Annotated in this window: 51 protein-coding genes and 1 pseudogene (1 of these 52 only partly in view); 37 read left to right on the forward strand and 15 right to left on the reverse strand. The window is 71.9% G+C overall.

The window, feature by feature from the left end; translation table 11 throughout:
- Nucleotides 1–2154 (reverse strand): DEAD/DEAH box helicase (locus tag ACZ404_RS13670; RefSeq protein ID WP_468439269.1); only part of this gene is annotated, 2154 nt, incomplete at its 3' end.
- A 503-nt stretch (nucleotides 2155–2657) separates the two neighbouring features.
- Here ACZ404_RS13670 and ACZ404_RS13675 point away from each other — a divergent pair.
- On the forward strand, nucleotides 2658–3404 hold the full coding sequence (locus ACZ404_RS13675; protein ID WP_468439271.1) for a ferritin-like fold-containing protein: 747 nt from the start codon (nucleotides 2658–2660) through the stop codon (nucleotides 3402–3404).
- Nucleotides 3405–3456: 52 nt separating this feature from the next.
- On the opposite strand, the gene ACZ404_RS13680 is transcribed toward ACZ404_RS13675, so the two are convergent.
- From ACZ404_RS13680 to ACZ404_RS13695, 4 genes are all read right to left on the reverse strand, one after another.
- Nucleotides 3457–3726: a hypothetical protein gene (locus tag ACZ404_RS13680; protein WP_468439273.1), complete on the reverse strand. Its 270-nt coding sequence runs from the start codon at nucleotides 3724–3726 to the stop codon at nucleotides 3457–3459.
- Between the two features lie 178 nt (nucleotides 3727–3904).
- On the reverse strand, nucleotides 3905–4132 hold the full coding sequence (locus ACZ404_RS13685) for a DUF3107 domain-containing protein (protein ID WP_055706876.1): 228 nt from the start codon (nucleotides 4130–4132) through the stop codon (nucleotides 3905–3907).
- A gap of 134 nt (nucleotides 4133–4266) precedes the next feature.
- On the reverse strand, nucleotides 4267–4908 hold the full coding sequence (locus ACZ404_RS13690; RefSeq protein WP_468439275.1) for a TetR/AcrR family transcriptional regulator: 642 nt from the start codon (nucleotides 4906–4908) through the stop codon (nucleotides 4267–4269).
- A 166-nt stretch (nucleotides 4909–5074) separates the two neighbouring features.
- Nucleotides 5075–5299, reverse strand: a complete 225-nt coding sequence (locus tag ACZ404_RS13695; protein WP_468439277.1) for a hypothetical protein — start codon at nucleotides 5297–5299, stop codon at nucleotides 5075–5077.
- A gap of 224 nt (nucleotides 5300–5523) precedes the next feature.
- On the opposite strand from ACZ404_RS13695, the gene ACZ404_RS13700 reads away from it, so the two are divergent.
- From ACZ404_RS13700 to ACZ404_RS13740, 9 genes are all read left to right on the forward strand, one after another.
- On the forward strand, nucleotides 5524–6510 hold the full coding sequence (locus ACZ404_RS13700) for an alpha/beta fold hydrolase (RefSeq protein WP_468439279.1): 987 nt from the start codon (nucleotides 5524–5526) through the stop codon (nucleotides 6508–6510).
- An 8-nt stretch (nucleotides 6511–6518) separates the two neighbouring features.
- The gene (locus tag ACZ404_RS13705) at nucleotides 6519–8327 is read left to right on the forward strand and encodes a DUF3152 domain-containing protein (protein WP_468439281.1); all 1809 of its coding nucleotides are present in this window, start codon (nucleotides 6519–6521) and stop codon (nucleotides 8325–8327) included.
- Between the two features lie 283 nt (nucleotides 8328–8610).
- On the forward strand, nucleotides 8611–10335 hold the full coding sequence (locus tag ACZ404_RS13710; protein ID WP_468439283.1) for a DUF3492 domain-containing protein: 1725 nt from the start codon (nucleotides 8611–8613) through the stop codon (nucleotides 10333–10335).
- The gene (locus tag ACZ404_RS13715; RefSeq protein WP_468439285.1) at nucleotides 10332–11789 is read left to right on the forward strand and encodes a hypothetical protein; all 1458 of its coding nucleotides are present in this window, start codon (nucleotides 10332–10334) and stop codon (nucleotides 11787–11789) included. Before ACZ404_RS13710 ends, ACZ404_RS13715 begins: the two co-directional genes overlap by 4 nt.
- A gap of 222 nt (nucleotides 11790–12011) precedes the next feature.
- Nucleotides 12012–12971 carry an NAD-dependent epimerase/dehydratase family protein gene (locus ACZ404_RS13720; RefSeq protein WP_468439287.1) on the forward strand — a complete coding sequence of 320 codons (960 nt, stop codon included), beginning with the start codon at nucleotides 12012–12014 and terminating at the stop codon, nucleotides 12969–12971.
- Nucleotides 12959–13708 carry a spherulation-specific family 4 protein gene (locus tag ACZ404_RS13725; RefSeq protein WP_468439289.1) on the forward strand — a complete coding sequence of 250 codons (750 nt, stop codon included), beginning with the start codon at nucleotides 12959–12961 and terminating at the stop codon, nucleotides 13706–13708. Before ACZ404_RS13720 ends, ACZ404_RS13725 begins: the two co-directional genes overlap by 13 nt.
- A gap of 63 nt (nucleotides 13709–13771) precedes the next feature.
- Entirely contained in the window at nucleotides 13772–14950 is a 1179-nt protein-coding gene (moeZ, locus tag ACZ404_RS13730) for an adenylyltransferase/sulfurtransferase MoeZ (RefSeq protein WP_468439291.1), read from the forward strand.
- A gap of 244 nt (nucleotides 14951–15194) precedes the next feature.
- A complete protein-coding gene (locus tag ACZ404_RS13735; protein WP_468439293.1) occupies nucleotides 15195–15602 on the forward strand; it encodes a RusA family crossover junction endodeoxyribonuclease in 408 nt (135 codons plus the stop codon).
- Nucleotides 15599–16480 (forward strand): hypothetical protein, encoded by an 882-nt coding sequence (locus tag ACZ404_RS13740; protein WP_468439295.1) that lies wholly within the window; start codon nucleotides 15599–15601, stop codon nucleotides 16478–16480. Before ACZ404_RS13735 ends, ACZ404_RS13740 begins: the two co-directional genes overlap by 4 nt.
- 335 nt (nucleotides 16481–16815) lie before the next feature.
- Here ACZ404_RS13740 and ACZ404_RS13745 read toward each other — a convergent pair whose 3' ends face one another.
- Both ACZ404_RS13745 and ACZ404_RS13750 read right to left on the reverse strand, forming a co-directional pair.
- Complete coding sequence (locus ACZ404_RS13745) at nucleotides 16816–17193, reverse strand: hypothetical protein (RefSeq protein WP_468439297.1); 378 nt, start codon at nucleotides 17191–17193, stop codon at nucleotides 16816–16818.
- On the reverse strand, nucleotides 17190–17651 hold the full coding sequence (locus tag ACZ404_RS13750) for an NUDIX hydrolase (protein ID WP_468439299.1): 462 nt from the start codon (nucleotides 17649–17651) through the stop codon (nucleotides 17190–17192). The genes ACZ404_RS13745 and ACZ404_RS13750 overlap by 4 nt, the downstream gene beginning before the upstream one ends.
- Nucleotides 17652–17669: 18 nt before the next feature.
- Here ACZ404_RS13750 and ACZ404_RS13755 point away from each other — a divergent pair, with 18 nt between their 5' ends.
- The 12 genes from ACZ404_RS13755 to ACZ404_RS13810 all read left to right on the forward strand — a co-directional run bounded on the left by ACZ404_RS13755 (nucleotide 17670) and on the right by ACZ404_RS13810 (nucleotide 25040).
- Nucleotides 17670–18449, forward strand: a complete 780-nt coding sequence (locus ACZ404_RS13755) for a GntR family transcriptional regulator (protein ID WP_191875697.1) — start codon at nucleotides 17670–17672, stop codon at nucleotides 18447–18449.
- Between the two features lie 140 nt (nucleotides 18450–18589).
- Nucleotides 18590–18946, forward strand: a complete 357-nt coding sequence (locus ACZ404_RS13760) for an SCO3933 family regulatory protein (RefSeq protein WP_468439302.1) — start codon at nucleotides 18590–18592, stop codon at nucleotides 18944–18946.
- Nucleotides 18947–18948: 2 nt separating this feature from the next.
- The gene (locus tag ACZ404_RS13765) at nucleotides 18949–20304 is read left to right on the forward strand and encodes an FtsK/SpoIIIE domain-containing protein (RefSeq protein ID WP_468439304.1); all 1356 of its coding nucleotides are present in this window, start codon (nucleotides 18949–18951) and stop codon (nucleotides 20302–20304) included.
- An 86-nt stretch (nucleotides 20305–20390) separates the two neighbouring features.
- Entirely contained in the window at nucleotides 20391–20555 is a 165-nt protein-coding gene (locus ACZ404_RS13770) for a hypothetical protein (protein WP_466490077.1), read from the forward strand.
- The gene (locus ACZ404_RS13775) at nucleotides 20555–21244 is read left to right on the forward strand and encodes a DUF2637 domain-containing protein (RefSeq protein ID WP_468439306.1); all 690 of its coding nucleotides are present in this window, start codon (nucleotides 20555–20557) and stop codon (nucleotides 21242–21244) included. The genes ACZ404_RS13770 and ACZ404_RS13775 overlap by 1 nt, the downstream gene beginning before the upstream one ends.
- Before the next feature lie 19 nt (nucleotides 21245–21263).
- Nucleotides 21264–21455, forward strand: coding sequence for a mobile element transfer protein (locus tag ACZ404_RS13780; protein WP_031098944.1), 192 nt, complete (start codon nucleotides 21264–21266; stop codon nucleotides 21453–21455).
- 12 nt (nucleotides 21456–21467) lie between these two features.
- Nucleotides 21468–21623 (forward strand): hypothetical protein, encoded by a 156-nt coding sequence (locus ACZ404_RS13785; RefSeq protein WP_103784904.1) that lies wholly within the window; start codon nucleotides 21468–21470, stop codon nucleotides 21621–21623.
- 17 nt (nucleotides 21624–21640) lie between these two features.
- Entirely contained in the window at nucleotides 21641–21958 is a 318-nt protein-coding gene (locus ACZ404_RS13790; RefSeq protein WP_468439309.1) for a SpdD-like protein, read from the forward strand.
- A gap of 89 nt (nucleotides 21959–22047) precedes the next feature.
- On the forward strand, nucleotides 22048–22233 hold the full coding sequence (locus tag ACZ404_RS13795; RefSeq protein WP_468439311.1) for a hypothetical protein: 186 nt from the start codon (nucleotides 22048–22050) through the stop codon (nucleotides 22231–22233).
- The gene (gene repSA / locus ACZ404_RS13800; RefSeq protein WP_468439312.1) at nucleotides 22226–23602 is read left to right on the forward strand and encodes a replication initiator protein RepSA; all 1377 of its coding nucleotides are present in this window, start codon (nucleotides 22226–22228) and stop codon (nucleotides 23600–23602) included. Before ACZ404_RS13795 ends, repSA begins: the two co-directional genes overlap by 8 nt.
- 2 nt (nucleotides 23603–23604) lie before the next feature.
- Nucleotides 23605–23802, forward strand: coding sequence for a helix-turn-helix transcriptional regulator (locus tag ACZ404_RS13805; protein WP_468439314.1), 198 nt, complete (start codon nucleotides 23605–23607; stop codon nucleotides 23800–23802).
- Nucleotides 23802–25040 (forward strand): tyrosine-type recombinase/integrase, encoded by a 1239-nt coding sequence (locus ACZ404_RS13810; protein ID WP_468439316.1) that lies wholly within the window; start codon nucleotides 23802–23804, stop codon nucleotides 25038–25040. The genes ACZ404_RS13805 and ACZ404_RS13810 overlap by 1 nt, the downstream gene beginning before the upstream one ends.
- A 978-nt stretch (nucleotides 25041–26018) precedes the next feature.
- Here ACZ404_RS13810 and ACZ404_RS13815 read toward each other — a convergent pair.
- Nucleotides 26019–26255 (reverse strand): hypothetical protein, encoded by a 237-nt coding sequence (locus ACZ404_RS13815; protein ID WP_468439318.1) that lies wholly within the window; start codon nucleotides 26253–26255, stop codon nucleotides 26019–26021.
- 351 nt (nucleotides 26256–26606) lie between these two features.
- On the opposite strand from ACZ404_RS13815, the gene ACZ404_RS13820 reads away from it, so the two are divergent.
- Together ACZ404_RS13820 and ACZ404_RS13825 are read left to right on the forward strand one after the other, a co-directional pair.
- Nucleotides 26607–26960: a hypothetical protein gene (locus tag ACZ404_RS13820; RefSeq protein WP_468439320.1), complete on the forward strand. Its 354-nt coding sequence runs from the start codon at nucleotides 26607–26609 to the stop codon at nucleotides 26958–26960.
- Between the two features lie 169 nt (nucleotides 26961–27129).
- The gene (locus tag ACZ404_RS13825) at nucleotides 27130–27447 is read left to right on the forward strand and encodes a hypothetical protein (RefSeq protein WP_468439322.1); all 318 of its coding nucleotides are present in this window, start codon (nucleotides 27130–27132) and stop codon (nucleotides 27445–27447) included.
- A 488-nt stretch (nucleotides 27448–27935) separates the two neighbouring features.
- Here the strand turns inward: ACZ404_RS13825 and ACZ404_RS13830 are convergent.
- From ACZ404_RS13830 to ACZ404_RS13845, 4 genes and pseudogenes are all read right to left on the reverse strand, one after another.
- Nucleotides 27936–28938 (reverse strand): annotated as a pseudogene (locus ACZ404_RS13830) (IS110 family RNA-guided transposase); the annotation flags it as partial.
- Between the two features lie 232 nt (nucleotides 28939–29170).
- The gene (locus tag ACZ404_RS13835) at nucleotides 29171–30724 is read right to left on the reverse strand and encodes an alpha/beta fold hydrolase (protein ID WP_468439324.1); all 1554 of its coding nucleotides are present in this window, start codon (nucleotides 30722–30724) and stop codon (nucleotides 29171–29173) included.
- Nucleotides 30725–30857: 133 nt separating this feature from the next.
- Complete coding sequence (locus tag ACZ404_RS13840) at nucleotides 30858–32405, reverse strand: alpha/beta hydrolase (protein ID WP_468439326.1); 1548 nt, start codon at nucleotides 32403–32405, stop codon at nucleotides 30858–30860.
- A gap of 89 nt (nucleotides 32406–32494) precedes the next feature.
- Entirely contained in the window at nucleotides 32495–35380 is a 2886-nt protein-coding gene (locus tag ACZ404_RS13845; RefSeq protein ID WP_468439328.1) for a lysylphosphatidylglycerol synthase domain-containing protein, read from the reverse strand.
- A gap of 185 nt (nucleotides 35381–35565) precedes the next feature.
- On the opposite strand from ACZ404_RS13845, the gene ACZ404_RS13850 reads away from it, so the two are divergent.
- The 6 genes from ACZ404_RS13850 (at nucleotide 35566) to ACZ404_RS13875 (ending at nucleotide 46524) form a co-directional block, all read left to right on the forward strand.
- Nucleotides 35566–35952, forward strand: coding sequence for an MGMT family protein (locus tag ACZ404_RS13850; protein WP_468439330.1), 387 nt, complete (start codon nucleotides 35566–35568; stop codon nucleotides 35950–35952).
- A 284-nt stretch (nucleotides 35953–36236) separates the two neighbouring features.
- Nucleotides 36237–39698, forward strand: coding sequence for an ATP-dependent helicase (locus ACZ404_RS13855; RefSeq protein WP_468439331.1), 3462 nt, complete (start codon nucleotides 36237–36239; stop codon nucleotides 39696–39698).
- A gap of 93 nt (nucleotides 39699–39791) precedes the next feature.
- The gene (locus ACZ404_RS13860; RefSeq protein ID WP_468439334.1) at nucleotides 39792–43349 is read left to right on the forward strand and encodes a UvrD-helicase domain-containing protein; all 3558 of its coding nucleotides are present in this window, start codon (nucleotides 39792–39794) and stop codon (nucleotides 43347–43349) included.
- 47 nt (nucleotides 43350–43396) lie between these two features.
- Nucleotides 43397–44800 (forward strand): dipeptidase, encoded by a 1404-nt coding sequence (locus tag ACZ404_RS13865; protein WP_468439336.1) that lies wholly within the window; start codon nucleotides 43397–43399, stop codon nucleotides 44798–44800.
- Nucleotides 44801–44954: 154 nt separating this feature from the next.
- On the forward strand, nucleotides 44955–45899 hold the full coding sequence (gene nudC / locus ACZ404_RS13870) for an NAD(+) diphosphatase (RefSeq protein WP_468439338.1): 945 nt from the start codon (nucleotides 44955–44957) through the stop codon (nucleotides 45897–45899).
- 10 nt (nucleotides 45900–45909) lie between these two features.
- The gene (locus ACZ404_RS13875; RefSeq protein WP_468439340.1) at nucleotides 45910–46524 is read left to right on the forward strand and encodes a class I SAM-dependent methyltransferase; all 615 of its coding nucleotides are present in this window, start codon (nucleotides 45910–45912) and stop codon (nucleotides 46522–46524) included.
- Nucleotides 46525–46572: 48 nt separating this feature from the next.
- On the opposite strand, the gene ACZ404_RS13880 is transcribed toward ACZ404_RS13875, so the two are convergent.
- Nucleotides 46573–46815 carry a mycoredoxin gene (locus tag ACZ404_RS13880; RefSeq protein WP_030649619.1) on the reverse strand — a complete coding sequence of 81 codons (243 nt, stop codon included), beginning with the start codon at nucleotides 46813–46815 and terminating at the stop codon, nucleotides 46573–46575.
- A gap of 84 nt (nucleotides 46816–46899) precedes the next feature.
- On the opposite strand from ACZ404_RS13880, the gene ACZ404_RS13885 reads away from it, so the two are divergent.
- From ACZ404_RS13885 to ACZ404_RS13900, 4 genes are all read left to right on the forward strand, one after another.
- The gene (locus tag ACZ404_RS13885) at nucleotides 46900–49200 is read left to right on the forward strand and encodes an ATP-dependent DNA helicase UvrD2 (protein WP_468439342.1); all 2301 of its coding nucleotides are present in this window, start codon (nucleotides 46900–46902) and stop codon (nucleotides 49198–49200) included.
- Between the two features lie 164 nt (nucleotides 49201–49364).
- A complete protein-coding gene (locus tag ACZ404_RS13890; protein ID WP_468439343.1) occupies nucleotides 49365–49685 on the forward strand; it encodes a hypothetical protein in 321 nt (106 codons plus the stop codon).
- A gap of 173 nt (nucleotides 49686–49858) precedes the next feature.
- Complete coding sequence (locus ACZ404_RS13895; protein ID WP_053664703.1) at nucleotides 49859–50227, forward strand: WhiB family transcriptional regulator; 369 nt, start codon at nucleotides 49859–49861, stop codon at nucleotides 50225–50227.
- Nucleotides 50224–50547 carry a hypothetical protein gene (locus ACZ404_RS13900; protein ID WP_468439346.1) on the forward strand — a complete coding sequence of 108 codons (324 nt, stop codon included), beginning with the start codon at nucleotides 50224–50226 and terminating at the stop codon, nucleotides 50545–50547. The genes ACZ404_RS13895 and ACZ404_RS13900 overlap by 4 nt, the downstream gene beginning before the upstream one ends.
- Nucleotides 50548–50716: 169 nt before the next feature.
- Here the strand turns inward: ACZ404_RS13900 and ACZ404_RS13905 are convergent, their stop codons facing one another.
- Together ACZ404_RS13905 and ACZ404_RS13910 are read right to left on the reverse strand one after the other, a co-directional pair.
- Nucleotides 50717–52117 (reverse strand): ABC1 kinase family protein, encoded by a 1401-nt coding sequence (locus ACZ404_RS13905; RefSeq protein ID WP_468439347.1) that lies wholly within the window; start codon nucleotides 52115–52117, stop codon nucleotides 50717–50719.
- Nucleotides 52110–53342, reverse strand: a complete 1233-nt coding sequence (locus tag ACZ404_RS13910; RefSeq protein WP_468439348.1) for a TOMM precursor leader peptide-binding protein — start codon at nucleotides 53340–53342, stop codon at nucleotides 52110–52112. Before ACZ404_RS13910 ends, ACZ404_RS13905 begins: the two co-directional genes overlap by 8 nt.
- A 283-nt stretch (nucleotides 53343–53625) precedes the next feature.
- Between ACZ404_RS13910 and ACZ404_RS13915 the strand changes: the two genes are divergently transcribed.
- The 3 genes from ACZ404_RS13915 to ACZ404_RS13925 all read left to right on the forward strand — a co-directional run.
- Nucleotides 53626–54222, forward strand: coding sequence for a M48 metallopeptidase family protein (locus ACZ404_RS13915; protein ID WP_468439350.1), 597 nt, complete (start codon nucleotides 53626–53628; stop codon nucleotides 54220–54222).
- A gap of 134 nt (nucleotides 54223–54356) precedes the next feature.
- On the forward strand, nucleotides 54357–56012 hold the full coding sequence (locus ACZ404_RS13920; RefSeq protein ID WP_468439352.1) for a TerD family protein: 1656 nt from the start codon (nucleotides 54357–54359) through the stop codon (nucleotides 56010–56012).
- 12 nt (nucleotides 56013–56024) lie between these two features.
- Nucleotides 56025–56407, forward strand: the 5' portion of a protein-coding gene (locus tag ACZ404_RS13925; RefSeq protein WP_468439354.1) for an AIM24 family protein. It continues 298 nt past the right edge of the window; 383 of the gene's 681 nt are visible here — the first part of the coding sequence; it begins with the start codon at nucleotides 56025–56027; its stop codon lies off the right edge, out of view.

Genomic DNA, 56407 nt, shown 5'->3' on the forward strand with positions numbered 1-56407 from the left:
GGTGCGGCGCGGCTTGGCGTCGGTGCCCTCGGCCGTGTCGACGGCGGCTTCGGCGGCAGCGGCGACCTTGCGGGTGCGGCGCGGCTTGGCCTCGGCTTCGGCGGCCTCCGGCGCCTCCGGAGCGGCTGCGGCCTTCTTGCGGGTGCGGCGCGGCTTGGCGTCGGTGCCCTCGGCCGTGTCGACGGCGGCTTCGGCGGCAGCGGCGACCTTGCGGGTGCGGCGCGGCTTGGCCTCGGCCTCCGTCTCCGTGGTCGGCTCCTCGGGGGCGGTGGCTGCCGCCTTCCGGGTGCGGCGGGGCTTGGTCGCCGGGGTGGCCTCGTCCGTGCCCTCGGCCGCTGCCGGCGCCGTCTCGGCGGCGGGCTCGGCCGTCTTCCGGGTGCGGCGGCGCGGCTTGGCCTCGGTGCCCTCGGCCGTGTCGACCGCGGTCTCGGCGGCGGCTGCGACCTTACGGGTGCGGCGCTGCTTGGGCTCCGGGGCTTCCGCGGGAGCGGCGGCCTCGGGCGCCGGCTCCGAAACCACCGGCTCCGAAACCGCCGGCTCCGAAACCACCGGCTCAGTCACCGTCGGCTCCGTCACCGTCTGCTCCGCCGACCGGCGCGTGCGGCGGCGGCGCGGCTTGTCCGCGACCGCCTGCTCGGCCGGGCCCTCGGCGGAGTCCAGCGCGGCCTCGGCGGCCTCGGCGGCCTCGGTGGACGCGGCAGCGGCCGTCAGCGGCTCCGCCGCGGCTCCGCCGCGGGTGCGGCGACGGCGGCGCGGGGTGCGGGTCGCGGCGGGCTCGTCGCCGGTGCCGGTCTCGGCGGCCGGTGCCGGGGCCGTCGTAGCGGAGGAGTCGTCCAGCGGAGCACCGTTGCGGGTGCGACGGCGACGGCGCGGCGTGCGCGCCGGGCGCTCGGCCTCACGCTCCGAGGCGCGTGCGTCACCCCGGCCGCCCCGGCCACCGCGACCGCGCGCACCGCGGCCACCGGTCTCGCCCAGGTCCTCCAGCTCCTCCGCCTCGAGCCCCGCACGGGTCCGCTCGGAGCGCGGCAGGATGCCCTTCGTGCCCTCGGGGATGCCGAGGTCGGAGAACAGGTGGGGGGACGACGAGTACGTCTCCACCGGGTCGTTGAAGTCCAGCTCCAGCGCCTTGTTGATCAGCTGCCAGCGCGGGATGTCGTCCCAGTCGACGAACGTGATCGCCGTACCCTTGGCGCCCGCGCGGCCGGTGCGGCCGATGCGGTGCAGGTACGTCTTCTCGTCCTCCGGGGACTGATAGTTGATGACGTGCGTGACACCCTCGACGTCGATGCCGCGCGCGGCGACGTCGGTGCAGACGAGGACGTCCACCTTGCCGTTGCGGAACGCGCGCAGCGCCTGCTCGCGGGCGCCCTGGCCGAGGTCGCCGTGGACCGCGCCGGAGGCGAACCCGCGGCGCTGCAGCTGCTCGGCGATGTCGGCGGCCGTGCGCTTGGTGCGGCAGAAGATCATCGCCAGCCCGCGGCCCTCGGCCTGCAGGATGCGGGCGACCATCTCCGGCTTGTCCATGTTGTGCGCGCGGTAGACGAACTGCTTGATGTTCGCGACCGTCGCGCCCTCGTCGTCCGGCGCGGTGGCACGGATGTGCGTGGGACGGGACATGTAGCGGCGGGCGAGACCGATGACCGCGCCCGGCATGGTCGCCGAGAACAGCATGGTCTGCCGCTTGACCGGCAGCATGTCGATGATCTTCTCGACGTCGGGCAGGAAGCCCAGGTCGAGCATCTCGTCGGCCTCGTCGAGCACCAGGCACTTGACGTGCTTCAGGTTCAGCTTCTTCTGGCCGGCCAGGTCCAGCAGACGGCCCGGGGTGCCGACGACCACGTCGACGCCCTTCTTCAGGGCTTCCACCTGCGGCTCGTAGGCCCGGCCGCCGTAGATCGCGATGACACGCACGTTGCGCACCTTGCCCGCGGTCTGCAGGTCGTTCGTCACCTGCGTGCACAGCTCGCGCGTGGGGACGACGACGAGCGCCTGCGGGGCGTCGGTGAGGGCCTCGGGGGCGGCGCGCCCGGCCTCCACGTCGGCGGGGACGGTGACGCGCTCGAGAAGCGGGAGGCCGAAGCCCAGCGTCTTGCCGGTGCCGGTCTTGGCCTGGCCGATGACGTCCGTGCCGGAAAGGGCGACGGGGAGCGTCATCTCCTGGATGGGGAAGGGGGTGATGATGCCGACGGCTTCCAGGGCCTCGGCGGTCTCGGGAAGGATTCCGAGTTCACGAAACGTCGTAGTCAGGATGCTGCCTCTTCTGTGTGGCGCGGTGCGAGGCGAGCGCGGGGGTCTTTGACGGACCGTGCCGGGGACGTCGGCTGCCTTACGGGCGAACCACTGGGGCAAGCCGTATGACACGGGACCTCTGCCGACGCTCTAGCGCTCTCACCGCTGAGGGTGTCCCCTCCGGTCGTCGTACGCGATGTGCCGTACGGCCGGGAGGGCTGTCGGGTCGGAGCCGATCGGGCCACCGACCGGGCATCCTCATGCGTGCGGCCTGTCGGACACGTCGAACATCGTCGACGCACTCAGCAGGCGCATTACCACCATACCCCGGAATCGCGCACATGCGATGGCCGATTTGGTCACGTAGTCGTGGTCACAGTGGCTGACCAGGACTTGAGCGGTACGGCGAGCGGACTATTGTGCGCCTCATGACTAGCTCTGACAAGCCCGACAACGCGTCCGCCGCCCCCGCCGAGCACACCGGGGTCGCCGCCCAGGACTGGGCACAGGCTTCCGCCGACCCGCAGTACCGGGCGGCGGTCGTGGACCTTCTCGGAGCGCTCGCGTACGGGGAGCTCGCGGCGTTCGAGCGGCTGGCGGAGGACGCCAAGCTGGCGCCGACGCTCGTGGACAAGGCGGAGCTGGCGAAGATGGCGTCGGCGGAGTTCCACCACTTCGAGCGGCTGCGCGACCGGCTGACCGAGATCGGTGAAGAGCCGACGGCCGCGATGGAGCCGTTCGTCGCGGCCCTGGACGGCTTCCACAAGCAGACGGCGCCGTCCGACTGGCTGGAGGGCCTGGTCAAGGCCTACGTCGGCGACTCGATCGCCAGCGACTTCTACCGGGAGGTCGCGGCCCGCCTCGACTCCGACACGCGCGAGCTGGTTCTGGCCGTTCTCGACGACACGGGGCACGCCGGGTTCGCGGTGGAGAAGGTGCGCGCCGCCATCGACGCCGACCCGCGCGTGGGTGGGCGGTTGGCGCTGTGGGCGCGGCGGCTGATGGGGGAGGCGCTGTCGCAGTCCCAGCGGGTGGTCGCGGACCGGGACGCGCTGTCCACGATGCTGGTGGGCGGGGTGGCCGACGGGTTCGATCTCGCGGAGGTCGGCAAGATGTTCTCGCGGATCACCGAGGCGCACACGAAGCGCATGGCTGCGCTGGGCCTGGCCGCGTAACCCTGTGGGGGCGGGTTGCAGCCGTCGCGCGGCTGCCCGCCCCACCTCCGGCCTACGCCGGGATCGATCGTCGGCGCAGGCGGCCCGTGGGGCGCAGGAGGAGGGAGAGGGAGGCTGCCGAGACGACGGCGGCTCCCAGCAGGCTCAGCAGGACCGGGGCGGGACCCAGGGCGCTGTGGGTGATGAAGTCACCGAAGAGGGCGCCGGCGACGCCCGTCGCATACACGAGCGGGCCGGTCGGCAGCCGATGGGCGAACCGGTGGGCCGCCGCCCAGGCGAGGACCAGACCGAGCACGGTGGATCCGAGTACTTCCAGGATCATCTCGAGGTCCCTCCCACGGCCGCACTGCGCTTGACGGTCGTAGCCCGTCATACCCGTGACCTGCGGATTGCAATCATGTTCTGTGGACGACTTGTGCGGCAGCTGTGCACAGGCGGGCACACGGAGAGGGGCCGGGCGGCACTGTGCCGCCCGGCCCCTCTCCGTTGCTCAGCTCGGCCTACAGCGCGCCGAAGCCCACCTTGCGGACGGTCGGCTCGCCGATGTCCACGTACGCCAGGCGGTCCGTCGGGACCAGGACCTTGCGGCCCTTCTCGTCCTGAAGGCTCAGCAGCCCTGTCTTCCCGGCCAGCGCCTCGGCCACCACGCGCTCGACCTCCTCCACGCTCTGACCGCTCTCCAGAACGATCTCGCGGGGCGCGTGCTGCACGCCGATCTTGACCTCCACGGCTTTGTCCCTCCGACGGTCAGTGATGTGCGCGATCTCCCGCGCCGTACCCAGCACACATTAGTCCGGCGAGGGGACGTAGACGCTGCGGGCCGGAACGCCGTCAGCGAACAGCCCGCGGGAACAAACGGACGTCAGTGGTGCTCGCTGCCGTGCAACGGGAAACCGGCGATGCCCCGCCAGGCCAGCGAGGTCAGCAGCTGCACCGCCTGCTCGCGCGGCACGCTGCGGTCGCTGTGCAGCCAGGAGCGGGCCACCACCTGGGCGAGGCCGCCGAGGCCGGAGGCCAGCAGCATCGACTCCGCGCGCGAGAGGCCGGTGTCCTCGGCGATGACCTCGCAGATCGCCTCGGCGCACTCGACGGTGACCTTGTCGACGCGCTCGCGCACCGCCGGCTCGTTCGTCAGGTCCGACTCGAAGACCAGCCGGAAGGCGCCGCCGTCGTCCTCGACGTACGCGAAGTAGGCGTCCATGGTCGCCCGCACGCGCTGCTTGTTGTCGGTGGTCGACGCGAGCGCCCCGCGCACGGCCTGGATCAGCGACTCGCAGTGCTGGTCCAGCAGGGCGAGGTAGAGGTCGAGCTTGCCGGGGAAGTGCTGGTAGAGCACCGGCTTGCTCACGCCGGCCCGCTCGGCGATGTCGTCCATCGCCGCCGCGTGGTAGCCCTGTGCGACGAAAACCTCCTGGGCGGCGCCCAGCAACTGGTTCCGTCGGGCTCGGCGCGGCAGACGCGTGCCACGCGGGCGTGCTGCCTCAGTTTGCTCGATGGCTGTCACGCCGCCTCCCAAAGTCGTCCACATGCGGTGTCGGCCGCGCGGCCATCGTACTTTTCGGTAACCGTGGTGTGCGCGGTGCGAGCGCAGAATTTCACGTACCGGACGGCGACGAAAGCCGCGAAGCCCCCCTTGCACGGCCGGCCGGGTCCCGAGAGGGCGGTCGAGGTCAGCGGTAGTCGTCCTCGTCGAGTGAGACCACGCGCGCCTGTTCGACGAGATCGGCCTCGTTCCCGCGGTCCGGGTCCACGCCCGTCAGGGGGTCGTCGTGGTCCGGCGCGAGGTCCGCGTGCTGCTCGACGGCGTCTGTCTCGGGGGCCTCGACGTCGATCTCCGGGGTCTCCTCCGCCGCGAGATCCTCGATCGTGTCGGGCTCGGTGGGGTCATAGGCCATGGTGGGCTCCCTTCCTACGAACGTCCCTGGATGCAGCAGGGGCCACACGCGGGTGCCCTCTGTACGAGCGTAGGAGACACCTGATCCGGACGCCATGTCGTGTGCGCCCGTTCGCCGCGCGGCTCCCGGCCGGCCGTTGTCTGCCTCTGTGTCCCTCGTGGCGGGGTCCAACCTGTGACGGCGAACACATGAGCCACGGCGTGATCGTCTCGTAACATTGCCGCATGTCTTCGACCGAGTCGCCGTCCGTGCCGGCCGCAAGTGTGCTCCCCAGGGTGGCGCCCGTCCGGGTCGGCGAGGGCGAGCGGCTCAGGTCGGTGGGGCTGCCGGGGGTGACCCTCTCGGTCCGCTCGCGGCCCCCCGCGCGCGAGGGGCTGCCGCCCGCGCTGTACGTCCACGGGCTCGGCGGTTCCTCGCAGAACTGGTCGTCGCTGATGGCGGAACTGGACGACGTCGTCGACAGCGAGGCGGTCGACCTGCCCGGCTTCGGTGACTCCCCGCCCCCGGACGACGGCAACTACTCCGTCACCGGGCACGCGCGCGCGGTCATCCGTTACCTCGACGCCGCCGGGCGCGGCCCCGTCCATCTCTTCGGCAACTCCCTCGGCGGAGCGGTCTCCACGCGCGTGGCCGCCGTACGCCCCGACCTGGTGCGCACCCTCACGCTGATCTCGCCCGCCCTGCCGGAGCTGCGCATCCAGCGCACCGCGGTGCCGACGGGCCTGCTGGGGGTTCCGGGCATCGCCGCGCTGTTCACCCGGCTCACCAGGGAGTGGACGGTCGAGCAGCGGGTGAGAGGCGTGCTCGCCCTGTGCTACGGCGACCCCGCGCGCGTGTCGCCCGAGGCCTTCCGGTACGCCGTGGAGGAGTTGGAGCGGCGGCTGCAACTGCCGTACTTCTGGGACGCGATGGCACGCTCCGCGCGCGGGATCGTCGACGCGTACACGCTGGGTGGGCAGCACGGGCTGTGGCGCCAGGCCGAGCGGGTGCTCGCCCCGACCCTGCTGATCTACGGCGGCCGTGACCAGCTAGTCGGCTTCCGCATGGCCCACAAGGCGGCCCGCGCCTTCCGCGACAGCCGACTGCTGTCCCTGCCGGAGGCCGGGCACGTGGCGATGATGGAGTATCCGGAGGTGGTGGCCGGGGCGTTCCGGGACCTTCTCGCGGAGGCAGGCGGCGCATCGGCCACGCATGCGGAATCGGGGAGCTGAGGGCAGGGATGGGACGCCACAGCCGCCGAGGACCGGCCCCCAAGGGCGACTCCGCGGACATAACCGCACAGCGAACGGGACGAGGCCCGTCCCCGGCCCCCTCACGCGAGCCCCGGCCCCCCGTCCTCCCCGGCCAACGCCGGGCTCCGGAGAGCGGCCCGCACGACCCCGCCACCCCGCCCACGGCACCGGGCACGCCTGCGTTCCCCCCTGGCTCTCGCGCATCGGACACGCCTGGCTTCCCGCCGGGAACGGCTGGGCCGCGCACGCCTGGCTTCCCGCCGGGAACGGCTGGGCCGGGCGCACCTGCCTTCCCGGGCGCCCGTGCGTCCGGCACACCCGGCTTCCTGCCGGGGACCCCCGCGCGGGGCATGCCCCGTCTCCGCCGTCCTGACGGCACGCCTGCGCCGGGGATGCCGACCTACGCCGACGGCACCCCGGCCCACGGTGTGCCCCGGCTGCCTGACGGCACCCCGGCTCAAGGGGTGCCGAGATTCCCTGACGGCACGCCCGCGCACGGTGTGCCCCGGCTTCCCGACGGCACCCCCGCCCGGGGCGTGCCGCGTCTCGGCGGTGGTCCTTCTCGAGCCCGGGGCGGGCATCCCGAGCAGCGGGAGGCCGGGGGCGGTTGGGGTGCCGTCCCGGGCGCGGCGGCCGGTGCCAGTGCCGGTGTCGGGGTCGATCCTCGAGGTCCTGGACGCGCCGGAGGTCCCGGAGGCACTCCCGGCGTCCCTGGGGGTCCGGGAGCTTCCGGCCCCGGGCAAGTCGCCGGTGCGCCCGAGGTCGGCCTCCCGAGGCAGCGGCGGAGGCAGCGGCAGGCCGGTGGGCCTCGGCAGGAGTATCTCGACGCCTTCGACGAGGACGTCGACGTCTTCGCGCCCCGCACCGACGGCACAACCCCCCGCACCGAGCCCGGTGCCGCGCAGGAGCAGGCGTCCCGCCCCGACGCCGAGCCGGAGGCGGCGAGGGCCGGCGAGGCGGACGGCGACGACGCCCCGCCCACCGGTGTGCCCGCGCAGCGCGGCGGCGGCAAGGGGCGGGCCTTCACCGGCATCGCGGCCGCCGCCGTCACCACCGTGCTCGCGGTCGTTGTCGCCGGGCAGGTCGCCGACGGCCGTGACGGCACCGGCGTACAGTCCCGGTCGGTCCCCGACCAGGCGCGCGACGCGCGGGCTCCCGGACAGACGGCTCCTTCGGTCGCACCGAGCGCGACGCCGCTGACGTACGAGCAGAAGATGGACCGGACCTACCCGCTCGGCGCCGGCCTGAAGGGTCCGGGGAAGTTCGACACCGTCCCCGGCTTCGACAAGGCGCCCGGCAAGGGGCAGAAGTACACCTACCGCGTGGACGTCGAGCAGGGACTCGGCCTGGACGGCGCGCTGTTCGCCGAGGCCGTGCAGAAGACGCTGAACGACAACCGCAGCTGGGCCCACGGCGGCACCCGTACCTTCGAGCGGATCTCCTCCGGCAAGCCCGACTTCGTGATCACGCTCGCCAGCCCCGGCACCACCGCCACGTGGTGCGCCAAGTCGGGCCTGGACACCACGGAGGACAACGTCTCCTGCGACTCGGCCTCCACGGAACGCGTGATGATCAACGCCTACCGGTGGGCCCAGGGCAGCAAGACGTACGGGGACAAGATCCACGCGTACCGGCAGATGCTCATCAACCACGAGGTCGGCCACCGGCTCGGCCACGGTCATGTGACGTGCCAGAAGGACGGCGAACTCGCACCGGTCATGCAGCAGCAGACCAAGTTCCTCGACCACGACGGAATCCACTGCCTGCCCAACCCGTGGCCCTATCCGAAGAGTTGATGGGCTCATCCGATGTCGGACGGACGTGACGAGGGGGACGACACGCCCGCGTGCCGTGCACCGGGCAGCTCCTGACGTAACGTTTCGCGCTCGGACGATCACTCTGTGATCTCCTAGCGCGCCGAAACGCCGTCCGCACGCGAAAGTTACGTCCGTTCACCCCTTTTGGTGGCGCGATGGACAACCGTCCGTCGCACCACCGCCTTGTCCGCATACGTTCGTCCCGCTGTGAGCCGCCGGATCGGACGGCGGCTCCCACTCACGGGAGATCGGGGGTGCACACGTGCGCGTCGGACTGGTTACGGAGGGTGGCTTTCCGTATGTGAGCGGTGACGCCGGACTCTGGTGCGACCGGCTCGTGCGCGGGCTCGCCCAGCACGAGTTCGACCTCTACGCACTCAGCCGCAGTCGGCAGCAGCAGGACGCGGGCCTGGTCCCGCTCCCCGAGCAGGTCGGCCGGGTGCGGACGGCCCCGCTCTGGACGGCCGAGGACGACGGAGCCGCCTACGGCAGGCGCGCACGCCGGCGCTTCACCGAGTGCTACGGCGACCTGGTCGGGGCGCTGTGTGCGGCGACTGGGACCGGAGCGGTCGCGGCTGACGACGACACCGCTGCCGGGGGCGGCGCCGATGATCTGGCGGACCGTTTCGGCAGTGCGCTGTACGGCCTCGCCGAACTCGCCCGAGACCAGGGCGGGCTGGTCGGCGCACTCCGCTCCGAGACGGCCGTACGCCTCCTGGAGCGCGCCTGCCGCGCCCCCGGCGCGCTGCGCACGGCGCGCGAGGCGCGCGTACCCGATCTGCTCACCGTCGCCGCACACCTCGAGCGCGCCCTGCGCCCCCTCTCCCTCGACTGGTACGACGACGACGGCCTCGGCGCGGCCGACCTCTGCCACGCCACCGCCGGTGGCCCGACCGCCCTGCCCGGACTGCTCGCCCGGCACTTCTGCGAGGTCCCGCTGCTGGTCACCGAGTACGGCGTGCAACTGCGCTCGCACTACCTGGCGCTCGGCCCGGACGCCGCCGCGCCCGCCGTACGCGCCCTGCTCGCCGCCTTCCACGGCCGGCTGGCCGCCGAGGTCTACCGGCGCGCCGCGATCCTCACGCCGGGCAACGCACACGCCCGCCGCTGGCAGGAACGGTGCGGCGCCGACCGCGCCCGGATCCGTACGGTCCACCCGGGCATGGAGGCCGCCCGCTTCGCGGAGGTCGGCGAGGCCCCGGACCGCGCCGAACCGGACACCCTGGTGTGGGGGGGGCCCGTCGAACCCGCCAAGGACCTGGTGTCGTTGCTGCACGCCTTCGCCGAGGTCCGCAAGGAGACCCCCAAAGCCCGGCTGCGGATCGTCGGCGCGCCCGCGGGCCCCGAGGGCGAGGCCTACCTCGGCCACTGCCGGGCGCTCGCCGCCCAGCTCTTCCCGGACGAGGCGGAGGGCGTGCACGCGGTCGGCGACAACCCGGTCTCCTTCGAGCGGATCGGCGACCCGGAGGCGCCGAGCCTGCCCGAGGCGTACGCCGCCGGCGCCGTCGTCGTCCTCTCCAGCGTCGTCGAAGGCTTCCCGGTCACCCTGGTCGAGGCCATGCTGTGCGGGCGCGCCACGGTGTCCACGGACGTCGGCGCGGTGGTGGAGGTCATCGGCGGCACGGGTCTCGTCGTACCCCCGCGCAATCCGCGGGCGCTCGCCGAGGCGTGCGTGGCGCTGCTGCGCGACCCCGAGCGCCGTGAGCGCCTCGGCGCCGCCGCGCGCGCCCGGGCGCTCGAACTGTTCACCGTCGAGCAGAACATCGCGGCATTTCACGGCATTTACCTGGAGATCGTCTCGCACTGCCCGGTCCGACGGGTCGTCCTCGACGAGGCGGGGGCCCCTCTTCCGTTCGCCGCCCCGGCCGAGACGCACGTCCCGCTCCGCTGGACCGGCCCCACCCCCGGTGTGTCTCTGCGCGGGATCCCCGGCTGGGCAACGCCCGCCCGCCCCACCCCCCTGCCCGCCTCCGAGGGGGCACGGTGAACGGCTCCGGACGCGGCGGCTCCGGGGGGCCCGGGGGAGCGGGGGGCACCCGGGACGTCGCCCGTGGTGGTGCCCGCGAGGGCGCCTGCGCCGACGAGGGTGCCGTGGGCCTCTCGGGCGGCCCGGACAGTCCGGGCACGCCGAGCGGCGCGAAGGCTTGGGACGCGCGCTCGGCGGAGTGGGCGGCCGGGGCCGCCACCGAGGCGCCCGTGCCTGCCTGTACCCCGGCCGATGAGACTGCGCCGTCGGGCGCCCCGGGTTCCGGGGTCGCCCGGGAGGAAGCGTCGTCCGCCTCCGCACCGCGCCCAGGTGACGGAGCCGAGGAGGACGGCAGGAGACGCGCCGCCGGCCCCCGGCGCGGGGCCGCCGACCCCGTGAAGGCGCTGCTGGCCCGGCACCGGGAGTTGTGCGCGCACGCCGTCGATCCGCTGGAGATCGCGGCAGGGCTCGAGGCGCACGGGATCACCGACCGTACCGCCGCCCGCTTCCGGCACCGTGACGTCTTCTCGCTCGCCGAGGAGCTGTACGCGCGCGTGCCCCGCGACGGCGCGCCGGGCCCGCAGCCCGAGACCCCGGCCGTGCCACGCGTCCGCGCCGCCTGGATCCTGCTCAGCCTCCTGCCCGGCGCACTCGGAGTGGCGGTCGTGGCCGGACTGCGCCTCACCCACGGCCAGTCGCGCGCGCTCGTGGCCCTCGGCGGCCTCCTCGCCTTCGCCCTCGCGGTCCGCGCCGCCCTGCGCAGCGGCCCCCTCGCCCCACGGCACGGCCCGGCGCCGTGGCCCAGCGCATCCGGCACGCGCGCGTGCACCCTCTGGCTGCTCGGGTACGCCCTGCTCGGTGACGGGCTGGTGCGCGCCGTCGTGGCCGGCGGCCCCGACGCCCTGCCCGACGGCACCCCCGGCGGCCCCTGGCCGCTGACCGTCGCACCCACCCTGGCGCTGCTGCTGGCCTGCGCCCCGGGCGCCTGGTGCGCCCGCCTCCTCACCGCGGGCGCCCGCCGCAGACTCGCCGACAGCCGGGGCCTGAAGGACTTCACGGCAACCGCCCGCCCGCTGTTGCTCGGCACGTTCGCCCTGTACCTCGCCGCCCTCACCGCTCTGCTCGCCCTGTGCGGCACCGCCCTGCACGAGAGCGCGGCATATCCGCAGGGCCTCACCCTGGGCGCCCTGCTCCTGCTCGCCCGCCTGCTCACCGTGCACGACCGCCGGCACGCGCCCGCCGTCGCCCTCGCCGCCGCGGCGGCCGTCGAGGCGGTGGGCCCCGCCCTGCTCCTGGCCGGCCGGCTGCCGGGCTGCACCTTTCTCGCGACCCCCGTCGAGACCCTGGTGGACGCCTGGGGCCCGGCCGTCGTCCCCACGCTCGCCTGCGGCACCGCGGCCCTGGCCCTGCTGGTCCACGCCCTGCGCACCCTCACCCGGGCCTCGGCCCACGCGCCGACGGGAGCACCCGAGTGAACCGTCCGCCACCGGCCCGTCCCGGGCCCGCCGCCACCCGCCCCGAGCGCGCAGCGGCACCCGGCCGAGCCCAGGGCGCCCGGCCCACCGCCGCCGGGCAACAGCACCCCATCCCTTCGAAGGAGAAACCCAGATGACCACCTCCCGACACGGAGCACCCGGAGCGCCCGGAGCGTCCGGAGCCTTGGGAGCAGCCGGAACGCACACCCCGGGAGCGGCGCGATGAGGGTCCTGCTGATCGGAGCCAACGGATACATCGGCCGCTTCGTCGCCGACCGCCTGCTCGCCGACCCGGCCGTCCAGCTCACCGCGCTCGGCCGCGGCGACGACGCCGACGTCCGCTTCGACCTCGCCACCGGCAGCCCGGGAGCGCTCACCCGCTTCCTGGACGCGGTCCACCCCGGCGTCGTCGTCAACTGCGCCGGCGCCACCCGGGGCGGCGCCCGCGAACTCACCCGGCACAACACCGTCGCCGTCGCCACCGTCTGCGAGGCGCTGCGCCGCAGCGGCTGCGGCGCGCGTCTGGTGCAGATCGGCTGCGGCTCCGAGTACGGGCCCAGCCAGCCCGGCTCCTCCACCGCCGAGGACGCCGTACCGCGCCCCGGCGGCCCGTACGGCGTGAGCAAGCTCGCGGCCACCGAGCTGGTCCTCGGCTCGGGCCTCGACGCCGTCGTGCTCCGTGTCTTCTCACCCGCCGGACCCGGCACCCCGGCCGGCTCCCCGCTCGGCCGGCTCGCCGAGGCCATGCGCCGCGCCATGCAGTCCGGCGACGGCGAACTCAAGCTCGGCGGTCTCGGCGTCCAGCGCGACTTCGTCGACGTCCGCGACGTCGCCCGCGCCGTGCACGCCGCCTCGCTCTCCGCCGCCCAGGGCGTCATCAACATCGGCTCCGGCCGCGCCGTCCGCCTGCGGGACGCCGCGGCCGTCCTCGCCCGGGTCGCCGGGTACGGCGGCGCCCTCCACGAACTCGACGGCCCGCCCGGGCCGCTGCGCGGCGCCATCGGCCACCCCCGGACCGACTCCGACCACGCGGCCCCGGTCGCGTACCCGTACCCCGACGGCTGCGGCAGCTGGCAGCAGGCCGACGTGCGCACCGCCCGCGACCGGCTCGGCTGGCGCCCGCGGATCAACCTCGAAGAATCCCTCGCCGACATCTGGATGGAGGCGGCATGCCGCATCTGACCAGCACCACAGCAGGCACCACCGGCACCGGCGTCCGCACCGCCCTCGGCATCCCGGGCTACGCCCACCCGCTCGTCGCACCGGCCCAGTGGGCGGAACTCGCCCGCCCCGGCACCCCGCTGGACTGGGTGGTCCTCAACGTGGCGGGCGGTCCCGGCACCCGCCCCGACCCGCACTGCCTGGAGGCCGCCGGCCGGCTGCGCAACGCGGGTGTGCGGGTCCTCGGCCACCTGGACCTCACCCACGGCGCCCGCGCCCACGCCGACCTGCTCTGCGACGCGCAACGCCACCTCGACTGGTACCGCGTCGACGGCTTCCTGCTGGACCGCTGTCCCACGGAGCGGACCGCGCTCCCCGAGGTCCGCCGGGCCGTCACCGCACTCCGGTCGATCAGTGACACCCCCCACATCGTCCTCGGCCACGGCCGCCACCCGTACCCGGGATACGCGGAGAACGCCGACCAGTTGGTGACCTTCGCCGGTCCCTGGTCCGACTACCGCTTCTCGCAGGTCGCCGAGTGGACGGCCGACTATCCGCCCGACCGCTTCTGCCACTTCGTGCACGGTGTGCCCCACGGCCACCTGGAGGAGGCGCTGCGCATCGCGCGCTGGCAGGGCGCGGCCACGATCTACTTCACCGACCGCACCGATCGCGGCGGCCGCACCGACCCGTGGGAGACCATGCCCGGCTACTGGGACGACATCGTCTCGCGTGTCGGAACGGGTGTCTCGGAATGAAAAAGGCCGTGGCAGTGTTACGGGGAGAACAACCGTAGTGATTGACCGACCAACGGAGTCCCCGTGTCGTTGCCACCCCTGGTCGAGCCAGCTCCTGAGCTCACCGTAGACGAGGTCCGCCGGTACTCCCGCCACCTGATCATCCCCGACGTGGGGATGGACGGGCAGAAGCGGCTGAAGAACGCCAAGGTGCTCTGTGTGGGCGCCGGCGGCCTGGGCTCGCCGGCGCTGATGTACCTGGCCGCCGCGGGCGTGGGCACCCTCGGCATCGTGGAGTTCGACGAGGTCGACGAGTCGAACCTGCAGCGCCAGATCATCCACAGCCAGTCCGACATCGGCCGCTCCAAGGCCGAGTCCGCGCGCGACAGCGTCAAGGGCATCAACCCGTACGTGAACGTGATCCTTCACGAGGAGCGGCTCGAGGCCGACAACGTGATGGACATCTTCAGCCAGTACGACCTGATCGTCGACGGCACGGACAACTTCGCGACCCGCTACCTGGTCAACGACGCGTGCGTGCTGCTGGGCAAGCCGTACGTGTGGGGTTCGATCTACCGCTTCGACGGCCAGGCCTCCGTCTTCTGGTCCGAGCACGGTCCCTGCTACCGCTGCCTCTACCCGGAGCCCCCGCCCCCCGGCATGGTCCCCTCCTGCGCCGAGGGCGGCGTCCTGGGCGTGCTGTGCGCGTCCATCGGCTCCATCCAGGTCAACGAGGCCATCAAGCTCCTCGCGGGCATCGGCGAGCCGCTGGTCGGCCGCCTGATGATCTACGACGCCCTGGAGATGACCTACCGCCAGGTCAAGGTCCGCAAGGACCCGAACTGCGCGGTCTGCGGTGAGAACCCGACCGTCACCGAGCTCATCGACTACGAGGCCTTCTGCGGCGTCGTCTCCGAGGAGGCCCAGGCGGCGGCCGCCGACTCGACGATCACTCCCAAGCAGCTCAAGGAGTGGATCGACGACGGTGAGAACATCGAGATCATCGACGTCCGCGAGCCGAACGAGTACGAGATCGTCTCCATCCCGGGCGCCCGGCTGATCCCGAAGAACGAGTTCCTCATGGGCACCGCCCTGGAGGGCCTCCCGCAGGACAAGAAGATCGTCCTGCATTGCAAGACGGGTGTCCGCAGTGCGGAAGTCCTCGCCGTCCTGAAGTCCGCGGGCTTCGCCGACGCCGTCCACGTCGGCGGCGGAGTCATCGGCTGGGTCAACCAGATCGAACCCCACAAGCCGGTCTACTGACCGCGGCTCTCGCTGACCAGCGGGACTGACGAAGCCCACGGCTCTGAGCTGCTCAGATGCCGTGGGCTTCTGTCGTTGTCGGTCGGCGTCGGGCGCCCTCGGACGGCCCCAGGACGGCCCGGACTCAGCGCTGAACGGTCGGGTCTCCCACCTGCCCGCCCCTGCCCGGTGTGCCGTCGGATCTTGGGCTCCGCAGCATCCCCGGGACGCCATTCGAGTGATCCAACCCTGGTATTGTCACGCCATGGCGACACTGCCTTGGGAATGTGTGGTGCATGGGGTTCCCGCATCACTCCAAGCTAAGGGTTCGACCCGCACCCGCTGGAAGGCGGCTGTCTCGGCGGCTGCCGCCTCGCGCTGGCCTGCGGGGGAAGCACCGCTCGCAGTGCCCGTCCAGGTCACGATCACTTACTTCTACGAGGGAAGCGCCCTCGACGTCGACAACATGCTGAAACCGATTCAAGATGCGCTGATCGGTATCGTTCTGGACGACGACAAGCACGTGACCGACGTACGTGGAGGAAAACGAGACCTGGCGAACGCCTTCGTCGTCAAGGGTATGAGCCGAGTCATGGCAGACGGGTTCATCTCTAACGGTCCGTTCGTGCATATCAAGGTGGATCTCGCGCCCGACCACAAGGAGCTGCCATGAAAGACAGGCGCATGCTCGGTGTAGTGGAGGACGCGCGCCGAGAGAAAGAGCGAGAGCTTCGGCGAGAAGGGTTCGAGATTCTTCGGGAGGCGCAAGTCTCGAGTCTGCTGGGTGACAAGACGACGGTGCGCCCGGACCTGATCGCCCGGCGCGGAAATGATGTCGTCATCGTTGAGTTTGCGCGACGGCAGCCTAACTCTAACCTCTCCGAGAATGTGAAACGCTCACTGGCTGAGCTGTCGACCATCGCTGATTCCAGAAAGAACTGGAACTTCGAGATGGTGTGGATCGGTGAAGATGCCACCGTTCCAGAGGAACGTGCTGTCGATTCGTTCGCCCAGCGCGCCGTACTCGTCGCAAAGCATGATGAAGCGGCAGGTTTGCTGTTGGCGTACGCGGCGCTGGAAGGCGCCATCGCCCGCCTTGTGGACAGGACTCCTGAGCTGCGCGAACAGTCCAAGCGTCGCCCGCGCCCTGGACTGGCAGAGCTAGCGAGCCTCGGCCTGCTAAGTCCAGAGGATTTCAGTAGATTGAATGTGGCTCGGCAGGCGCGGAATTCTATCGCCCATGGAATTGATGCGCCGGTATCGCTTTCCATGGTGCAAGACGTTGCTTTCCTGGCCGAGCGTATCGCTGACGCGCGATATGTGTCCGTAGATGAAATGGTTGACTGGTTCTTCGACAACTATGAAGATCCTGCCAACGGAGTGCCGTACGACTCCGGTGAGGGTGGTTATCAGTATGTGCTTGGCGGGCCATATGAGGCTCGCGACGTACTTGTGAGTCAATTCCCTGACGCATCCGAAGACGACATCGATGAAGCTGTACTGCTGATTGAGTCGGACGGTCATGAATGGGTTAAGAAGGGCGACTATTAGTCGTCGAGTGAGGTCGGCGTAACGGGTTTGGGCTGGAGCTGATTTGGCGCGAGTGATCATGGCCCATTACGCTAGCCAGCGAATCGGGCAGGTTTGTGAGCCTGCCCGTTAGTGCCCGATTGTGGGCCATGATCTTCGAGGCTCGCGCCAAATTGGCTGCCTAAAGCCGTGGAGCCGACCGCCCCAGCCACAGAGGGTCTTTCCCCACGAGGTGCCCGCAGCCGCCGAGCGCGCCGCCGGGCGCGGCCAGCCGGGGCGAAGACAGGAGGCAGGCCGCGCCGCAGAGGCGGCGCGTGCCCGCGCCGTGCGCGGGCCTTGATGAAGTAGAGAAAGTCTTATCCCGCCGTCGGCTGGGGCCCACGTCGGTACTCGTCCCACAGGGCGAAGAACAGCTCGACCGCCGGTACGCCGGCCTCTTGGGCCTCCCGCTCGATCTCGACGGCCCACCCGAGGGCGCTGTGACGGCCGAGCCGTTGCCACAGCCACTCGGCGAACGGTCCTTGTGTGCCGGGGCTCCAGAAGGCGAAGTCTTCCTCGACGCCGTGTATGACCATCGCTGCTCGGTAGCCGACCAGCATGGAGTCCAGATGCTGGAGAGAGTCGCCTCGTAGCCACATGCCGGGTCGGAGGCGGATCTCTTCGAGGAAGTCATGGACGCTCGACAGTTCGGTGAGGTGTCTCGGCTGCCGAGGTCGATTGCTCGTGTCTGTCATCGGGCGAGAAGCTGCCTGCCGTCGTGGCTCCGTACATGTGGGCCATTGCCGTCCAGCGCGTCCAGGAGCCTGATCGCGTAGACCTCGGCCATGCGCTCGCTGACCTCGTCCGGGGTGAGCCACTCGACGGCCGTCGACTCGCTCGACGTGCGCTCGGCGCCGCCCGATGGCTTGCAACGGAAGACTAGGGCCACCACACCGCGGGTCGTGTTCTTGTAGACGCCGGTCAGCTCGTCCACCTCGACCTGGATGCCCGTCTCCTCCAGGACCTCGCGGACTACGCCGGCCTCCGGGGTCTCGTCGAGTTCGAGCACTCCGCCGGGCAGCTCCCATGTGCCGTTGTCGGCACGGCGAATCGCCAGAAGCCGCCCGTCATCACGCACCACCACTCCGGCTACGGACACGGAGTGCAGCGGCGCGGGCGTTGCTCCTTGTGATTCACTCATGTACAGGAGCATAGGAGGCAGAGAAGGACTATGGGAACCGCAGCAGGAGGTGAGCGGTCCGTACCTCGCTACGTGCAGATCGCTGACGAGATCGTGCAGCAGATCAGGGCTGGTGTCCTCAAGCCCGGCGACATGGTGCCAAGTGAATCCGAGCTGGTCGACCGCTACGGCGTGTCCGGCGGCACGATCCGCAAGGCCATGGTCGAGGTACGGGCGAGTGGGCTCGTCGAGACACGGCACGGCAAGGGCTCAATCGTGAAGGACCGGCCGCCGGTACGGCATCGCTCTTCCGACCGCTTCCGCCGCTCACACCGCCGCGGCGGCAAGGCTGCCTACCTCGCCGAGTCGGCTCAGTCCGGCGCCACTGCGAAGGTGAGCGTCCTGTACATCGGACCCATGGAGGCTCCAGAAGATGCAGCCCAGCGGCTCGGCGTCGACGCCGGCGCCCAGGTGCTCGCCCGCCGTCGTCTCTACTTCCGCAACGGCACCCCCGTAGAGACCGCCACCTCCTACCTCCCATGGGACGTGGTGAAGGAGATCCCGGAGCTGTTCGCCGAGAACCCCGGCGGCGGTGGCATCTACGCCCGACTCGAAGACCACGGGCACGAGTTCGCGGAGTTCGTCGAGACCTTGCAGGCGCGGCCGGCCTCCAAGGCGGAGGCGTCCGAACTCGCCCTCAGCCCCGGTGCCCCCGTGGTCCACCTAATCCGTGAGGCACGGACGACCGAGGGTCGCGTCGTCGAGGTCTGCGACACGCTCATGGCCGCTGACCAGTTCGTTTTCGAGTACCGCATCCCGGCTGCCGACTGACGCTCACTCAACTCCCCGCAGCCCGCCACGACTTCCGAGTCGCGGCGGGGTTGACTCATGTATAGGAGTGCTGCACTCTTCTTCATGTCACACATATACATGAGTGACGGAGTCCCACCTCTGTAGAGGAGTTCTTTGCCATGCGTCAGATCCCTGTCGACACCACCGCCGCCACCGTGATGGTCGCCAAGACCCCGCAGCCCAAGGTGAAGGACCGCCGCACCGGCGAGATCGCCCTGGACGCCGACACGGGAGCCAAGCTCATGACCGTCGACGTGATGTTCGCCGCCAACGAGGAGGTCGAGATCCTGTCCATCACCGTCCCCGAGACCGGCATCTCCGGGGACCTGGCTATGGGCACCCCGGTCGCCCTGACCGGGCTCATCGCCCGGCCCTGGGAGAACGAGTTCAACGGCCAGAAGCGGCACGGCATCGCCTTCCGCGCGGTCGCCGTGACCTCCCTCGCCGACATGGTCACGAAGGCGAAGGCAGCCTGACCATGACCGCTTTCACGGTCGCGCTCGCGCTGGTCGTCGCCGCTGCGGGGCTCCTGCGGTGGCGGCGCCCCGCCTGGTACTGGCTGACCTTCGGGGTCACCCTCGCCACGGTCCGCGTCCTGGTCCGGTACGCCTCGGTCATGGACGCCTGCGGACTGACCGTCCCTCCCTCGCGCTGGCGCCTCGCCCTCGCCCGGATGACCAACCGACCAGTCCCGGAGTCCCGCCCGCCGCGCATCCTGAGCCTGCGGCCCACCCGCACCGGCCTGGTCTTACGGCTCAAGCTGCGGCCCGGACAGGACGCCTTCGACTTCGCCGCCGCTTCCGACCGCCTCCGCCACTCCTTCTCGATGTACGGCGTCACCTCCCGTGAGCTGCGCTCGGGCCTGATCGAACTGCGGATGACCGGCTACGACGTACTCAAGCGGGTGCAGATGCCCGCCCGACTCGACACCCGTCCGATGCGGGTCCCGGTCGCCCTGCGCGAAGACGGCTCGGTCCACTACCGCGACTACCGCGCGATACCCCACGCCCTCACCCTCGGCGCCACCGAATCTGGCAAGTCCGTCTACCAGCGCAACCTCGTCGCCGGGCTCGCCCCGATGAACGTCGCCCTGGTCGGCATCGACTGCAAGCAGGGCGTCGAACTCTTCCCGCTCGCCCGCCGCTTCTCCGCCCTCGCCGACAACCCCGACACCGCCGCCGAACTCCTCGACGCACTCGTGACCCGCATGGAGGACGTCTACCAACTCATCCGCGCCGAACAGCGCATCACCGCCGACGTCCCCGACGCCGAGATCGCCGCCGACATCTGGGACCTGCCCGACCACCTCCGCCCGACCCCCATCGTCGTCCTGGTCGACGAAGTCGCCGAACTCGCCCTCTTCGCCACCAAGGAGGAAGAGAAGCGGCGCGACCGCATCATCACCGCCCTGGTCCGCCTCGCCCAGCTCGGCCGCGCCGCCGGCATCTACCTCGAAATCTGCGGACAGCGCTTCGGCTCCGAACTCGGCAAGGGCATCACCATGCTCCGCGCCCAGCTCACCGGCCGCACCGCCCACCGCGTCAACGACGAGACCAGCGCCAACATGGCCTTCGGGGACATCTCCCCGGACGCCGTCCTGGCCGCCATCCAGATCCCCGCCGAGATGCGCGGAATCGCCATCGCCGGTGACTCGACCGGCGGCTGGCACCGCATCCGCGCCCCGCACACCTCGCTCCGCCAGGCCGCCAACATCTGCAACCGGCACGCCGACCGCACCCCGGAACTGCCCGAACTGGCCGCGTTCCGCCCTGCGCTGACCGGCACCTCCGCAACCCCCGTGCCGCTGTCCAAGACAGCCCCCGTCACGGCCTGACCTCCCGCACCCTCTTCGGTCGGCGCGACCGCCCTTCGCGCCAAGTCCCTACCCCTGCCATGCCTGATGAAGGGAGAACGACCGCCATGTGCCCTGACTGCGAGGACTTCGCCCGCACCGTGCTCCTGCTCGGCCAACTCGCCCTGTACGCCGACATGAACGGTGCAGACCTCGACTTCGTCGAAGCCGTCAGCCCCTCGCTGGCCGCCTCGCTCCCCGAGCCGCCCGAGACCACCTCCGAGGGTTCCTGATGGCTACCCGTCCCGGTCTGCGCATCGACGCCGTCCTGGTCCAGGCCGTCATCGCCGGAGCCCTGTCCTTCGCCCACCTGCACGACTTGGCCGACGCTGCGGGACAGGACGGCTGGAAGGCCTGGGCCTACCCGGTCAGCGTCGACCTGCTCCTGGTCGCCGCCTGGCGACGGCTCCGCAGCGAGGGACCGTCCCGGCTCGCGTGGTCCTGGTTCCTCATCGCCCTGTTCGCCTCGCTCGGCGCCAACGTCGCCACCGCCGGATTCCTCAACCTGGCCGACCCGCCCGCCCTGCTCCGCCTCGGCATCGCCGGATGGCCCGCACTCGCCTTCCTCGGAGGCACCCTGCTCGCCCACTCCGCCAAGCACCACCACCAGACGCAGCTGGAACCGCCGGCACCCGAGCCCGAGCCCGCCACCGCACCCGAGCCGGACACGGTCCAGGAGCCCGCCCCAGAGCCTCCGGCCTCTGCAGCCGACGAGCCCCCGACTCCGCAAGCCGACGAGGTGCCGGCGCTTCCAACCCCGAGCCCCGCCCCCGCGGTTCCCCCCGTCCTCGTCGACCACGCCCGCAAGGTCGCCGACGAGTACCGCATCCGCACCGGCTCCCCGATCGACACCGACACCCTCCGCGCCCGCCTCGGCGTCCCACCCCACCTCGCTGACGCGATCGCCGCCCACCTCGCCTGACCAGAAAGGAGAACCAGCCATGCCCGCCCGCGACAACTTCCACTCCGTGATGCGCATCGGCCCGGTACAGATCGGCACCCACCGCGACCGCAACGGCCAGACCAAACACGCTGCCGTGTGCAGCTCCGACGGCTGCGGCTGGTCCGCCGACTACACCAGCCAGACCGCCGCCCAGCTCGCCGCCCGCACCCACCGCTGCCGCGTCCGCTAGGAGGCCACCGCCATGCAGGTCCCGCTCTGGTTCGCGCTCCTCGCCGTCGGCTACCTCGGCGTCAAGCTCATCCGCCCGCCCGCCTGGCTCATCGCCGTACTGCTCCTCGGCGGCTTCCTCCTCGCTGACAGCGTTCTCGCCCCCGCGATCAACAGCCTCATCAAGTGACCGAAGGGAGATCACCGATGCTCCGCCCGAAGATCCCCACCATGCCCACGCCGACCGGCATCGCCACCCCGCCCGCCGTCGTCGAGCCGAGCACCATCACCCCGAGCACCCCGACCCCGCCGGCCACCCCGACGCCCGCGACGCGGTTCCGGCCCACGGTCCAGCTCACCCCCGGCACCGCGCTCGCCCTCGTCGGCGGCGGTACCGCCGTGGTCCTGGTCGTTGGCGCCGTCCTCGTCTCGATGCTCCTGGCCGTCGCCATCACCGGCGCCTCACTCGCCATCTGCGCCCTGGTGATCCGCTCGCTCGTCCACGCAGACGCCAAGCGCCGCTGACCGGCCCCGGGGCGGTCGTCAACCGCCAAGAAGCCGCCGCCCCGGGAGCCGTGCCCCTGTCCGATCTCGCAACCGGAAGGAATCCCAGCATGACTCACCGCACCACACCGCCGCCCCGCATCTGCCCCGACTGCGACGGCTTCGCCTCTGCCGCCGTCACCCTCGGCGGCCGCGACCGGCACGGTCACCTCCGCACCATCACGGCCCACTGCCCGGCCTGCAAGGGCCTCGGCATCCTCCCCGCCCGCCGGACCCAGGAGGGCGCCCGTGCCTGACACGCTGCTCGACCCGACCACCCTCGGCGATCTGCTGAGGGTGGCTTCGGCCCCCGACTACACCCGCTGGGAAGACCAGATCCGCCGCACCGGCGGCTGCTCAGACCCCATCCACCTGACCGGCTGGGTCCTCCACAAGGACAAGACCACCGGCGAGACCCTGCACCACTACTCCACCGAAAACGAGCCGGGCGGACGCCTCCGCCTCGCCTGCGGCAACCGCCGCGCTTCCCGCTGCCCCGCCTGCGCCTGGACATACGCGGGCGACACCTACCACCTCATCCGCGCCGGCCTCGCTGGAGACGACCGCCGCGACGTCCCCACGACCGTCCGCGACCATCCCCGCGTCTTCGCCACCCTCACCGCCCCGTCCTTCGGCCCCGTCCACAACCGCCCCGACCGAGGAACCTGCCACTGCGGCACCCGCCACACCACCGACGACCCCGCCCTCGGCACCGCGCTCAATCCGGAAACGTACGACTACGCGGGCGCGGTCCTGTTCAACAACCACGCCGGACAGCTCTGGCAGCGCTTCACCACCCGCCTCCGCCGCGAGATCGCCGCCCGCGCCGGTCTCACCCGCAGCGAACTCCCAGACCACTGCCGCGTCTCCTACGGCAAGGTCGCCGAATTCCAGAAGCGCGGAGCCCTGCACTTCCACGCGGTCATACGCCTCGACGGCCCCGACGGCCCGGACACCCCGCCGTCCGCCTGGGCCACCGTCGACCTCCTCGCCGACGCGATCCGTGCAGCTGCGGCCCACTCCTACACGTCGGTCTCTGTCCCGGCCGCCGCAGACCAACCCGCACGGACCTTCCGCTGGGGCACCCAGCTCGACGTACGCCCCGTAAAGGCCTTCGGTGACGGCTCCGACATCACCGAACAAGCCGTCGCCTCCTACGTCGCCAAGTACGCCACCAAGGCCGCCGAGAACACCGGCACCCTCGACCGCCGCATCGGCGAACTCGCCGAACTCGACCGCCACCAGATCCCCGACCACACCCGCCGCCTCATCACGGCGTGCAAGGAACTCGACCCGCTCTACCCGGACCGGCGCCTGTGGGCCTGGGCTCACATGCTCGGCTTCCGCGGCCACTTCTCCTCCAAGTCCCGCCGCTACTCCACCACCCTCGGCGCCCTCCGCCAGGAACGCGCCGACTACCGCGCCGCCCAGGAACGGGAAGCCCTCGGCCTGGACGACACCGAGCCGGACACCGTCCTGGTCCTGGCCGACTGGCAGTACGCCGGCCACGGCCACACTCCAGGCGAGTCGGCCCTCGCCGCCACCATCGCGCGCGATCTCCAGCTCAACCGTGAGACCGCCCGCGAAGCCCTACACGACCTGCTCACCGACGAAAGGGAGTGCTGACCATGGCCTCAGAGCTGCCGAACCGGTTCCTGACCCCTGAGGACCTGGTCGAGATGTTCGAGCTGCCCAGTGTCGAGACGGTCTACCAGTGGCGCCGCAAGCACACCGGTCCCCGCGGCTTCCGGGTCGGCCGGCACCTGCGCTTCGACCCCAACGATGTGCGGGCATGGGTCGACTCCCAGATGGGGGAGGCTGCCTGATGGCTGGGCACATCCAAGACCGCTGGTACAAGACCGAGCCTGGTCCCACGGGCAAGATCGTCAAGGTCAAGACCGAGCGATACGGCGTCGGCCTGCGCTATCGGGCCCGCTACATCGGCCCCGACGGCACGGAGAAGTCCAAGAGCTTCCCCGACCGTCAGAAGCGGCTCGCCGAGCAATGGCTCTCGCAGATCGAGGCGGACATGGCGCGCGGGCAGTACATCGACCCGCAGGCCGGACGCGTCACCGTTCGGCAGCATGCGGAACGTTGGTTGGCGTCGCTCACTATGGACCCCGGTACGTTCGTGGGCACTGAGCAGCGCATCCGCCTGCACGTCCTGCCCTATCTGGGCAGCCGCACGCTGGGTTCGCTCCGGCCGACGCACATCCGCGAGTGGCTGCGGAAGCTGCATGACGGGGGAGTGGCGCCCGCCTATCAGCGGGTGATCTTCGCCAACCTCTCCACCATGCTGACAGCGGCCGTCGACGACCGCCTGATCCCCGAGAACCCCTGCCGGTCCTCGTCTGTCCGCGCGCCGAAGCTCGACCCTCGTCGGATTGTTCCCTGGCCGCGCAAACGTGTTCTCGCGGTTCGTTCAGCGCTGTCCGAGCAGTACCGGCCCATGGTGCACCTGGCCGGTGGATGTGGCCTGCGTCAGGGTGAGGTGCTGGGTCTGGCGGTGGAAGACGTGGACTTCATCGAGGGCGTGATTCACGTCGTGCGGCAGGTCAAGCTCATCCGCAACCGGCCGGTGTTCGCGCCGCCCAAGGGAGCCAAGGAGCGGACAGTCCCGCTGCCCGAGAGCGTCGCCCGGTCAATCGAAGAGCACATCAGCAGGCACCCGCCGGCCTCCGTGACGCTGCCCTGGCGCGCTGTCGACGGGCCGCCGGTGACCGCGTCTTTGATCTTCCACCGAGACCGGGGTCGCCCCATCAACCGCAACGACTTCAACCGCGGGGCCTGGCGCCCAGCGCTCGAAGCAGCGAGCGTCCCTCTCGGCCGGGCGAGCGGAATGCACGCCCTGAGGCACTTCTACGCCTCCGTCCTCCTCGACGCGGGCGAGAGCATCAAGGCCCTGTCCGAGTACCTGGGCCACCACGATCCCGGGTTCACGCTCCGGACGTACACGCACCTGATGCCCAGCAGTGAGAAGCGGACCCGAGAGGCAGTGAACCGAGTCTTCGGGGACGGCCCGGACACCGATGACGGCCCCACGACGGCCCAGGGGGAGGAATGACTCAGGAAACCAGCAGGTCACCGGTCACATCGTCTGACTTGCCGGTCTACTGATCCCGGCTCTCGCTGACCAGCGAGGCTGACGAAGCCCACGGCTCTGAGCTGCTCAGATGCCGTGGGCTTCTGTCGTTGTCGGTCGGCGTCGGCTGACCTCGGACGGCCAGAGACGGCCTGAGCTCCACCGTCGGCTATCGCCAGCTTTCTGCTTGCGCCGTGGACGTCCAGGGCGGTAAATGCCACAGTCGTCACGTGGACTGGTTGTCTCCGGCCTCGGCGTTGTTAGGGGCCGTCATCGGCGCAGGTGGCACACTCCTGGCGCAACGTGGGCAATGGCAGCAGCAGTTGGCAGCGCAAGATCGGAATGTTCGCCGTCAGTTGTACGGCGAGTACTTGTCAACACTTCACGGAGCCGGTGAGCGCCTACACCAGCTTGCTGCGCGGGTGAAGAGGCCAGGGCAAGACGGTCTCCTGGAAGCGGCCCACGATGCCTTTGGGGCCGACGCGCTGTACTCCTTGAGGGCTCAGCTCGTGATCAGCGCTCCGGCACCTGTGGCGGAGCAGGTGCGGGCATCAATGATTGCCATGCGTGACTTACGTGACTGCGTCGGGCGCGGGGACCTCATCGACACCGACACATACGCAATGGCGGAGCGGGTGGTAAGGGACAGCCAGCAGCACCTGCGAGATGTGATGCGCGCAGACTTGGCCGGCCGACGTCAGTCCCCCTAGCCCCTAGCCCCTGGCCCTGCTGGCGATGCCTGCTTCAGGAGTTCGATCCGAGCCCGATGCGGCTGCTGTCGTCGACTGGTACGGCGGCCGGACAGAGGTGCTGGTGTGCGCCCTCGTCCGGCGTCGTTGATGTCAGCCGCGGATGTCAGAAGCCTTCTGATCCGTAGCTCTGTGCGCAGTGGTCAGTGACAGTCATACCGGTCGCGCTGTGGTCCTGAAAGGACGCTGCCGGTCGTGGTCGGTTGCTGCGTCAGTCGGAATCAGCGAGCCAGGATCGTGCGTGCTCAAGTGCAGCTGCGGTGAGGGCGGGAGACAGCTCTGCGGACGCCCAGACCTCCAGTTGGTCATCGGGTGCTTCGAACGGGCGCGACACAGCAATCGCTAGATCGCCACCCAGCTCCGCATACTCCACGGTCCAGCAGTCATGGATGATGTTGGTGAATCGAGTTACAGCAAAGCGTCTTCCGGCGAGTGTCACGTCACTCATGGCCGTTCATCTCCCCCAGCAACGGTCAGTTCTCCTGGCAGTGACAGGCCGGCCTCTGGTCCCCGGATACGTCGCGGATCTGCTGGAGGGTCCACCCTGGAGGTAGCTGTGTGTCCTGCCATCCACAGATGCTCTCACCCGCCAGGTGTGGACCACCGCTTCAGGAGAGGGGGGCCAAGCCTTGGCCGGACCTGAGGATTCCCCGCCTCAGGTGGCGCGGCTGGCACGTCCTCCTGCGCACCGCGATTCCCCCTGGGTCCCCGCTCGTTCTGGCACGAAAGTGGCACGCCAGGGCACGAACGAGGAGCTAGGCTCCGCCTTCGGCCGGAGTGAAGAGGAGTCAGTGACGGCATGTGGGACGGGCCTTTTTACCGTGTGCAGCGGGACGGGTACGAGATCTGTTTCGTGCCCGATGCGGGCGAAGTGCTCGAGGACGTCTGCAACGTCGACATGTGGGTGATCTTCGCGGATGGCCTCCGGTGGTCAGGGACCATCTTCACGCTCGCTGAGGTCCAAAGGCTCATGGATCGCTGGGCGACGACGGGTGAGGAGCTGGGAGGAAGCTTTTTCACCTGCTGGGACGGCCTCATCGTCCGTGACGCCGGCATCTCGGCCATGGTGAGAGTTGTGGATCACCTGGTGCAAGCAGGTGAGTATGAAACCGTGTTCCGCTCTGTAGGCCGCGTGGACTCTGACGCGGACTGATCGCCTCTAAGCGAACTACGGGCGCGGCGGTCGCTGAGGCTTGCCGGGCTGACCAGCCAGCCGCGGACGTGCAGTGATGGTCGGCTGCGGTCGTACCGGTTGCTCTACTTCGCTGCTGCACAGCTGGACCCTGCTTTCGAACGAGTCACCGCCTGGAGAGAATCAGAGCATGGGTAAGCCAGACTTGAACGACCGGCTCCGCCCGCTGTGGGAGGAGCACCGGTGCGCGCCGTTCCCCGGCCGCTTCCGCGGTGTGGACATCGCAGGCGTGGAACTGGTCCTGCTTGATTCAAGCGTTGCGGGTCTGGTCATGGGAGAGCTGAGCAGCGGGCTTGATCATGGCGAAGTCGCCATCCTCTGGGCGTGCATCACGGACCTCGACAAGGTCTTGCCCCTGATCGATGACGAGTACTGCAGGGACTACTACGCACGACTGCGGGTGCTGGCCGAGCTCGTCGCGCCGAGGTACATACCCAGCGCAATCTGAGGTCTCCATCCGCGCCGACGTGCGCGTGTGCCTCGCTGCACCCCCACCGGCCTCAGCCACGCTGCCGTCGGCCCGAGCAAGCTGCGACCGCCGCCCCGTGCTGACGGCTTCAGAGGTCTCAGTTCGGTAGGTCGCGGATTCGGCCGTGGGTGATCTTTACGGTTGTGGAGCCGCCTTCCTGCGCCGCGCGAGCCGACGCCGGGCTACCCAGAGGCTGCTCAAGATCAGTGCTGCTGCTCCCGCAATGACCCAGCCCACGGATCCTCCGTGGCGGTAGGTTCGGAGTCCGAGCGTCAGCAACATCGCGCCTGCCGCCGGGCCCATCACGTCGTGGAGGAGGTCACTCCATCTCGTGACCTTTGAAAGGTTGTCCACGCTTGATCGTGACAGGTGACCGCGGTCGCCGCTAGGGCGAGTTCCCCGCTGGAACCTGTGCCTTGGACGCGTGGTCGGCCTAGCGGCTTTGGTCGCAACTTTTAGTGACCGAGTCAAGCCGTCTGCGTGATGGGCGGGGTGGGGGTGAAGGCCCGGTCGTCGCGCAGGAGGGCTCGAAACACACTGGTGCGGCGTCGTGCGAGGGCGATGACGGCCTGGACGTGCTTGCAGCCCTCGCCCCGTTTCTTGAGGTAATGCTCCCGGTGGGGGCCGTCGCGGATGATGCTGGGCTGCGCGGAGAGGTAGAAGACTCTGCGCAGGCGGCGGCTGTAGCGCTTGGGCGGTGCAGGTTGCCGGTGCGGCGGCCGGAATCGCGTGGGACGGGGATCAGTCCGGCGGCTGAGGCGAGGTGGCCGGCGTCGGTATAGGCGGTCATGTCGCCCGCGGCGACGACGAACTCGGCTCCGAGAATGGGCCCATGCCGGGCAGTGACTCGATGATCTCGGCCTGTGGGTGGGTGCGGAAGGCGTCGCGGATCTGCCTGTCGATGCGCTTGAGCCGGTCGTCCAGGGCCAGGATTTGAGTAGCCAGGTCGGCGACGATCTGTGCGGCGGTGTCCTCGCCGGGCAGTGCGGTCTGCTGGGCCTGGGCTGCTTCCACGGCCGTGGCGGCCACGTTGTCCGCGTCGCGGACACCTCGATCGACCAGCCAAGAGGTCAGGCGGGCGAGGCCGCGTCGGCGCAGGGCGGCCGGGGTCTGGTAGCCGGTCAGCAGCACCAGTGCGCCCTTGCGGGCCGAGTAGTCGAAGGCTCGCTCCAGGGCGGGGAACATGCCGGTGAGCACGTCGCGGAGCCGGTTGACCGTCCGCACTCGGTCGGTGACCAGGTCGGTGCGGTGGGCGGTCAGGAGCGCGAGGTCGGCGGCCAGCCGTGCGGGGACGTCGAGGGTGGCGAAGTCCCGGCGGTGGCGGGCGGTTTCGGCGATGACGTAGGCGTCGCGGGCATCCGTCTTGGCCTCGCCCCGGTAGGCGCCGGCCATGCGGTTGACCGTCCGCCCGGGCACGTAGACAGGCTGCTGCCCGTGGGCTGCCAGCAGCGCCAGTAGCAGTAGTGACGCGTTCCGCGTATTTCAATCAGCGACCAGGGCACCCTGGAGGGCTGGACGGCCACTCCAGCCGAGCCACGGTCGGCAAGCTGCTTTGAAGCCACATCCGGCCTTCCCGGGCCACCGAACAACTTACGGAGCTGCTTTGGCGCGAGTGATCATGGCCTCACGGTTCCGACCTGTCGGAGCCGTGGGCTTCTGTCGTTTCGGCGGCCGCCCGGGGGCGATGTGTCGAGGTTCGGCGTCATGGGCAGGTTGTGCCGTCCTTGGGTACCGTTCCGTTCAGCAGGTAGGCGTTGACCGCGGAGTCGACGCAGTCGCTGCCGTTGCCGTACGCGCCGTGCCCCTCGCCCTTCCAGGTGAGTTCGATACCGACCCCCTTGCCCAGTTCGTCGGCCATCCTGCGGGCGCCCTCGTACGGGGTCGCCGGGTCGCCGGTGTTGCCGACCAGCAGGATCGGGGCCGCGCCCGGCGCGCTCACGTCCGGGGTGTCGTACTGTCCGGGCACCGGCCAGTCGTGGCACCAGCCGGCCGTGTCCCAGCCGAGGAAGTCCCCGAAGACCGGGGATATGCGCTCGAACTCCGGCAGCCGCTTCTTCGTCTCGGCGAGCGTGGGCCGCTGCCTGTCGTCCAGGCACGATATGACCCGTTGGGCGTGGCTCGTCGTGCCGTAGTGGCCCGAGGCGTCCCGTTCGTCGTAGTCGTCCGCCAGCGCCAGCAGCTGTGAACCGTCACCCCGCTCGGCCGAGTCGAGCGCGCTGGTCAGCTTGGGCCAGCTGGACTCGCTGTACAGCGGCAGAACGATGCCGGTGACCGCGAGGGTCTGGGTCAGCTTCCGCCCGGACGAGGTCGGCAGCGGCCGGGCGTCGAGGCGCCCCAGCAGGTCGGCGATCTTCCGCGACCCCTGCTTCGGATCCTGGCCGGTGGATTTCAGGTAGTCGTCCAGCGCCCGCTGGAAGCCGCGGGCCTGGTTCTTCGCATGGCCCACCGTGTCGGCGGTCGGGTCGACCACCGCGTCGAGGATCAGCCGGCCGACGCGCTTCGGGAACAAGTGGGCGTACACCCCGCCCAGTTCGGTGCCGTAGGAAATGCCGAAGTAGTGCAGCTTGGCGTCGCCGAGCACCTGGCGCATCAGGTCCATGTCGCGTGCCGTGTCGGTCGTGGAGACGTGCGCCAGCAGCCGCCCGGCGGCCTGCCGGCAGCCCTGGCCGAAGTCGGCGGCGTCCCGCAGGTAGGCCTGCTCCTCGGCCGGGGTGTCCGGGGTGGCGTCCACATCCTCGGCGGCCTGGATGTCCCGGTCGCTGCGGCAGCGGACGCCCTCGCCGGCGCCGACTCCGCGCGGGTCCCAGCTGACCAGGTCGTAGTGCTCGCGGAGGGTGGAGACGGTGGCTCCGTAGTACGGCATCGTCGACACGCCCGAGCCGCCGGGGCCGCCGAAGTTGAACAGCAGCGAGCCGATCCGGTGGCTGCCCGTCGCCCGGGCGCGGATGAGGGCGAGCCGGATCGTCGTGCCCTCCGGCTGCGACCAGTCCAGAGGGACCTTGAGCGTGGCGCACCGCCAGTCGTCGCTCGGCGCGGTGGAGTCGCCGGTGGCCTTGCAGCGCTGCCAGTCCAGCTGCTGCCCGGTGAGCGAGGCGGGCAGGGCGGCCGGTGTCGGTGACGCCGGCGCCGAGCCGGTCTGCTCGGCCGGGGGCGTCCCCTTGCCCTCGGCATGGTCTCCGTCCGACGAGCCTGCGCCGCATCCGGCCACCAGCACAGCAGCGGCCGCGGCGGCCGTCCACCGCAGGAATCGAAGCATGCGTCCCCCCTCGCAGGCCCTCCGCGTCGTGGCCGCGGCGGGTGTTCAACGCCATGGTAGGCGGAGTGGGGGCCGCCCGTACCGGCCTGTGGATAACCCTCTGACCTGGTGGTTTTCCGGGGTCGGGGTGGTTTCAGGAGCAGACCGTGCCGGCCTTCGGCACCTTTCCGTCCAGCAGGTAGCTGTTCACCGTGCTCTGCACGCACTTGTTCTTGCTGTCGTACGCGCCGTGCCCCTGGCCCCGGTACGTCAGCTCCACGGCGACCCCCTTGCCGAGTGCGTCCACCATCTTCCTCGCGCCCTCGTACGGTGTGGCCGGGTCGCCGGTGTTGCCGACGACCAGGATGGGTGCCGCGCCCGGCGCGCTGACGTCGGGGTGGTCGGCGGCACCCGGCACGGCCCAGTCGGTGCAGCTGACCATGCCCCAGGCCAGGTAGTCGCCGAACAGCGGGGAGGCGGAACGGAACTCGGGCAGCCTCTGCTGGACGTCCGCCGTGGTGTACCGGGGTTTCTCGTCGGAGCAGTTGATGGCGATGTTCGCCGCGGTGATGTTGCTGTACTCACCGTTCTCGCTGCGGCCGTTCATCGAGTCGGAAAGCAGCATCAGAACCTTGCCGTCCCCGTCGTACGCCTCCTGCAGGCCCTCGGTGAGGTATCCCCAGAAGTCCTTGGAGTACAGGGACTGCGCGATGCCGTTGGTCGCCGCGGTCTGGGTCAGCTGTCGCGGGAAGATGCCCGGGATCGGTTTCCTCTCCAGGTTCTTCAGCAGGGTGGCGATGCGGTTCTTGACGTCCTGCGGGGTGTCGCCGATCGGGCAGTCGGTCGTCTTCGAGGTGCAGTCCTGGGCGAAGTTGTCGAGCGCGAGCTGGAAGCCCTTCGCCTGCCCGAGGGCGCTCTGCTCCGGGTCCTGGGTGGGATCGACGACCCCGTCGAACACGGCCCGGCCGACGTTCTTCGGGAACAGGTGGGCGTAGACGCCGCCGAGTTCGGTGCCGTAGGAGATGCCGAAGTAGTGCAGCTTGGCGTCGCCGAGGACCTGGCGCATCAGGTCCATGTCGCGGGCCGCGTCGGTGGTGCGCACATACGGCAGGACCTTCTTGGAGTGCTTCTCGCAGGCCGAGTTGAACTGCTTGGTGCGGTCCAGCAGCTGCGTGCGCTCGGCGCCGTTGTCCGGGGTGGCGTCCTGCTGGAAGTACACGTCGAGCTGGGCGTCGCTCTCGCAGGTCACCGGCGCGCTGCGGCCGACCCCGCGCGGATCGAAGCTGACCAGGTCGTAGCGGGTGCGCAGGGCGGTGTAGTCCTCGCCGAACGCGGGCAGCGTGGTGACGCCGCTGCCGCCGGGCCCGCCGAAGTTGAACACCAGCGAACCGATCCGCCTGCTCGGGTCACCGCTGGCCCTGGCGCGGATCAGGGCGATGCCGATGGTGTCGCCCTTCGGCTTGCTCCAGTCCAGGGGCGCCTTCATGGTGGCGCACTGCCAGGTGCCGCCGCCCGGCAGCGGGGAGGGGGAGCTGCCGCCGCCCTCCGCCTGGGACGGGACCGGACAGTCCTTCCAGTCCAGCTTCTGCGTCCTGAGGTCCCCGTCCTGGGTGGCTCCGCCACCGCATCCGGCCAGCAGGGCGGCCAGCAGCGCGGCGCTGGTGGTCAGTGCGGCGGCACGCAGCCGGAACGGGATCGCCATGCTCCCATCGTGCGGGCGCGCACGGCAGGGCGCGCGCGGGGCGCGGGCCGTTGGGGGTACGCCCCGCCGCGGCCGGTGCGGCGGGGCTACTACAGGGCGCCCTTGCGGGTGAGCTGGTTGAAGGCGAGCCAGCCCGGCAGCACCGGCAGCCACAGCGTCAGCAGCCGGTACAGCAGGACGGCCGGGGCGGCGACCTCCTTCGGCAGACCGACGGCGATCAGACCGAGGGTCAGGCTCGCCTCCACCGCGCCCACACCGCCCGGCGTGGGCGCCGCGGAGCCGAGCGCGTTGCCGGCGAGGAAGACGACGGCGACGCTCGCGATGCTCAGCGAGGCCGTGCCGCCGCCGAACGCCCGGATGGAGGCGTCCAGGCACATCACGAAGCAGGCGGTCAGCAGCAGCATGCCGCCGATGCCGGTGACCAGCTTCTGCGGCCGCTGCAGCACGTCGAGCATGCGCGGTACGACACCGGCGAACAGCGACCTCACGCGCGTGACGACGAACTTCCTCAGGAACGGCACCGAGGTCACCACGAGCACCAGCACCGCCACGGTCAGCAGGCCGGCGATGACCGTCCGGGACGGCGACAGGGACGGCGTCTTCTCGGTGCCGGTCAGATAGCCGAAGGACAGCAGCATCAGGATGTGGCAGCCGAGCCCGAAGAGCTGCGACGCGCCGACGCTCGCCACCGCGAGCCCCGGGCGCACGCCCTGGCGCTGCAGGAACCGCGTGTTCAGGGCGACACCGCCGACGGCCGCCGGTGCCACGATCTTCACGAAGGAACCGGCGACCTGGGCCGCCACGGTGCGCGGGAAGGTCACCCGCTCCGGTACGAAGCCCAGCAGCGACATGGCGGCGGCCACGTAGCTGGCGGCGGAGAAGAGCACGGCGGCGATCACCCAGCCCCACTGGGCCTGCGCGAACAGCGTGCCGAACTCGATGTGGGTGAGCTGCGTCAGCAGGTAGTAGGCGCCGATCGCACCGGCGATGAAGCTGATCAGGGTGCGCGGCCGCACCCGCTCCAGGCGGGCCGGTTCCACGGGGGCCTGCGGCCTGATGCGCAGCACCTGGTGCCGGATCTGGGTGAGCAGGTCCTCCTCGCGTGCCTCTTCGAGGGCCTCGTCGATGGCCCGCTTCTCGGCGCGCTGCTCCGCCCGGACCGTCTTCTTGTCGGGCTTCTCGGGCACGGGGCCGGCCGACTGGGCGGCCTCCTCCAGCCGGGCCTGCTTGGCCTGCCGGGACGCCTCCAGCACCGCCTCGCGCTCGCGCTGCGCCCGCTCCCGGGCCAGCCGGCGCAGCGTCGCGCGCGTGGAGCGCGTCAGCGCGATGGGCTGCAGCATGGGCAGGCAGTCCGCGACCGCGTCGGGGCCGAGCACGGCGACCGCGGAGGCCACCGCCCGCTCGGCGCCCACGCGGAGGCCGAGCGTGGTGACCAGTTGGGCGATGTCCATGCGCAGCAGCAGATCGCCGGCCGCGATCTCGCCGCCGCGCAGCTCGGTCAGGATCACCCTGCCGGAACGATCCACCCGGATGGCGTCACCGGCCAGCCTGCGGTGCGCGATGCGCCGCGACTGCAGTGCCCGCACCTGGTGCCAGGCGTTGTGCAGCAGTTCGTCGGTGATCTCCTGGTCGTCCAGCGCGTCGAGGGTGCGCCCGCCGGTGTGCTCGTAGACGAGCATGACGGCGTCCGGGCCGAGTTCGGAGGTGGCGATCAGCTTGGGCGCGTTGGCGCCCGCCGCGATGGCCGCGTACGCCAGCAGCGCCTCCTGCTCCAGGGCCTGGCGCAGCGACTGCAGGCTGGAGCGGGTGGCGAAGCCGCGCAGGGTCAGGTTGCGCCAGGCGCGGTAGAAGAAGCCCTGCGCCTGCTGCTCCCGGTCGACGACCGTGACGTCCAGCGGCGGGCCGTCCTCCAGGGTGACGAAATAACGCCGCCCGCGGTCGCCGTTCTCCGTCTCCACGGCCTCCTCGCGCGCCGCGCCGACCGGGCGGAAGCCGACGCGCCGCAGACCGGCCAGCAGGGTCCGCCCGGTGGGACGGACGTTGGGCGAGCCGACCGCGTACAGCGTGCCGTAGGCGATGGTCCAGCCGATCAGGACCGTCAGGATGATCGAGAACGGCGTCGTGTAGCCGGTGACCAGCATCGAGAACGCGTCGAGCATCAGCACGATCCACAGGACCGCGCGCCAGCGGGGTCTGCGGGACATGCCGACGGCCGTCATGTACGCGATGACGGGCGCGAGGTAGCCGTGCACCGGGTCGGTCAGGGCGTGGATGTCGCCCGGTGAGGGCTGGGTGAGCGCCTCCTGGATCGAGCTGGGGGCGCCCCGGGCGACCCACAGGTCGGTGGCGAGGGTCACTCCGTGGGCGAGGACGGCCGCGAGGACGCCGTCGGCGATCCGCAGCCCGTCCCGTTTGATCAGCCGTTCGATCGCGAAGGCGACCGGTACCAGCAGGATCGCGATGCTGGAGGCCAGTCCCGCGATCTTGATCAGCAGGTCGGGGGCCTGTCCGGTGCCCTTGTTGATGTCCTGTTCGAGGCCGGAGGTGGTGCCGTGCGCGAACGCGGCGATCGCCAGCAGCACGACGATGGCGAACAGACCGACGAGCAGCCGCATGAGGTCGGACGGACGGTGCACGCGCGCGGGGAGCAGCGGTTCGTCGCCCTCCACCTCGTCCGGGTGGACATCGCCCCCTTGGCCACCCGGGTGCGAGTCGAGGCGCACGGTGTCGGGGGTGTCGGCGCTGCTGCCGTCGTCCTTGCGCGCGCGCGAGGGATCGTCGTCGTCCCGCGCGCGTGGGGGTTCCTCGCGCCCGCGTTCGTCCCGGCGTCCTGCATCGGCGCCGGTCGCGCGGTCGGTGTCGCCCGTGTCACTCGTGGCGCCGGCGTTGTCCGCGCCGGAGCGGGCGGCGCCTGGACGCGCGGCGGCGTCAGGGGTGCCCGCCGCGTCTTCGGGGTGCACACCCTGCTGCTTCATGGTCTCTTCTTGGTCTCGTATCACCAGTCACCGCCCGCACGATGGTGGCATGCCCCACCGACCCTCGCGGGCATCAGGGTGCGGATCCGCGGGCGGACAGTCTGCCGGAAGCGCCGCCCGAGGGCGAGAGGCCGTCCCCGGCCGTCCGTGCCGCGTTGTCGGTGGCGTGCGGCAGGATGGGGCGAATGAGCGAGCAGAGCCCTGCCGGGGAGCCCCGCGAGGGGGACGGGGACGCGCTGCCCGAGTACGCCGAGCGGGTCCTCGAGGTCGCCGAGCGGATCCCGCCCGGGCGCGTCATGACGTACGGCGACGTCGCCGAGTGGCTGGAGGAGGGCGGGCCGCGCCAGGTCGGCCGGGTCATGGCCCTGTACGGCGGCGCCGTCCCCTGGTGGCGGGTGGTGCGCGCCGACGGCCTGCTGCTGCCCGGGCACGAGTTGCGGGCGCTCGGTCACTACCGAGCGGAGGGCACGCCGCTGAAGGAGGCGGGCAGAAGCAGCGAGGGGCATCTGCCGCGGCTCGACATGCGAAGGGCGCGCTGGGACGGCGACGCGGACGCGGAGGGTCACACCTGACAGCTTCCGCCATCGGATGCCGCCCGGGTCAACCCGTGGCCCGTACGGGGGACAGCGGGGACATCCGTGGCATGACGTACGTTCTTGTCCTGAGGAACCAGCGTGACAATCGGGCCTGAAGAGTCCTGAGAAGCCCGAGAGGCACGAGGGAAGAAGCGGAAGCTCTGCTTCCGTCCGGTGCGGCGGCGTAGCGTCGGCTGCACGTGTCCTCCTCACCCCGCGGCCACCGCCTCGCACGCGTGACCGCCTGCCCACCAGCACAACCACCAGGACCGGCGAACCACGTGAGCTCCTCTTCCTCCACCAGGCGCCTGCCGCACCCCCCGGTGCGGCAGGGGAGCCGTGGCGCTTACCGACTGGTCCGTACCCCGCCGGCACCAGTGGATCCCCCTCGTCTGGACGCGGCACAGCGCGCCGTGGTTGACCACCGGGACGGGCCGCTGCTCGTCCTCGCAGGTCCCGGCACCGGCAAGACGACGACTCTGGTGGAGTCCGTGGCCGCGCGCATCGCCCGCGGCGGTGACCCGGAACGGATCCTGGTACTGACGTTCAGCCGCAAGGCCGCCCTCGACCTGCGCGACCGCATGGCCCTGCGCATCGGCGCCGCCCGCGCGCCCCGGGCGACCACCTTCCACTCGTACTGCTACGCCCTGGTCCGCGCCCACCAGGACAGCGGCCTGTTCGCGGACCCGCTGCGCCTGCTCTCCGGTCCCGAGCAGGACGTCACCGTCCGCGAGCTGCTCGCCGGGCAGCCCGAGCTGGAGCGGCTCGGGCTGCACCACGTGCGCTGGCCCGACGAGCTGCGCGCCTGCCTGACCACGCGCGGCTTCGCCGACGAGGTCCGCGCCGTCCTCGCGCGCAGCCGCGAGCTGGGCCTCGGCCCGGGCGCTCTGGACGCCTTCGCCCGCCGCATCGGCCGCCCCGACTGGCGGGCCGCCGCCGCCTTCCTCGCCGAGTATCTCGACGTCCTCGACCTCCAGGGCGTCATCGACTATGCCGAGCTGGTCCACCGCGCGGTGCTGCTCGCCCGCCGCCCGGAGGCCGCGGCCCGGCTCGCCGCCCGGTACGACGCCGTGTACGTCGACGAGTATCAGGACACCGACCCCGCCCAGGTACGGCTGCTGCACGCCCTGGCCGGCGGCGGGCGCACCCTGCTCGCCTTCGGCGACCCCGACCAGTCGATCTACACGTTCCGGGGTGCCGACGTGAACGGGATCCTGGACTTCCCGGTGGCCTTCCCGCGCGCGGACGGCCGCCCCGCCCCGGTCGAGGTGCTGCGCACCTCCCGCCGCTCCGGGGCCGACCTGCTGGCGGCGACCCGTCTGATCACCCAGCGCATGCCGCTGCCCCGGCTGCCCGCCGAGAAGGTGCGGATCCACCGGGAGCCGACGGCCGTGCGGGACGGGGGCCGCGTCGAGGTGTACACGTACCCGACGCCCGGCACGGAGCTGGACAACATCGCCGACATCCTGCGCCGCGCGCACCTGGAGGACGGCGTCCCCTGGAGCGACATGGCCGTCCTGGTGCGCGCCGGCTCCCGCACCATCCCGACCTTCCGCCGCGCCCTCACCGCTGCGGGCGTCCCCCTGGACATCGACGGCGACGACCTCCCCCTCCGCCACGAACCGGCGGTCGCACCCCTACTGACGGCACTGAGGGCGGTGGCGACGGCGGAGGCGGGGCCGTCCGCGGATGCCGGGGGCTTCGGCGAGCCCGGGGCCGAGGGCACCGACGGGGAACACGCCGTCGTGGAGCGCGCCGAAGAGGAACACGACCAGGAGCGCGCCGACGAGGAGAAGCAGCCTGCGGAGGCGGAGGGCTCGGCGGCGTACCCCCTCGAGGCCGACCGCTCCGGCGAACCGCGTCCCGCCGCCTGGCTCGACGCCGAGACCGCGCTCGCCCTGCTCAGCTCGCCGCTCGCCGGCATGGACGCCGCCGATCTGCGCCGGCTCGGGCGGGCCCTGCGGGAGGAGGAGCGGACCGCCGGGAATCCCGTGCCGCCGCCTTCCGACGAGCTGCTCGCGCGGGCGCTCGCCGAGCCGGAGCGGCTGGTCGCCCACGACCCGGCCTACGCGCGCGGGGCGCAGCGTCTCGGCGCGCTGCTCCGCAAGGCCCGTGAGCGCCTCGCCGGCGGCGGTACGGCCGAGGAGGCGCTGTGGGACCTGTGGGAGGGCACGCCGTGGCCGACCCGCCTGGAGCGCGCCGCCCGGCGCGGTGGCGCGGCGGGCCGCAACGCCGACCGTGACCTGGATGCCGTCTGCGCGCTGTTCGCGACCGCCGCGCGCGCGGAGGAGCGCACCGGAGGGCGGGGCGCCCTGAACTTCCTGGAGGAGATCGAGGCCGAGGACATCGCCGCCGACACCCTCACCCGCCGCGCCGTACGCCCCGAAGCCGTCCGCCTGATGACCGCGCACCGCGCCAAGGGCCTGGAGTGGCGGCTGGTCGTCGTCGCCGGGGTCCAGGAGGGCCTGTGGCCCGATCTGCGCCGCCGCGGCTCCCTGCTGGAGGCCGACCGGATCGGCCGCGACGGTCTCGCCGAGCCCCTCACCCCGGGCGCGCTGCTCGCCGAGGAGCGCCGTCTGTTCTACGTGGCCGCCACCCGCGCGCGGGAGCGTCTCGTCGTCACCGCGGTGAAGGCCCCGGCGGACGACGGCGACCAGCCCTCCCGCTTCCTGACCGAACTCGGCGTCGAGCCGAAGGACGTCACGGGCCGCCCCCGCCGCCCGCTGTCCGTGGCCGCGCTCGTGGCCGAGCTGCGCGCCACCACCGTCGACCCGCGCGCGTCCGCGACGCTGCGCGAGGCCGCCGCGCGCCGCCTGGCCAGGCTCGCCGCGCTCGCCGACGAGGACGGTCGCCCCCTGGTGCCGTCCGCGCACCCCTACCGCTGGTGGGGCATGTTCGAGCCGACCGAGAGCAAGGTCCCGCTGCGCCACCGCGACCAGCCGGTCGTCCTGTCCGGCAGCGCTCTCGACCAGCTCGCCAACACCTGCGCCCTGCAGTGGTTCCTGGGCCGTGAGGTGAAGGCCGACGCGCCCGCCACCACCGCCCAGGGCTTCGGCAACGTCGTCCACGTCCTCGCCGACGAGGTCGCCTCCGGCCGCAGCCCCGCCGACCTCGACGTACTGATGGAGCGCCTGGAGTCGGTGTGGAACGCGCTCGCCTTCGACGCGCCCTGGAAGTCGGCGCAGGAGAAGGACAACGCGCGCGCGGCCCTCGAACGCTTCCTGAACTGGCACGTCCTGGACCGCACGGGCCGCACCCCGGTGGCGAGCGAGCAGGACTTCGACGTCACCCTGGAGGCAGGCGACTACCAGGTCCGCATCCGCGGCCAGATGGACCGCGTCGAGGCGGACGGCGAGGGCCGCGCGTACGTCGTGGACTTCAAGACCGGCAAGCAGGCGCCCAGCACCGCCGAGGTGGCCCGCCACCCACAGCTCGCCGTCTATCAGCTCGCCGTCCGCGAAGGCGCGGTCGACACCGTGTTCGACGGCGTGCGGCCCGAGCCCGGCGGCGCCGAGCTGGTGCACCTCAGGCAGGGCGCGGCCAAGCGGGACGGCGGCGACACCCTGCCCAAGGTGCAGGCCCAGGAGCCGCCGGCGGGGGAGTGGGTCGGCGAGCTGCTGGCGACGGCCGCCGGGAAGGTCCTCGACGAGCGGTTCACGCCCACCACCGGCCAGCACTGCGCGCACTGTGCGTTCCGTGCGTCCTGCAGCGCCCGGCCGGAGGGGCGCCATGTGGTCGAGTGACGCACGGCACCCCCCGTGTTGACCTGCGCTTCTTCGGTCCCGGACGGCTGATCCGGGCTCGGCTGTCAGTGGTCGCCGCTAGCCTCTGACGACATGCCCGCCCGTATCACCGACCCCGAGCAGCTCAAGGAGCTCCTCGGCATCCCCTTCACCCCGGAGCAGACGGCCTGCATCACCGCGCGGCCCGCCCCGCAGGTGATCGTGGCCGGAGCCGGCTCGGGCAAGACCACGGTGATGGCGGCCCGCGTGGTCTGGCTGGTGGGCACCGGCCAGGTCGCCCCCGAACAGGTGCTCGGCCTGACCTTCACCAACAAGGCGGCCGGCGAGCTCGCCGAGCGCGTCCGCAAGGCACTGATCAAGGCCGGCGTCACCGACCCGGATGTGATCGACCCGGACAACCCGCCCGGCGAGCCGGTCATCTCCACGTACCACGCCTTCGCCGGCCGTCTGCTGACCGACCACGGTCTGCGCCTCGGGCTCGAACCCACCTCCCGGCTGCTGGCCGACGCCACCCGCTACCAGCTCGCCGCGCGCGTCCTGCGCGAGGCCCCCGGTCCGTACCCGGCGCTGACCCGGTCCTTCGCCGACCTCGTCAGCGACCTGCTCGCCCTCGACTCCGAGCTCGCCGAACACCTCGTCGACCCCGAGCACCTGCGCACCTGGGACGCAGGCCTGCTGCGCACGCTGGAGGGTGCCAGGCTCACCAACGCCGACCTGCGCAAGGTCCCCGAGACCGCCGCCGCCCGCCGGGAACTCGCCGGCCTCGTGGTGCGCTACCGGGCGGCCAAGCGGGAGCGCGACCTGCTCGACTTCGGCGACCAGATCGCCCTGTCCGCCCGCCTCGCCGGCATCCCCGAGGTGGGCCGGCTGCTGCGCGAGGAGTTCCGCGTCGTCCTCCTGGACGAGTACCAGGACACCTCCGTCGCCCAGCGCGTCCTGCTCTCCGGCCTGTTCGGCGGCGGCACGGGCCATCCGGTGACCGCCGTCGGCGACCCCTGCCAGGCCATCTACGGCTGGCGCGGCGCCTCCGTGGCCAACCTCGACGACTTCCCCGAGCACTTCCGGCACGCCGACGGCCGCCCCGCCACCCGGCAGGCGCTCAGCGAGAACCGCCGCAGCGGCGGCCGTCTCCTCGACCTCGCCAACGGCCTCGCCGCCCCCCTGCGCGCCATGCATGCGGGCGTGGAGGCCCTCCGCCCCGCCCCCGGCGCCGAACGCGACGGCACGGTCCGCTGCGCCCTGCTGCGCAGCCACGCCGAGGAGCTCGACTGGATCGCCGACTCCCTCGCCCACCTCGTGCGCACCGGCACGGCACCCGGTGAGATCGCCGTGCTGTGCCGTACCGCGACCGACTTCGCCGAGATCCAGGGCGCCCTGGTCGCCCGGGACCTGCCCGTGGAGGTGGTCGGCCTCTCCGGGCTGCTGCACCTGCCCGAGATCGCCGACCTGGTCGCCGTGTGCGAAGTGCTCCAGGATCCGGGTGCCAATGCCTCCCTGGTACGCCTGCTCACCGGCCCGCGCTGGCGCATCGGTCCCCGCGACCTCGCCCTCCTGGGTCGCCGTGCCCGGCTGCTGGTCGCCCACGCGCGCGTGGACGGCACCGACGACGCCGACCGCAGGCTCGCGGAGGCCGTCGAAGGGGTCGACCCCGCCGAGGTGATCTCGCTCGCGGACGCCCTCGACACGTTCCTGGAGGCCCCGCTGAACGAGGGCGCCGAGGACGACGACGGGCTGCCGTTCTCGCCGGACGCGCGCGTGCGCTTCGCGCGCCTCGCCGCCGAGCTGCGCGATCTGCGCCGTTCCCTGTCCGACCCGCTGATGGACGTCCTGCACCGCGTCCTGGCCGTCACCGGCCTGGAGGTCGAGCTGTCGGCATCCCCGCACGCGCTCGCCGCCCGCCGCCGCGAGACCCTGTCCAACTTCCTGGACGTCGCCGCCTCCTTCGCCGCGGGCGACAGCGCCGCCACCCTGCTGGCCTTCCTCGGCTTCCTGCGCACGGCGGCCCAGTACGAAAAGGGCCTCGACAACGCCCTGCCCGGCGGCGAGAACACCATCAAGGTGCTCACCGCGCACAAGTCCAAGGGCCTGGAGTGGGACGTCGTCGCCGTCCCCGGACTGGTCCAGGGCACCTTCCCCAGCGCCCAGGGCCGCGAGAAGTGGACCGCACAGGCCAGGGTGCTGCCGCACGCCCTGCGCGGCGACACCGCCACCCTGCCCGACGTCGACTCCTGGGACTCGCGCGGCCTGAAGGCCTTCCACGAGGCCATGAAGGAACACCAGCACACCGAGGAACTCCGGCTCGGCTACGTCACCTTCACCCGCCCCCGCTCCCTCCTCCTCGGCTCCGGCCACTGGTGGGGCCCCAGCCAGAAGAAGCCCCGGGGCCCCTCCGACTTCCTCCGGGCCCTCCACGACCACTGCGCCGCCGGGTACGGCGAGATCGAGGCGTGGGCGGACGAGCCCGCGGAGGACGAGGAGAACCCCGCCCTGCACACGGCCACCGCCGACCAGGTGTGGCCGCTGCCCCTGGACGAGGGCGCCCTGGCCCGCCGCCGCGCCGCCGCCGAGACCGTCCTCGCCCACCTGGACACCCTGGCCGCCCGGCAGGACGCCCGGCCGCCCGCCGGCCACGACCCCGACACCTTCGACGACCCGGACTGGCCGTCGCCGCCCGACGACGAGGACGTCCCGTACGAGGAGGATCTTCCGTACGACGAGATGCTCCCGTACGACGGAGACTTCCCTCACGACGGGGACTTCCCCGACGAACAGCAGGAGTCCGTCCCTGCGGACGAGCCCGGCGGCTGGGACTCCTGGACCGCCGAGCGCCCCACCGTCCCCCACCAGGCGTCCGCCCCGGCCGAGCCGCCCTCCCGCCGCGCCGAACGCCCCCGTACCCCCGGGCCCGGGCACCCGGACCCCCTCACCCCGGAGGAAGCCCGCACCCTCGCCTCCTGGGACCGTGACCTCGACGCGCTCACCGGCGAGCTCCTGCGCGCCCGGCGGACCGTCACCGACGTACCCCTGCCCGCCGCCCTGACCGCGTCCCAGCTCCTGCGTCTCGCCGAGGACCCCGACGGGCTCGCACAGGAACTCGCGCGCCCCATGCCGCGCCCCCCGCAACCCGCCGCACGCCGAGGCACCCGATTCCACGCATGGGTCGAGGCACGCTTCGAGGAACTGACACTGCCCCTGCTGGAACCCGACGAACTGCCCGGGACCGAGGCCGAGATCGCCGACGAACGCGACCTCGAAGCGCTCAAGAAGGCCTTCGAACGCACCGAGTACGCCCGGCGCACCCCGTACCGGATCGAGGCCCCCTTCCAGCTCACGCTCGCCGGCCGGGTCGTACGCGGCCGCATGGACGCCGTCTACAGAAACGGCGACGGCGACGACGCGACCTACGAGATCGTCGACTGGAAGACCGGCCGCGCCCACACCGCCGACCCGCTGCAGCTCGCCGTGTACCGGCTGGCCTGGGCCGAGCAGCAGGGAGTACCGCCCGAGTCCGTCACGGCCGCCTTCCTGTACGTGCGCACCGGCGAGGTCGTACGCCCCGAAAACCTGCCGGACCGCGCGGCACTGGAACGGCTGCTCACCGGCGGCATGCCGGACACCGGGGACGTGGCCCACAAGGGAACCCAAGTGTGACGAACCGCCCGCCGAGGATGTCGGTGCGGGCCGATAGGCTCGTGAGCATGAGCCAGACCCCGGACAGCGCCGTCCGCACGTACATCGAGCAGCACCGTGCCGCCTTCCTCGACGACCTCGCCGCATGGCTGCGCATCCCCTCCGTCTCGGCCCAGCCCGAGCACGCGCCCGACGTGCAGCGCAGCGCCGACTGGCTCGCCGCCAAGCTGAAGGAGACCGGTTTCCCGACGGCCGAGGTCTGGCAGACCCCCGGCGCCCCGGCGGTCTACGCCGAGTGGCCCTCGGACGACCCGCAGGCGCCCACCGTCCTCGTCTACGGCCACCACGACGTGCAGCCCGCCGCCCGGGAGGACGGCTGGGACAGCGAGCCGTTCGAGCCCGTCGTACGGGACGACCGCCTCTACGCGCGCGGGGCCGCCGACGACAAGGGCCAGGTGTTCTTCCACACACTGGGCGTCCGCGCCCACCTCGCCGCCACCGGCCGCACCACCCCCGCGGTCCACCTGAAGCTGCTGATCGAGGGCGAGGAGGAGTCCGGCTCCCCGCACTTCCGGGCCCTCGTCGAGGAGCACGCCGGGCGGCTCGCCGCCGACGCCGTGATCGTCTCGGACACCGGGATGTGGTCGGCGGACACCCCGACCGTGTGCACCGGCATGCGCGGCCTCGCCGAGTGCGAGATCCGGCTGTACGGCCCCGACCAGGACCTCCACTCCGGCTCCTTCGGCGGCGCCGTCCCCAACCCGGCCACCGCCGTCGCCCGCCTGGTGGCCGCCCTGCACGACGAGCACGCGCGCGTGGCGGTCCCCGGCTTCTACGACGGCATCGTGGAGCTGACCGACCGTGAACGCGAGCTCTTCGCCGAGCTGCCCTTCGACGAGGAGGAGTGGCTGCGCACCGCCAAGTCCCGCGCCACTCACGGCGAGGCCGGACACACCACCCTGGAGCGCATCTGGGCCCGCCCGACCGCCGAGGTCAACGGCATCGGCGGGGGCTACCAGGGCCCCGGCAGCAAGACGGTCGTCCCGTCCTCCGCGATGGTGAAGCTGTCCTTCCGGCTGGTCGCCGGCCAGGACCCCGGCCACATCGAGAAGGCCGTCCGCGCCTGGGCCGCCGAGCAGGTGCCCGCCGGGATCCGGCACGAGATCACCTTCGGCTCCGCCACGAGCCCGTGCCTGACCCCGCTCGACCACCCCGCGCTGCAGTCCGTGGTCCGTGCCATGGGCCGCGCCTTCGAGGGCCCGGTCCGCTTCACCCGGGAGGGCGGCTCCGGACCCGCCGCCGACCTCCAGGAGGTGCTCGGCGCCCCCGTCCTCTTCCTGGGCATCTCCGTTCCCTCCGACGGCTGGCACGCCCCGAACGAGAAGGTCGAGCTCGACCTCCTCCTCAAAGGCGTCGAGACCAGCGCCCACCTGTGGGGCGACCTCGCCGAGAACTGGCGCCACGCGCCCTGACCGGCAGCCGCCGAACGGGACGGCATCGCGCGCGGGGCACACTGGTGACACCGCAGCACATCTGCCCGCGCCCGGCCCGGTGCCCTCCCGCCCTACGTCCCGCCGTACCGCCCGCCGAACCGAAACCGTTCCACTGGGGGAGTTGGAAGCACCCGTGACCACCTGGACCGACCACACCGCCGACCGACCCATCTCGCTGACCGCCCCGAGCGGCATCGACCGCGCCGCCCACCACCGGCTCGACGAGGCCTGGCTCGCCGCGGCGTGGAGCCACCCCACCACCCGCTGCTTCGTGGTCTCCGGCGGCCAGGTGCTCATCGACGAGACGCCCGACGGCCGCACCGAACTCGTCATGACCCCCTCCTTCGAGGCGCCGCTCACCGAGGCACACCGCTACTTCCTGGGCCTCGACGACGACGGGGTGAGCTACTTCGCCCTGCAGAAGGACGCCCTGCCCGGACGCATCGACCAGTCCGCGCGCCCCGCGGGCCTGCGCGAGGCCGGGCTGCTGCTGTCGCCGCGGGACGTGGGTCTCATGGTGCACGCGGTCGGCCTGGAGAACTGGCAGCGCACCCACCGGTTCTGCTCCCGCTGCGGCGAGCGCACGGTCATCGCCGCCGCCGGCCACATCCGCCGCTGCCCGGCCTGCGGCGCCGAGCACTACCCGCGCACCGACCCGGCCGTGATCATGGTCGTCACCGACGACGAGGACCGGATCCTGCTCGGCCGCCAGGTCCACTGGCCCGAGGGCCGCTTCTCCACCCTCGCCGGTTTCGTCGAACCCGGCGAGTCCATCGAGCAGGCCGTGCGCCGCGAGGTGTTCGAGGAGGTCGGCGTCACCGTCGGCCCCGTCGAGTACGTGGCCAGCCAGCCCTGGCCGTTCCCGTCCAGCCTCATGCTCGGCTTCACCGCCCGCGCCACCTCCACCGAGATCAACGTCGACGGGGACGAGATCCACGAGGCGCGCTGGTTCTCCCGCGAGGAGCTGCACGCAGCGTTCGAATCCGGCGAGGTCCTGCCGCCCTACGGCATCTCCATCGCGGCCCGGCTGATCGAGATGTGGTACGGCAAGCCGCTGCCGACCAGGAGCTTCGTCTGACGCGGCACGGATGACCGCCGACCCGTACTGGAACCACAACGTCCACTACCACCCGGCCGTGCTCGCCGCCGTACCCGACGGCTGCCGCACGGCCCTGGACGTCGGCTGCGGCGACGGCCTGCTGGCCCGCAAGCTCTCCGCCCGGGCGCAGAAGGTGACGGGCGTGGACCGTTCGCCGGAGATGATCCGGCAGGCCCGCGCCGGGCGGCCCGCGAACGTCACCTTCAGGGAGGCCGACTACCTCGACGGCGCCGCGCTCCCGGACGGCGGCTACGACTTCGTCAGCGCGGTCGCCGTCGTCCACCACGCCCCCTTCGAGGACGCGATCAGCGCGCTGACCAGGCTGGTCGCGCCCGGCGGGCGGCTGGTCGTCGTCGGGATGGCGTACAACCACACCCCGCTGGACTGGGTGATCAGCGGCTGCGGGCTGCCCGTCAGCCTGCTGTACCGGCGCCTGCGTGGCGGCAGGCGCGGCCCGGCCGGCATGCCGGTCGAGGACTCCACCATGCACTGGGGCGAGGTTCGCGAGGCCGCCCGCCGCCTGCTCCCGGGTTGCCGCTTCCGGCGCCGGCTGCTGTGGCGCTACACGCTGGTGTGGGACAGGGCACAGCGTGGCGGCCCCTGACGGATCAGGGGCCGCCCCGCTGCGGTCACCGCGAAACCCCGCGGAGCGTCAGGCGGCGAGCTTCTGCTTCACCTGGGCCAGCGACGGGTTGGTCAGCGTGGACCCGTCCGCGAAGAGCACGGTGGGGACCGTCTGGTTTCCGCCATTCGCCTTCTCCACGAAAGCGGCGGACTCCGGGTCCTGCTCGATGTTGATCTCGGTGTACGCGATGCCCTCGCGGTCCAGCTGGCTCTTCAGCCGGCGGCAGTAGCCGCACCAGGTCGTGCTGTACATCGTCACCGTGCCCTGCATGTCTCTCGCGCTCCTCAGCAGTTCGGGGAAGGTCGTCCAGGGGGAGAACGCGGCAGGGCGGGGCGGCATTCCCGCCGAGGCGCCATGAGACACCTGCCGCATCAGCCTGCCGCATTGGTACGACTATCGGTGCCCGCCTGTGGACAACCGGCACAGCACTCTCCGGCCACCTGGCAGCATGGCCATGTGACAGCAGCAACGCATTCCACCCTCTTCCCGCAGGCACCGGAATCGGCCGACGCGGTGCTCGAAGGGCTCGACCCCGAGCAGCGCGAAGTCGCCACCGCCCTGCACGGTCCGGTGTGCGTCCTCGCCGGAGCGGGCACGGGCAAGACCCGGGCGATCACCCACCGCATCGCCTACGGGGTGCGTGCGGGCATCCTCCAGCCCTCCAGCGTGCTCGCCGTCACCTTCACCAACCGCGCCGCCGGGGAGATGCGCGGCCGCCTGCGCCAGCTCGGTGCCCACGGTGTGCAGGCCCGCACCTTCCACTCCGCCGCCCTCCGCCAGCTCCAGTACTTCTGGCCGAAAGCCATCGGTGGCTCCCTGCCCCGGATCGTCGACCGCAAGATCCAGCTCGTCGCCGACGCGGCCGCCGCCTGCCGCCTGCGGCTGGACCGGGGCGAGCTGCGGGACGTGACCGCCGAGATCGAGTGGTCCAAGGTCACGCAGACCGTCCCGGCCGACTACCCGTACGCGGCTGCGAAGGCCGGCCGCGAGACCCCGCGCGACCCGGCCGAGATCGCCCACCTCTACGCCGCCTACGAGGACCTCAAGCGCGACCGGGCGGTCATCGACTTCGAGGACGTCCTGCTGCTGACCGTCGCCATCCTGCAGGACCGGCACGACATCGCCGATCAGATCCGCGCCCAGTACCAGCACTTCGTGGTGGACGAGTACCAGGACGTCAGCCCCCTGCAGCAGCGGCTGCTGGAGCTGTGGCTCGGCGAGCGCGACAGCCTGTGCGTCGTCGGGGACGCCAGCCAGACGATCTACTCGTTCACGGGAGCAACGCCCGACCATCTCCTCGATTTCCGTGGCCGCCACCCCGGCGCCACCGTCGTCAAGCTCGTCCGCGACTACCGCTCCACCCCCCAGGTCGTCCACCTCGCCAACGGCCTGCTCGCCCAGGCCCGCGGCCGCGCCGCCGACCACCGGCTGGAACTGGTCTCCCAGCGCCCCCCGGGCCCCGAGCCCGTCTACACCGAGTACACCGACGAGCCCGCCGAGGCCGAAGGCGCCGCCCGGCGCATCCGGGAACTCATCGACGCCGGGGTCCCGGCCGCCGAGATCGCCGTGCTGTTCCGCACCAACGCCCAGTCGGAGACCTACGAGCAGGCCCTCGCCGACGCCGGCGTCCCCTACCAGCTGCGCGGCGCCGAGCGCTTCTTCGACAGGCCCGAGGTGCGCAAAGCCGGCATCGCCCTGCGCGGCGCGGCCCGCTTCGGCGGCAACGACTCCCTCCTGGACGACGCCGTGGACCTGCCCTCGCAGGTGCGGGCCGTGCTCTCGGGGGAGGGCTGGACCGGCGGCGAGCCCCCGGCCGGCTCCGGCGCCGTCCGAGAGCGCTGGGAGTCGCTGGCCGCCCTGGCCCACCTCGCCCAGGACTTCGCCGCCGCCCACCCCCGGGCGACGCTCGCCGACTTCGTGGCGGAACTCGACGAACGGGCGGGCGCCCAGCACGCCCCGACCGTCCAGGGCGTCACCCTCGCCTCCCTGCACGCGGCCAAGGGCCTGGAATGGGACGTCGTCTTCCTCGTCGGCATCGCCGAGGGCATGGTGCCGATCACCTACGCCCGGACGGACGAGCAGATCGAGGAGGAGCGCCGCCTGCTGTACGTCGGCGTCACCCGCGCCCGGGAGCGGCTCCACCTCTCCTGGTCGCTGTCCCGCTCACCGGGCGGCCGCCCCAACCGCAGGCCCAGCCGCTTCCTCGACGGACTGCGCCCCGGCTCCACCGCCACCGCCGGCCGGACCGGCGCGAGCGCCGCCGGAGGCGTCGAGCGCGGCACACCCGGCGGAGCCCCGGCCGCCCCCCGGCGCGCCCAGCGCACCCCGGCCCGCTGCCGGGTCTGCGGCCGCACGCTCACCGACGCCGGCGAGATGAAGCTGATGCGCTGCGAGGACTGCCCGTCCGACATGGACGAGGGTCTCTACGAGCGGCTGCGGGAGTGGCGGGCGCTCCAGGCCGGGCTCAGCGGCCAGCCGGACTTCTGCGTCTTCACCGACCGCACCCTGATGGCCATCGCCGAGGCCCGGCCCGACAGCCCGGCCGAGCTGTCCCGCATCCCCGGTGTCCTCAACCGCAAGCTGCAGCGCTACGGAGCCGACGTTCTGGCCATCTGCGCAGGCCAAGATGTCGGGGAAGGCGCCGGGCAGGACTGATCCCAACTCGTCGAAAAAATAGTTTGCGCATGCCCCAGCAATCCCCATAGGTTCTAGGCACGGAAGCGGCGGCCTTCTCGAAGGCCGCAACTCCGTGATGTACTTGCATATCCGAACGGGCCGGTTCACCCCGGTCCATGAGACGCCGAGAGGAGGCGAGTCCAGTGATCAGCATCAACACCAGCACCACCAGCACGGCCAAACTGACCGATCGCTCGACCGTCTCCACGTGCATGCTCGGCGCCTCGATCCAGGGCACCGGTCTGTCCGGCATTCGTGCCGTCCGCCCGGCGTCCTCCCCTGCTCTCGCGGGTCTTCCCGTCCGTGAGCGCAATGAGCGACCGACCAAGGCACTGGCAGCGGTAGCGGCACAGGCACATGCCTATGCCTTTGCGGCGGCCGGTGCCGGATTCCGGAAGCAGACGACGCAGCACCACCTGATGTGGGCCTTCCGTGGGCCAGAACCCTGGAGTGATCCAGCCTGACAGCCGATCAGGCCGGCGCCTTCAGGGCCGCGGAACCCCACCCGGGATCCGCGGCCCTTCTGTTTTCCCCGAACGGGGACGACGGAGCGAAGGGGCTTCGGGACAACAAGAGAACCCGGTACCAGCCGACACCCGGTCAACCGGCCGGAACGACCAGACGAGGAAGACCAACCGTGCAACTCGAAGCGCACGCCCCGTCCGTACCGCCTTCACAAACGATCCCCCCGCCCGGCCTCACGGAGGACTCCACCTTGATCCCCCTCACCGCGCTCACCGCGCTCGACGACGCCATCGAGAACCTCGGCGTACCCGTCCCCTGCCGCTCCTACGACCCGGAGGTCTTCTTCGCCGAGTCGCCGGCGGACGTCGAGTACGCCAAGTCCCTCTGCCGCACCTGCCCGCTGATCGAGGCCTGCCTCGCCGGCGCCAAGGAGCGGCGTGAGCCCTGGGGCGTCTGGGGTGGCGAGCTGTTCGTCCAGGGCGTCGTCGTCGCCCGGAAGCGGCCGCGTGGCCGCCCGCGGAAGAACCCGGTCACGGCATGAACACCCTAGGAACGATCGACCGCCCCCTCACGCACGACCCCAAGAAGCAGGCCCCGATGAAGCCGTCCACCAGCGAGCCCGCAGGCTCCGCGATCCCAGACTTCACCACCACCGGCGCGACCGAGTCGCGTCAGAACAGGACCCGAGAAATGCAACTCATGCAAGAAGCCCTGGCCCGTGCGCATATGCACGAGCGCCGGCATGAGGCCGAGCGGGAACGCCGGGCCATGCGCCTGGCGACCGCACGGCGGATGCAGCGCCGGGCCGAGCGCGCCTCGCTGCGCGCCCGCCGTGCGCTCGCCATGGCCGTCATGCAGTAATCCACCGAAGCGGTGACCTCCCGGCCGTCTGCCGGTCGCGGGAGCCGAAGTCTTCGCGCAAGCGGGGGCCGGTCCGACTCGAACGGACCGGCCCCCGCGGCGCGTTGGGCCCGGCGACGGGCGGGGCCCGGAGGCGTCGTCACGGGGCGCCGTCCCGGGCGCCCCCGGGTCACGCCTCCGCTGCCGGTTCCTCCTCCGCGAGGTCGTCCTCCAGCGTGTCCCCTTCGAGCAGCTCGTCCTCGGTGACGAAGCCGGGAAGCCACTCCTGGAGTTCCTCGCGCAGCCGCACCGTGGCGCCGAGCTGGCACAGGACACCGATCGTGCTCAGGGTGACCCGGTGTATCAGCAGGTAGGCCGGGGGCAGGTTGAGCTGCTTGCCCAGCTGGTACGCCGGGGAGCGGGGGTCGGCGATGCGGGCCGCCTGACTGCGCATCCAGCCGCGGGTGAAGGTGAACGCCTCGACGCGGGCCGGTTCGATGATCGGCAGCAGGTAGTCGAGGACCGCGTCGGGGTCCAGCTCTATGCTCTCCTTGACGAACCCCTCCTCGCACAGCAGCTCGTAGACCGTCTCCGCAGCACCGTCCAGGGTCATCCTGAGGGAGATGCCGATCGGCGTCGGCAGGCCCCCCGGGAGCCGGTCGACCGTGCCGAAGTCCAGAACGCCCAGGCGCCAGTCCTCGTCGCCGTCCGGGCCGCCGGGCAGCAGCCGGAAGTTGCCCGGGTGCGGGTCCGCGTGCAGCAGACCGGTGCGAGCCGGGCCCGAGAAGAGGAACCGGGCCAGCAGCTGGCCGGCGCGGTCGCGCTGCTCCTGGGTGCCGTCCGAGATGATCTCCGACAGCGGGATCCCGTCGATCCACTCCGTGACCAGGACCTGGTCGCACTGGTGCACCACCGCGGGCACCACCACGTCCGGGTCGTCCGCGAACTCCTGCGCGTGCGCCTCCTGGGCCTGGGCCTCCAGCGCGTAGTCCAGCTCCTCGGAGACACGGTCCCGCATCTCCGCGATCAGCGGCTTGATGTCCATGCCGGGGATCAGCGGGCCCAACAGCCGTGCGAAGCGGCTCAGTTGCGTCAGGTCCGACAGCAGGGCCTCGCCCGCGCCCGGGTACTGCACCTTGACCGCGACCTCACGGCCGTCGTGCCACACCGCCCGGTGGACCTGCCCGATGGAGGCCGCGGCGGCCGGCTTGTCCTCGAACTCCAGGAACAGCTCGCGCCAGTCCTCCCCGAGCCGCTCCTCGAGCACCGCGTGCACCGTGCGGGTCGGCATCGGGGGCGCCGCCTCCTGGAGCTTGGTCAGGGCCGCACGGTAGGGCCCGGCCACCTCCTCCGGGAGGGCGGACTCGAAGACGGACAAAGCCTGCCCGAACTTCATCGCGCCGCCCTTCAGCTCACCGAGGACCTTGAAGAGCTGCTCGGCCGTGCGCTGTTGCAGCTCCCGGCCGACGAGCTCCGCGGATTCGCCCACGATCCGCTTGCCCAGCCCCCAGGTCGCCCGGCCGGCGAAGCCGAGCGGGAGCGCGGCGAGCTTGGCGGTCCGGGTGACCGCCTTCCGGGGAAGATCAGACATGCGCCCTCCAAGTGCCGGTCGGCCGCGCCGCGCCTGCCTCGCGCCCTTGCTCCGTCGTCGGCCGTTGCACCGCCATTGTCGCGCGTGCCGCGCCGTCGGTTGAGAAGTGCTCCCCCTTACCTCTCTCCACCGCCCCGCACCCGCATGCGGGATGGGGCCACACCGGCCGGGAGTGCCAGGTCAGGCCGGGTAGGGACGCCTCCCAGCGGGCGCCCGCGCTGGACGGCGACTCCCCGTCGAGGAAGGCCAGGGCGTGAGCGGCGGCCAGTCCCGCGACGGCCAGGGCGAGAGCCAGATCACAGGCTCCCACGCGGCGGGCCCTGCCGGATCGCCACTGGGCGACCAGGCGGGGCCAGACCGGGTCCCGGTCGGTGCGGCCCTGGTGCAGACAGCCGGCGCAGCTAGTCCCCCCGGGCAGGACCAGCGGCCCGACCACGCCGGTCCCCTCCACCACTCCCGCGTACAGGTGAGGGGTGCCGGAGGCCATGAGGGGCTCGGCGGAGAACGGGTCCGGGGCGTGCACGGCCACGTCGTCCCGCGGGGTGAGGATCACCAGGGAGAGCCCGGGTTCCGCCGTGCCCGGTCCGGCGGGGCCGGCGGTGAGGGAGGAACGGGTGTGGCGCGGGGGCCGGTCCGGGGCCGCGCGGCGGACGGCGGCCCGGGCCGCCTCGTCCCGGCGCTCGCCGACCGAGTCGGCGGGCAGCCCGCCCGGAGCCACGTCCCACGGCTCCACGCGCCCCGCGTCCCGTACGTCGACCTCGCCGACCCCCGCCCCGGACAGCGCCGAGGCCAGCACGGCCCCCACCCGGCCCGCGCCGCGCACCTGCACCCGCAGCGAGCGGCGGGCCGCGAGCCGGACCAGCGCACCGCCCGGCTCAGGAGTGGTCAGGGACAGCGAGGCGAGGTCGGGGCGCAGCCGCTCCAGGACCTGCGACTTCTCCCGCAGTGCGTCCGCGTCCGGGCCTCCGCCGCGCGTGTCGTCCAGCAGGCCGGCGTGGGACAGGCGCGCCACCAGTGCGTCGACGTGGCCGTCCGGCAGGTCCATGCGGCGGCCCTCCTCGCGCAGCAGCGGCAGCCCTCTGGTGCCGTTGAGCAGCTCCAGGAAGCTGCCCGTCGCCGTGTCCACCGGCCCCAGCGTCATCGCGTGCGCCGGAGTCATTCCGAACTGCACCGTGTTGAGGTCGCGCCAGCCGCGCCGCAGCGCGGGCTTCACCAGCGGATGCATGACAGGCCCCCCGTGTCCGTCGTAGTCGTCCAGAAAAGGGATGGTGTGTGCTGAAGGGTGTCGCTGTGTGGTGGAACCGGTCACGTTCCGCCGACGTCTGCCAGCATGCCCCGCCCCGGCGGCGGGTGCCGGACGTTGTCCACAGGCTGGGGGTGTTCGTCGTACTAATCGGTCGGGCCAGTCGGGGCATATCGGTCGTACTAATCAAACGCATGGTGGGGCATGGGCGCCGAACCGTCCCGGAGCCGGGACTTCGGCCCTGCTCAGCGGGTAACGTCGGGGCGTGCCCGCCGACCCCCTGCACCGCGCCGGAAAGCCACAGCGCAGCACGACGAGCCAGCCGCCGAGCGGCTCGGGGGCGAGCGCGATCGAGGTCCGCAGGAGTACCCGGCGCCGCCGGACGGTCTCCGCGTACCGCGAGGGCGATCGCACCGTCGTGCTGATCCCCGCCCGGATGTCCGAGGCGGAGGAGCAGCGCTGGGTGACCGTCATGCTCGACAAACTCGCCGCCCAGGAGAGCAAACGGGTACTGGGCGACGCCGAGCTGACCGAGCGCGCCGAGCGGCTGTCGGACCAGTACTTCGGCGGCCGGGCGCGCCCCGTCTCGGTGCGCTGGGTCACCAACCAGAACACCCGCTGGGGCTCGTGCACGCCGGCCGAGGGCAGCATCCGTCTGTCGCACCGGCTGCAGGGGATGCCGGAGTACGTGATCGACTACGTGCTCTGCCACGAGCTGGCGCACCTTCTGGTGCCCGGTCACGGGCCGGACTTCTGGCGGCTGCTGGAGTCCTACCCGCGCACCGAGCGGGCCCGCGGGTATCTCGAGGGGGTCGTGGCCGCCGAGCGGCTGCCCCATCTGCCGGGCGCGCGCGGTGAGTGAGCGCTCCGTGTGAGCCGCGGGGCCTGGTTGTGTACCGGGTCTGTACCGACTACGTCCGGCTGCATGCGTTGTCGGTGTTTGCCGTTAGCCTGGCGCGACGCACTCACATTCGGGATGGGGGACGGTCGTAACGCATGGCCAGGGAATTCCAACGCGGCCACAAGGCCAGGATCAGTGACCTCACGGCGGGCACGGATCTGTACGTAGGCGTGCAGATCTCCGCTCCCGGACTGACCTTCGACATCAGCTGCTTCGGTCTGGACGCCGACGAGCGCCTCTCGGACGACCGGTACTTCGTCTTCTTCAACCAGCCGAAGTCCCCGGAGGAGTCCATCCAGCTGCTGGGTGCCCAGGCGGGCGACACCGAGTCGTTCCGGATCACGCTGGACCGGATCCCGCCGAACATCCGGAAGCTGTCGTTCACGGCGACCATCGACGGCGCCGGACAGATGTCGCAGGTCAGCCCCGGATACCTGCGCATCGTGGCCGGTGGCGAAGAGGTCGCGCGGTACTCCTTCACCGGCTCGGAGTTCTCCACCGAGCGCGCCGTGATGCTCGGCGACTTCTACTTCAAGGACGTGTGGCGGTTCGCCGCGGTCGGCCAGGGCTTCGACGGCGGCCTGGAAGCGCTGCTGAAGAACTTCGGCGGCGAGGTGGCCGAGGAGGAGGCGCCCGCAGCCCCGCAGCAGTCGCAGCACCCGCAGTCCGGCGCCGCGCCCGGCTTCGCCCCGCCCGCCTTCGCCGCCCCGGCCGCGCCCGCTCCGGCGCCCACGCCCGCGCCCGTCCCGGCGCCCGCCCCGCAGGGCTTCACCCCTCCCGGCACGACCCCGCCCCCGGCCCCGGCACCCGCCCCGAACGTGCACGCCGCGCCGACCGTCATCGCCCCCCTGACCCCGCCCGGCGGCGGCACGGTCCCGCCGCCGGCCCCGGCGCCCGCGCCCTACGGCCAGCCGCCGCAGCAGCCGTCGTACGGCGGTCAGCCGAGCGCCCCGATGCCGCCCGGCTACGGCCAGCAGCCCTCCTACGGCGGCCCGCCGAACGCACCCATGCCGCCGGGCTACGGCGGCCAGGTCCCCGGCCAGCCGGCCGCGTCGTACGGCGTGCCGCAGGGCGCACCGCAGGGCGGCGCCGCCGGCGTGACGGCCGCGCTCCAGATGTTCAAGGAGACCCCCACCGGGCAGCGCTGGACGCAGCAGAACAAGAAGCTCGTCCGCGTCGACCTCGGCATCGGCGGACAGCCCGTGCTGGCCCGGCAGGGAAGCATGGTGCTCTACCAGGGCAAGGTCGACTTCAGCTACAAGGGCGCCGGTTTCGCCGGGCGGATCGTCGGCAGCGCCACCGGCCAGGAGATGCAGCTGATGCGCTGCACCGGCCAGGGCCAGGTCTTCCTCGCCGAGAACTCCACCCATCTGCACCCCGTGGAGCTGCAGGGCGACGCGATCTGCGTCTCCGCGGAGAACGTCCTCGCCTTCGACGAGAGCCTGCAGTACGAGGTGCGCCGCGTCGAGGGGCACGGCATCCCGGGCGGCGCCCTGTTCACCATGCAGTTCCAGGGCACCGGCACGATCGTCGTCAAGACGCACGGCACGCCCGTGGTGCTGCCGGTGACGCCGACGACGTTCGTCGACTCCAACGCCGTGGTCGCCTGGTCCGCCGCCGCCCAGGTGATCGTCTCCAGCCAGGTGCGGATGCGTCGCAACGCCTACCCCGGCCACACCGGAGAGGGCGTCAACCTGCAGTTCCGGGCCGCGCCCGGCAACTTCGTCGTCGTCCAGCCCTACGAGGTCTAAGAGGAGCCCGTCATGAACCAGCCGCTCGCGGGCTTCGCCCCCGCACCCGTCACCGCGCGCATGGAGAACCACGGCAGCCACATGCTGAAGGTCGCCATGCAGACCGGGAACGACCTCCTCGCGCGCGTCGGCTCCATGGTCGCCTACGAAGGCTTCATCCAGTACGAGCCCAACCCGCCGGCCGTCCGCCAGATCGCCCGCGACTGGATCACCGGCGAGGGCACGCCCCTGATGAAGTGCTCCGGCGACGGCCTGCTCTACCTCGCCGACTACGGCGCGGACGTCGTCGTCATCAACCTGGGCGGCGACGGCATCTCCGTCAACGCCACCAACCTGCTGGCCTTCGACGCGCACCTGACGTGGGGCGTGGAGCGGGTGAAGGGGCTGGCCAAATT

Source organism: Streptomyces sp. NPDC030798 (assembly GCF_055572275.1).

Bases quoted from the DNA above. Each gene is read 5' to 3' on its own strand.
- ACZ404_RS13810 (WP_468439316.1), top strand. From the start codon at position 23,802: ATGGCTGGGCACATCCAAGACCGCTGGTACAAGACCGAGCCTGGTCCC.
- ACZ404_RS13770 (WP_466490077.1), top strand. From the start codon at position 20,391: ATGTGCCCTGACTGCGAGGACTTCGCCCGCACCGTGCTCCTGCTCGGC.
- ACZ404_RS13865 (WP_468439336.1), top strand. From the start codon at position 43,397: ATGAGCCAGACCCCGGACAGCGCCGTCCGCACGTACATCGAGCAGCAC.
- ACZ404_RS13900 (WP_468439346.1), top strand. From the start codon at position 50,224: ATGAACACCCTAGGAACGATCGACCGCCCCCTCACGCACGACCCCAAG.
- ACZ404_RS13760 (WP_468439302.1), top strand. From the start codon at position 18,590: ATGCGTCAGATCCCTGTCGACACCACCGCCGCCACCGTGATGGTCGCC.
- ACZ404_RS13860 (WP_468439334.1), top strand. From the start codon at position 39,792: ATGCCCGCCCGTATCACCGACCCCGAGCAGCTCAAGGAGCTCCTCGGC.
- ACZ404_RS13750 (WP_468439299.1), bottom strand. From the start codon at position 17,651: ATGCTCCTGTACATGAGTGAATCACAAGGAGCAACGCCCGCGCCGCTG.
- ACZ404_RS13825 (WP_468439322.1), top strand. From the start codon at position 27,130: ATGGGTAAGCCAGACTTGAACGACCGGCTCCGCCCGCTGTGGGAGGAG.
- ACZ404_RS13815 (WP_468439318.1), bottom strand. From the start codon at position 26,255: ATGAGTGACGTGACACTCGCCGGAAGACGCTTTGCTGTAACTCGATTC.
- ACZ404_RS13840 (WP_468439326.1), bottom strand. From the start codon at position 32,405: ATGGCGATCCCGTTCCGGCTGCGTGCCGCCGCACTGACCACCAGCGCC.
- ACZ404_RS13835 (WP_468439324.1), bottom strand. From the start codon at position 30,724: ATGCTTCGATTCCTGCGGTGGACGGCCGCCGCGGCCGCTGCTGTGCTG.
- ACZ404_RS13745 (WP_468439297.1), bottom strand. From the start codon at position 17,193: ATGACAGACACGAGCAATCGACCTCGGCAGCCGAGACACCTCACCGAA.
- ACZ404_RS13680 (WP_468439273.1), bottom strand. From the start codon at position 3,726: ATGATCCTGGAAGTACTCGGATCCACCGTGCTCGGTCTGGTCCTCGCC.
- ACZ404_RS13765 (WP_468439304.1), top strand. From the start codon at position 18,949: ATGACCGCTTTCACGGTCGCGCTCGCGCTGGTCGTCGCCGCTGCGGGG.
- ACZ404_RS13885 (WP_468439342.1), top strand. From the start codon at position 46,900: ATGAGACACCTGCCGCATCAGCCTGCCGCATTGGTACGACTATCGGTG.
- ACZ404_RS13785 (WP_103784904.1), top strand. From the start codon at position 21,468: ATGCAGGTCCCGCTCTGGTTCGCGCTCCTCGCCGTCGGCTACCTCGGC.
- ACZ404_RS13875 (WP_468439340.1), top strand. From the start codon at position 45,910: ATGACCGCCGACCCGTACTGGAACCACAACGTCCACTACCACCCGGCC.
- ACZ404_RS13720 (WP_468439287.1), top strand. From the start codon at position 12,012: ATGAGGGTCCTGCTGATCGGAGCCAACGGATACATCGGCCGCTTCGTC.
- ACZ404_RS13905 (WP_468439347.1), bottom strand. From the start codon at position 52,117: ATGTCTGATCTTCCCCGGAAGGCGGTCACCCGGACCGCCAAGCTCGCC.
- ACZ404_RS13695 (WP_468439277.1), bottom strand. From the start codon at position 5,299: ATGGCCTATGACCCCACCGAGCCCGACACGATCGAGGATCTCGCGGCG.
- ACZ404_RS13675 (WP_468439271.1), top strand. From the start codon at position 2,658: ATGACTAGCTCTGACAAGCCCGACAACGCGTCCGCCGCCCCCGCCGAG.
- ACZ404_RS13805 (WP_468439314.1), top strand. From the start codon at position 23,605: ATGGCCTCAGAGCTGCCGAACCGGTTCCTGACCCCTGAGGACCTGGTC.
- ACZ404_RS13705 (WP_468439281.1), top strand. From the start codon at position 6,519: ATGGGACGCCACAGCCGCCGAGGACCGGCCCCCAAGGGCGACTCCGCG.
- ACZ404_RS13820 (WP_468439320.1), top strand. From the start codon at position 26,607: ATGTGGGACGGGCCTTTTTACCGTGTGCAGCGGGACGGGTACGAGATC.
- ACZ404_RS13920 (WP_468439352.1), top strand. From the start codon at position 54,357: ATGGCCAGGGAATTCCAACGCGGCCACAAGGCCAGGATCAGTGACCTC.
- ACZ404_RS13780 (WP_031098944.1), top strand. From the start codon at position 21,264: ATGCCCGCCCGCGACAACTTCCACTCCGTGATGCGCATCGGCCCGGTA.
- ACZ404_RS13880 (WP_030649619.1), bottom strand. From the start codon at position 46,815: ATGCAGGGCACGGTGACGATGTACAGCACGACCTGGTGCGGCTACTGC.
- ACZ404_RS13790 (WP_468439309.1), top strand. From the start codon at position 21,641: ATGCTCCGCCCGAAGATCCCCACCATGCCCACGCCGACCGGCATCGCC.
- ACZ404_RS13700 (WP_468439279.1), top strand. From the start codon at position 5,524: ATGTCTTCGACCGAGTCGCCGTCCGTGCCGGCCGCAAGTGTGCTCCCC.
- ACZ404_RS13850 (WP_468439330.1), top strand. From the start codon at position 35,566: ATGAGCGAGCAGAGCCCTGCCGGGGAGCCCCGCGAGGGGGACGGGGAC.
- ACZ404_RS13845 (WP_468439328.1), bottom strand. From the start codon at position 35,380: ATGAAGCAGCAGGGTGTGCACCCCGAAGACGCGGCGGGCACCCCTGAC.
- ACZ404_RS13755 (WP_191875697.1), top strand. From the start codon at position 17,670: ATGGGAACCGCAGCAGGAGGTGAGCGGTCCGTACCTCGCTACGTGCAG.
- ACZ404_RS13910 (WP_468439348.1), bottom strand. From the start codon at position 53,342: ATGCATCCGCTGGTGAAGCCCGCGCTGCGGCGCGGCTGGCGCGACCTC.
- ACZ404_RS13795 (WP_468439311.1), top strand. From the start codon at position 22,048: ATGACTCACCGCACCACACCGCCGCCCCGCATCTGCCCCGACTGCGAC.
- ACZ404_RS13740 (WP_468439295.1), top strand. From the start codon at position 15,599: ATGAAAGACAGGCGCATGCTCGGTGTAGTGGAGGACGCGCGCCGAGAG.
- ACZ404_RS13735 (WP_468439293.1), top strand. From the start codon at position 15,195: ATGGCGACACTGCCTTGGGAATGTGTGGTGCATGGGGTTCCCGCATCA.
- ACZ404_RS13775 (WP_468439306.1), top strand. From the start codon at position 20,555: ATGGCTACCCGTCCCGGTCTGCGCATCGACGCCGTCCTGGTCCAGGCC.
- ACZ404_RS13725 (WP_468439289.1), top strand. From the start codon at position 12,959: ATGCCGCATCTGACCAGCACCACAGCAGGCACCACCGGCACCGGCGTC.